This window comes from Arundinibacter roseus (genome assembly GCF_004348825.1).
Classification (GTDB): Bacteria; Bacteroidota; Bacteroidia; order Cytophagales; family Spirosomataceae; genus Arundinibacter; species Arundinibacter roseus.
In genome coordinates, this window is sequence record NZ_SMJU01000009.1 from 173,015 (window position 1) to 230,685 (window position 57,671).

Below are 57,671 nucleotides of genomic sequence, written 5' to 3' on the forward strand. Positions count from 1 at the left end.
GCCTTGCCGCTACTCCGGCGCTCTCGTTTGACACAGCCCTGCAGCAGGTTTACGCCCGCTTCGGGATTTTTGGATTTACGGAAGTCATTGAAGAAAAAGCCAAAGCAGTAAACAGAAAAAACAGGCATTTATTCTGGAAATCTGTTAAAAGCCTGTTTGTATTGCCAAAAATAATCGGCACTCTGATTTTAACCCTAATTCTGTTTATCGCTTTCGACGTGCTTGATCCCAAAACCTTTCTGCTTGCAAACGGGCTCTTTGCACTTTTGGCTGACGGAATTGCGATCTATTATTTTTTCAGAAAAAGACCCCGAAAAGATCGACAGCTACTTGCTATGCAGTACCACAATACACTGCACTTCGGCCTTACGTTCAACTTGTACCTCAATTATTACATCTGCTATATTCTTTTTCTTCCTTCTTTGAGCGGTTCGGGGCTACTCCTAATTCCTGCAATTTGTGTAGTTGGCTGGATTAGTTTTTTTGGTGGCGCTTTGGCTTTCGATGCATTGCATCAGGAGCAACAGAAACTTTACCCGATGGCTTTTGCCTGAAAAAACCATTTTCTGTTCGGACGGGTTTTGTAAAGTGAACCAGATAATTTTCATGAAAGTAAATTCACTTTATGCCCGAGCTACCCGAAGTAGAAGGTTTCCGTTTGTACCTGGAAGCCACAAGCCTGCATCAGCCGATTGTCAATTTTGATGTGGAAGATACCCGACTCCTGACGACGGACCCGGTTGTCCTGAACGAAGCACTTCATGGCGCTGCATTCACGGGCACCCGGCGGGTAGGCAAAAACCTGTTCGTTTATACCACCAAACCCGCCGTCATTTTGCGAATGCATTTTGGCATGACCGGGTCGCTGGAATACTATCATACTTCGCTGGATCGGCCTCGGCATGCGCGTATGGTGTTTTCGTTTTTGAGCGGATTCAATCTTGCGTTTGTTTGCCCACGGAAGTTTGAGCGTATCGGCTTGGTGACTGATATTGATGGGTACTTACAGGATAAAAAAATCGGGAAAGATGCCCTCGAACTCACCGAAGAAGAGTTAGCCACTGCCTTGGCTCATCGAAAAGTTCCGATCAAATCGGCCCTACTGGATCAGCGGGTAGCCGCCGGCGTGGGCAATTGGATTGCGGATGAACTTTTGTATCAGGCCAAAATTCATCCCGAAAAAATAGCCGCCACCCTTACCAAAGCGGAGGTACATGCCGTGTGGAAAGCAATCGGGGAAGTGTTGCAAAAAGCGATTGAAAAAGAAGCGCGCTACGCTGATTTCCCACTCTCCTACCTCATTCACGCCCGAGCCTGGGACACCTCGCCACACCCGAATCAAGAGCAACATCTGCGGTGTCAGCGCGATGGAACAAAGATTGAAATTAGTAAAGTTGGAGGCCGAACCACGTATTTTTGCCCGGTTTGTCAGGTATGAACAGGTTCTTTCCGGTTATTTGTGAAAATTAATGCATTTTTATACGTTACTACTGTATTGATAAGACCGTCAAAGAGTTTTACTTGTTTTCGTCGCAATAAAAATGGGAGCAATTTAACTACTTGAATAATCATTGTTCGATGTACCCAAATAAATACGAATGAGGTAAAAATTCACGTGGACTGGACAGATTCCATTGTATTAAGATTCAATAGCACGAATCAGGCTACTAACTTTCATCAATTACCTTGTAATTCAAAAAGTATAACTTATCCAAAAACCATCATGAAACACCCGCTCCCTACTTCTCTCTTGTGCACATTGCTTTTCATTTCTAGTATGTTTACCCATGCAAACGCCCAAACCCGCCCACGCGATCTTGGCCTGACAATTGGCGTGCTGCCTGCCGGAAATCTAAATGCCATCACGGACGTAGCCGGAGTAAAAGTCGGACAAGTAACCTTGCTTGAAGGGCGGAATATCCGAACGGGAGTTACGGCTATACTACCGCATGACGGAAATATTTTTCAGAATAAAGTTCCTGCCGCTGTATTTGTTGGAAATGGTTTTGGAAAACTTGCCGGATCCACGCAGGTAGAAGAATTAGGCACGCTCGAAACACCCATCATCCTGACCAACACCCTCAGCGTACCCACCGCTGCTGATGCGCTGATTGACTGGACCCTTGCGCAGGCAGGCAACGAAAACGTGCGTTCGGTAAATCCGCTCGTAGGCGAAACCAACGACGGTGGCCTGAACGACATTCGTGGGCGGCACGTCACAAAGGATCACGTCTTGACCGCCCTTCGCACGGCAGAGACGGGGGCCGTGGCCGAAGGAAACGTAGGTGCCGGAACCGGAACGGTGGCTTTTGGCTGGAAAGGTGGCATCGGCACGGCATCACGCAAGCTGCCCGCCCGGCTCGGAGGCTACACAATAGGTGTACTGGTGCAAACCAACTTTGGCGGTGTGTTGCAGGTCAACGGCGTACCCGTTGGGGAAGAGTTGGGACAATATTCTTTTAAACAATCGCTTGATAAATCGTCGGATGGCTCCTGCATGATGATCGTGGCGACCGATGCGCCGCTTGACGCCCGCAATCTGAAACGTCTGGCACAGCGGGCAATGCTCGGATTGGCCCGTACAGGCGGCATTGCATCCAATGGCAGCGGCGACTATGTCGTAGCATTTTCGACGGCCAACCGAGTGCCGCACAGTACCGACGATCGCACAACTGCCGTCGTGGTGCTGCACAATGACTTCGTGTCTCCGCTCTTTTTGGGGGCCATAGAAGCCACCGAAGAAGCAATCATCAACTCGCTGTTCATGGCCGAAACTTCCACTGGTTTTCAGGGACATAAGGTAGAGAAATTGCCAACAGAAAAGGTATTTGAATTGATGAAAAAATATGGACGCGGGAAATAAATCCAGTATTTTAGTGTTAAAATGTAGACCAGTTGTTTTTGGTAGCAGGTACTCAATTTATCTACGGTTATAAAAAGCAGAAATCATGGGACATAGCATCATTATAGAAACACCAAGCGACAAAGATTTCGCTCTGTTCAAAGAACTGGCAGAACGTTTGGGGCTACGTACACATGAGACATACGATGTGCCGACGTTGGACAAAGCAGAAGAAAAAGCCCTTTTTGAAGAAGTGGCAGGAAGTTGGCAGGGAGATGAAACCGGTGATGAGTTAGCCGAGTTTCTTAGAAAGTCCAGAAATGATAGCCCACGCAGTATACAATTATGAGCTATTATTTGCTGGATACCAATATCTGCGTTCATTTTCTGAAAGATGAATATGAAATAAAAGAACGGATTGAAAGTGTTGGTTTATCATCCTGTTTTTTATCAGAGATCACTATTGCAGAATTACTTTTTGGCGTTGAAAATAGTTTGCCTACTCGTAAACAAAGCAATCTAGCTAAGGTCAAAAAATTACAGACGCTTTACTCGGGCCGTATTTTAGGAATAGGTCCTGCTTTACATGAAGATGCACGTCAAAAAACACAAATACGAAAAATGGGCCGCACGGTCGGTGAATTTGATCTACTCATTGGGAGTACGGCAATTGTGCACGAGCTTATTCTGGTAACACGCAATACCCGTGATTTTGAAAATTTATCTGGTATTATTTTGGAAAGTTGGGTTGATAAATAACAAAAGCGAATTTTCGTACATGCTACATTTGCAAAAAATTACTATTCAAAAAATCTATTTAGCCTCCACCTACAACACCTGCCACACTCCATAGCCGCTGACAATCAGAATAGATACAATGCTTAACCAAAATAAAACATCGTAGAGGCGGGAGGGGCGCAGGGCCGTAGGCAGTGAGCGGTAGCGATACACCCACGCTACCCACACAATGAGCAAAAGCAAAACCGACGTGGCGATACCCCCCAGGATCACCATCATGACGGGCGATTGGAAAAAGAGGAAAAAGGCGCACCACAAAAACGGAAATACCCACGAAAAAATAGCAATGGAACGGCGGCGCTGCTCCACAGTATCGTAGTTGAGCCAACCCAACTGCCCAAAGGCGTCGCCGTAGACCCGTGCCCAACTTGCCGTAGCCGTAAACAACGTGGAGTATAAAGCCGTAAAAGCACCGACCAAAAACAACGTTTCGGCCCACGGGCCCAGGGTTTCGGTAAAGATGCGCGACAAAACGGCAATCATCCGGTAGCCTTCGGGAACTTCACCACTGCCATGCAGCACTGCGGCGCCCAGCAAATAAAAGGCCGCCGTGACGACGGTATACACGATCATCGACAAAATAGCGTCCAGGTACATGACCCGAATCCAGCCTTTGGCGCGGGCGGCCCAGGCTTCGGTGCCGTCGTTGGGGCCGGTGTAGGCCGCATAGCCTTTTTCGATACACCAGTAATTATAGTACATGATTTCGTCACCACCTACGCCCGTTATTCCGAAGGCACCAAAGGCTACCGCTACGGCTTCGGGAGGTAACTTAAAGCTGATTCCTTCCTGAATATCCGTCCAACGTATAGCATATACCGTTCCTTGCAAAAGAAAGAGAGAAACCAGCACGACCGACGAAAAAAGAACGATCATAATCAGTGATCCTTTTTCAATAGGCTTGTAGTAGCCCCGATAAACCAGCAAGGCCGTTACCAACGCCGCCAGAAATGCCCAAATATTGACCGAAACCACCGGAAAAGCCATGTTGAGCACAATGGCGACACCACCCACAATGCCGCCCACCTGCATCAATTTCAGCCCTTGCAGCGACAGCCACAGCCACAGGCTCCAATGCGTGCCCCGCCACCGCAGGCCGGGCAGGCGGTTGAAATTGTGCATCGTGAAGGTACCCGAATAAATGGCGTTTTTGCCAAATTCCAGTTGCAGTGCTACTTTCACCAGGCAGCTCACGAGAATTACCCAAAAGGTCACAAACCCGGCTTTGGCACCTAATGTGGTGGTGGCAATTAGCTCACCGGAGCCCACAATAGCCGCTGACATAATGAAACCCGGACCCAGGTAACGCAGCTGTCCGAGTATAGTTTTGGGAGGATCAAGTTGAGAAATCATGCGCACGTGCAAGGTTAGCTTTACTCCTCAAAAGCGGCACGACGAGTTTTATTACTCCAAAGCTCCCAGGCCAGCCAGCCCCAAACCAGCGCGTATTCCAACACAAGTACCCAGCTTTTTTCTACAAAAACCGGAGTTTGATAGGCCGTATACGTAAGCGGTAACAGCACCGACCAAACCAAAGGAAACCGGAACCGCCCCAACACGCACAGCGCCAGCAACGGCACCACGTACCAGGGATGTACGGTAGTGGCACAAAAAAGATAGACGGTCAGAATCAGCAGCAGCCGTTCGTAGCGATTGATTGGTAATATTTGCCCAAAAGAAAGGAAAAGAATGGTCGAAAAACTAAGCAGAGAAAGCAGCGGCCCCAGCGTAGCAATGGGATTGTAACCCAAAATCCACATGCCGATTTTACGAAGCAGGTAGTACAAACTTGCGTTGAACTCAAACGTCCGAAAGTACAGATCCAGGCTTGTAGAAAAACGTTCGATGATGAATTTATCAAAGAAAAACAGAAAAGGAAGTAGCACAAGAACCCCAACTAGTGAACTGTAAATCAGTGCCTTAAATTTATTTTCTTTGGGTATTAAAGTGGGTAGAAAAATGAGTGGCAAGAGCTTGACACCAACGGCTAAACTTAGAAAAAAGGCAGAACCGATTTTGTTTTTATTCGGATAAAAATACAGGCACGCCAGCACAAAACAGATCATGAGCCCCTCGTAGTGAACATTAGGTATGAGCTCCACAATGACCAACGGATTGAGCGCATAGAGCAAGGTGCCTCGTCGGACTTCTTGCTTATTTTTACCCATTTTTTGCAGGAGTTGAAAAAGCAGCCACAAAGACGCAAATTCTCCCAGCACAAGCGGTAGTCGTAGCCAAAATATAGTAGCTGACTCGCTGGAAGTCAGAAGGGTAGATACCCAAAACCACAGCTGCAAAAGCGGGGGATACACGGTGTAATAAGCCGGGGAATTGAGTCTTTGAAAAAGCTCCGGCGTAAGTCCGGCCTGTGTGGCTATATCAGTTGCTACTAGTTCGGAGGGAAGGTACATGTACGGATTATGGCCCTGCGCCAGCAGCCGTCCGTCCCAAATGAAGCGAAAAACGTCGTCTGACAGTACCGGAACTGACCACAGGCCCACGCAGCGAAAAACCAGCGCTGCAACCAGAAAAAGGCTAAAATGCTGTTCTGCTTTGTAATAAAAAGCCAATGCATACAGCAAAAACAAGGCTCCCCAGAGACTCAGTAAAAGAGATGTATCGGTGCGTTGCAGGCCATAAAGTAGCCAACCGTAACCCGCTGCTGAAAGCAAAATCCAGAGGATTGCAAGATATTTTTTCATGACTTAACCCGCGAATGCCGTACCGAATAGTACGCAACAAAGCCGTAACCCACCACTAAAAGCGCATGAAAAGCCAGTGCGCTATATTGCTCTGTATACAGTCCGAGCGCTATTCCGGCTACAAAATACAGCACAAGACCCAATTCGAGCCAGGTCATCGGCGGAATCTGCCGGGCCAGGTAGGTGTTGGCCTGCCAACGGTCGCCACGCTGCGTGACGTTGAACTTGGGCGTGCGAATAAAGGGCGTTTTTTTGCCTGCATAGCCTTCCAGCACCGCCACGGCATTGTGCAGCGACAGCCCGAGCATAATGACCAGAAAGGCCGGAAAACGCAGCAAAAATTGCCCCAAATTTCCTCCGTTTCGTCGGAAAGCAGCCCAGTAGAACACGCCCATACTCACCAGGCTTAGCTGAAAAAACGCCAGCCACTGCCACCCCAAACCCAGCAAAAGCACCGGGACGCTCAGCAGCGCCGTAAGAAGCGTAGCCACAAAAATGGAGCTGTTGAGCAAGTGGAACGTTGCGTAGAGTTTTGTAGCCCACGACAGCTGCCCGTTGCGCCAGACGGCAGGCAGATTTTTACGCGCGCACTCGGCCGCTCCTTTGGTCCAGCGGTATTGCTGCGACTTCACGGCGGGCATCGTGACGGGTAGTTCGGCGGGAGAAATCAGGCCTTCGAGGTACACAAAACGCCAGCCTTGCTGCTGTGCCCGGTAGCTCAGGTCAAGGTCTTCGGTGAGGGTGTCAGCCGACCATCCGCCCGCCGCTGCAATCGTGGCCACGCGCCACACCCCCGCCGTTCCGTTGAAGTTGATGAAGTGCCCGCCAGCGTTACGGCCGGTTTGCTCCACGGTAAAATGGGCATCAAGCCCGAACGCCTGCAAGCGGGTGATGAGCGAAAAATTTTCGTTGAGATGCCCCCACCGTGACTGCACCACCCCCACGGCCGCATCGCCAAAATAAGGAATTGATTTTTTCAGAAAATCGGGCGTTGGTACAAAATCAGCATCGAAAATGGCCACAAATTCGCCCTTTGCCAGCGTAAGACCATGTGCCAGCGCTCCGGCTTTGTAGCCCGTGCGGGTGGCCCGGCGGATGTGCGCTATGTTGTAGCCAAGTGATTGATAATGAATTATTTTTCTGGAAATAATATCGACCGTATCGTCGGTAGAGTCGTCGAGAATCTGGATTTCGAGGCGTTCTTTGGGGTAGTCAAACTGCGCCACGGCATCAATCAGGCGTTCGATGACGTAGCGTTCGTTGTAGACCGGCAGCTGCACCGTGACGAGCGGCAGCCGGGCCGGTAGCGGCAGCGCCGACTCTCGTTTTCGGGCTTGCCAATAGCTTTTCACGAGCCCCGCCTGCGACACGCTGTATGCGAAAATGAAGAGGACAGACAGCAAATAGGGAGTCAGGACAATGTATTGCAGTGCGTCAGACAAAATGGTTAACGATTCAGAATCACTTTACTGATTTTGGTAAAGGCGCCCACCCAGGGCTGCCCTTTCACCACCAAAGGTATAATACTTTCCTGACTTGATGGGGTAAATAAATGATTTGTGTAGAAGGAGGTCGGGCAGAAAAATGATTTGCCGGTTCAATTCATGACTGAGAAAATTACCGATGAAGATTCCGTCAGAAAAGTATTAAATGCAGTTGAGAAGAAAGTAAAGTAATTGAAGTCTACTTGTGTAAAAAATTAACAGATGTCACAAGAGATATAGAGAGTTCTGCGCATCTTTCGAGGACAAAGAATTCAATTGTAGTTTCTTGCCGCTCATAGCAATGTCATGTTATCGAGCCAACAGGAGTCAGGAGTTTTCCCGTACTTTGTACAAAAAAGTTATGTGCGTGTTTCTTCGGGCCTAAGTTACCCGCTGCAAGTTTGCCCCCACTGTACCGATGCAATCGTTCCTCAACTGAGATTTTCGTTACGAACCTTAAAGCGTATTAAACCAAAAACTTATGAACACAGAAAAAATTGAACTCGCCCTACAATCCGCCTTAGCTCTCCTGACTAATGAACTAGGCTGCATTGAACTGGATGAACTAAAAAGCGATTACATTCGGGTAATTGAACAGCTGGAAATCGCATTACAGGAAATCAGTCAACATGAGTAAATGGTCAAGAGAAGAATTCATGCTCGTAATGAATTTGTATACCAAGCTTCGCTACGGTCAATTTAATAACCGCAATGCAGAAGTTATTAGGCTGGCAAAGCTAATCGACAAAACTCCCGGAGCAGTTGCGTATAAACTTGTGCACCTTTCCAGTCAGGATCCAAAGCACCAAAACCGGGTAAAAGGCCTGGCCAATCCGGGAAAAAATGCAATTGCCATGTATGCGGAATTTTCTGGCAATTGGGCTGAAATGCTGTACCAAAGCGAAGTGCTTCTGGCTAGCTATCAACATAAAAAGGTTGAAGAAATAGCGTTGGATCAGATTGAAATTCAGGAAATCGAAAAGGATATTTTAAGTGGAAAGGAAGGAAAAGACATAGAAAGGATTGTCAAAACGCGAGTAAATCAATCGCTGTTTAGAAAGGTAGTGATGAATAACTATTCCAGCGCTTGTGCTATCTGCGCTCTTGACGTACCGGGACTTTTAGTTGCAAGCCACATCTTAAAATGGTCGGAGGATTTAGTAAATCGCCTAAATCCAGAAAACGGTATTTGTTTATGTTCGATTCACGATAAAGCATTTGAGCTAGGCTACATCGGCATTGATTCTACCTATAAAATTTTGATTTCCAGCGAAGTCCAACGCATAAAAGAAAAAGAGGCCTACGCTTCTCTATTTGGAAGGCACGAGAATCAATCACTCATTCTCCCGGATAAATTTTATCCTGACATTCATTTTTTGGAAAGCCACCTGCATACAACCTTCAAAGGGTAGTTCAGAGTTTACTAACGCTGAACTACCCTCTTTTGAATTGATGTTACAGATTTGGCTTGTGTGTACGAACCACTACTCCTGTATGCTTATTTTCATTTTTTTTCCAAGCCCGCCTTCTATGATCCGTACCAAAGTGGCCAATTCAATTCCCGTCCGATTATTTTCTACCCGGGAGATATAGTGCTTTGTGGTACCGCTTCGGGCGGCGAGTTCCTCCTGAGTCAGACTCAGTTCGTTTCTTACTTGCCTGATCAGAAGTCCTATTTCGATTTGCCGGGATTCGTCGAGTCGACTATTTTCATATAGAACAATAGGATCCAGATCGTATGTGTATTGTATCGGCTCGCCCGTATCGTCACTGCCTTGGAGTATGATATTCTCCCAAGCCAGGGTTCCATCACTTAGTTTTACTTTTTCAAATTCTTCTCTCGATTGCACCAAAGGGAACTCTACATCTCCCATTTTAATAGCCCACTTTTTAAAGAGCTCCTTGAAATCTATAATTCTGGATTCCCCATTGTTGAATAAACAGGCGATTTCGTATCCTTTCACACTGTGAATTTTCAGTATTCTCTTGATAGTTCTCATAATCGTACGTTTAATTTGTTCCACTCCCTGAGCAAGAAGTCAGGGTTCTTCGACGCCCACTCTATCACTTTTTTTCGGTGCCTGGTAGGAATACTCCCAGAATAGGTTGAAAGGTTAGAAATAATAATTAGTTCTTCGTGTTCAGCAACCAGCACATGAAAATGAGGCGGGCTATGATCCCGGGCATAGATGTAAATTTTTATGGAATCAATGGTCTTGATGCAGGGTATTTGAAATTTTTATTCAAATTTAGTCAAAGTTGCTTAATTCGTCAACTTTTTATTTGCCCATTAAAGACCCAAAGCCCCTTCCCCCCCTTTACCGATTCAAAACCACCTTGCTAACTTTACTAAAAGTACCAGCCCGAACTTTGACGAGATACGTGCCGGAGGTCAATCCTTTAACATCCAGTGGAATGTTGCTTTCCGGCGCAGTGGAGGCGATGTGCTGTACCCGTAGTTGTTGCCCTGACAAACTCAGAATTTCGATGGCAACGGGGCCGCTCAGGTCTTTCAGAGATACATACACCTCGGCCTGTGTAGGATTTGGAAATACGTTTACGGTCGCAAGGCCCGGAAGTTCGTCAAGCGATGTAATCGTAAACACATACGCCGCAGACATCGGGCTTTGGCAGCCATTTTCGGTAACCTGCACCGTGTAGCTGCCCGACTCCGCAGGATCATACTCATTGCCCGTAGCTCCCGAAATAGCATTCGTATTCAAAAACCACTGATTGCCCCGTTCTGCGCTTGATACCAGTGTAATGCTGTTATTACTTACGGAAATGATTGGTTGGACAGGCAGGGGGTTTACCTGCACAGTGAGCGGCTCGGAAACCGACTGACATTCACTGATCGTAAGTTGCAGCAGCGTCCCTTTATTACCCACAATCCATCCGTGGGTGGTATCCGTAAAAAACACGTCATTTAGGGTTTGAGTAGTATGCGTCAGCTGTCTTAGCCAATGCTCGCCGCCATCCATGGTTTTTAGTAAAACTCCACCTTCGCCTACCACATAGCCGTTTTCGGCGGAGTTGAAAAAGATCCCGTACAAGGCTGTGTTTACACCAGACGATTGTTCGATCCAGGTCAGTCCGCCGTTTTGCGTTTTTAGCAACAGTCCATCGCTGCTTATGACCCAGCCAATTTGCTCATTTACGAAAAAACACCTTTGCAGGCTTTTTCCGTCACGTACCGTCAGCACTTGCCAGGTAGCGCCTCCATCGGTGGTTTTGGCGAGTTTACCGATATTGGTTGTAATAAATCCGGTGGCATCATTGACAAATTGCAGGTCTAGCAAGTTGGTAGTCGCCGGATTATTGCCGCTTCCAAAGTCGAGGGGTTGTGGTGTACGGGAGGCTCCCGAAAATCGGTACAGCGTCGAAACGCCAAACGAAGGGTATCGAGCAATATGCCAGCCGGTGGTGTCGGTCTGAAAGTAAGCTTTACTAATGGTCAGATCAGGCGGCATTCTGTTTCCAAAAAGCGTTTTCCAGGTGATTCCCCCATCCTTCGTGATCTGCAAGGTTCCGTAGCCTACCTTCCAGCCCAACGTATCATTCTTGAACTTTATCTGCTCTAAGGTGTATCCGTTCAAAACTCCTGAGGAACCTGTTTCGGTTTTGGTCCAGTCCTGCCCTGATTTCCAGGCCATTGTTACCGCTTTGGAGTCAGGATGTGGTACATTCATAATATGCCTGAACCTTCCTCCAACGGCAAATATTCCGGCAGAAGTTCCGCCTACTGAATGCAGGTCAAGGAAGGTTCGTGTTGGATATACATCTTTCCACTGATCGTCCAGCGTCGTCATGAGTCCGTCGGCACCTACAACCATTCCCTGCGTAGGCGTGCGCAACGCAATTGCATTAGGGTAAGCGTCATAGGGATTATCGTACACCAACATCCATTTTTTGCCGCCGTCACTTGTTTTAAAGATGGCACCTGAACTTATTCCATAACTTCCATACGTTCGTCTATACATTCGACCTACCAAAAAGCCAGTGAGTGTATCCGTAAACATGATTTCGGAAGTACCCAAATTAGACAACGATGGATAAGTGGCTGGAAAAGGCAGATCAATATCGGTCCAGGTACTACCGCCATCGGTAGTTTTTGAAATAGCCGTAGTTTGAACAAAGAGCCTTGTGGCTAATAAAGTACTGCGATTGATTGCAACTATTTTTTGAAAATTACACGAAGTACAAATCGAAAGGGTAGACATTAACTGCCAGTTTTCTCCACCATTTGCGGTTTTATAGAGTTTATTTCCAGAGGCTATCCACGCAAAATCTGCATCCACAAAAGACACATCCTGCAACTGAAAAGAATCCGGCAGTGCTATGGGTGTCCAGGCAGCGCCACCGTTGGTAGTTTTGAAGAGCTGCTCTCCTGCTCGTAAAAAACCGGCCGTCTCGTTAAAAAAAATAATTTTCTCGATCGCTCCACTCCATGTACCTGGCTGTTGAGTCCAGCTAATACCGCCGTCGGCCGTTTTTAGCAAGAGGCCATTTTGCCCGCCAATCCAGCCTGCCTGCGAGGTCAAAAAGAAGATGTTTGTAAAATTTTCCGTGTGCGGTACAGGCAGTGTATCCCAGGTTTGGCCACCGTCAATCGTTTTCATAAACAGCCCATTGTCTCCTACTATCCAACCTTCATTCTGCAAAAAGGCAATGTCGCGAAGCGTAACCTCCGGTCTGGCCTGTGCCAACCCGCGGCCCCATAGTTCATCCTTACGAGTAGCTTCCAAAGTATAAGTACCCGACGTATACGCCACGAGTGAAGTATCGGTTTTAGGAGTCAGGACCACCCCTTCCTTTTGCCAGCGATAGGTTGTATTCGGTTGAGCAGTTGTTGAAAGAACCACGCTATCGCCCTCACAAAAAGTGGCAGAGCCGGAGGTTTGGATAGTAGGTTTGCAATCCTGAGCAAAAAGTGAAGGAAGAGTTAAAAGCGCCAAAATCAGACTCCGGAGCGTATAGTGTAGATATACTTTCATAGCGATGGTTTTAAGTAATTAACTGGATACTAAACTACGAAATGAATCAGCTATTACTTAAAAATCCGGCTTAAAATTTTGTATCCTGTAAATACACAGTTGCCCAGAACCAGAAGTGATGCTTTTGACTTTTCGCTTTGAAAAAGCCATTCACATTACTCAGGTAACTTACCTGACGTGAAGGTTTGATTTTCAATAATGATCCCTCATCCTAACTTACCGATTCAAAACCACCTTACTGACTTTACTAAATGTACCGGCCCGAACTTTGACGAGATACGTACCGGAGGCCAATCCTTTAACATCCAGTGGAATGTTACTTCTCTGGGCAGTGGAGGCGATGTACTGTACCCGTAGTTGTTGCCCTGACAAACTCAGAATTTCGATGGCAACGGGGCCGCTCAGGTCTTTCAGAGATACATACACCTCGGCCTGTGTAGGATTTGGAAATACGTTTACGGTCGCAAGGCCCGGAAGTTCGTCAAGCGATGTAATCGTAAACACATACGCCACAGACATCGGGCTTTGGCAGCCATTTTCGGTAACCTGCACCGTGTAGCTGCCCGACTCCGCAGGATCATACTCATTGCCCGTAGCTCCCGAAATAGCATTCGTATTCAAAAACCACTGATTGCCCCGTTCTGCGCTTGACACCAGCGTAATGCTGTTGCCTGCCGTAATGACCGGCTGAGCAGGACGTGAAGTAACCTCTATGGGTAGCGGCTCAGAAATAGTTTTACAGCCTTTGGAATCTACTGTTTCGAGTGAATAGTTGCCCCCTTGATTGGCCGCAAAGGTATCTGTGGTTGCGCCGGAAATAGCAGTTCCGTCCCGAAACCACTGATAGTTGGTGATGGAAGCGCTGCTTGTACTTTGAACTTTCAGGTCAACAGTCTGCCCTTCACAGATTGTCGTTGACCCTTCTGCCAACAGGTTGATTTTGTATGCCGGTAAAATGACCACAGTATCCGAAAAAGAAGTGCAGCCTGCCTGTGTTGTTGCTTTTACCTGATACGTTCCACTTTCAGCAGTTACTACATTGGCCGCATTTGCATTTCCGATGGATACACCATTTCTAAACCATTCATAGCTAACATTCGGCACATTGCTCTGAACGCTGATTTCCAAGCTCTTTCCTTCACACAACGTGTTATCCTTTGGCGGAACCAAGCTCAGAATCGGACGTGGACTAGCGGTGACGGTAATTGAATTTGACTGATTTTCGCATCCCTCTGCATTCCTGACCACTACTGAGTACGTTCCACTTTGGGTAGCTGCAAACTGAATACCGGTAGCAACCGGAGCATTGTTTCTAAACCATTGATACGTGTAGCCGTTTCCTCTCGGAGCAAATAGCATCAGTGACAATCCTTCGCAAATGATGGTGGGGCCGTCGGCTGTAATTGTTGCCTGTGGCTTTGGATTAACTTTAATCACGACCGGGTCAGAAATGGAGCGGCACTCATTCACGGTAAGTTTCAGAACCGTGCCTTTTTCCCCTACGATCCAGCCTGTATTTGCGTCTGTAAATGAAACATCATTGAGCGTATTTCGAGTATCCGTAGTTTGTCGAATCCAACTGCTGCCGCCATCATTCGTTTTCAAAATAAGGCCTTCAACGCCTACGATGTACCCAACTTGCTCAGACAGAAAGTAAATTCCATTCAGTGAAGTAGAAACCCCGGAAGTTTGTTGCGTCCAGGATTGCCCTCCATTTTGTGTTTTCAGGATCACACCATCGTTGGAAATTACCCATCCGATTCTATCATTTACAAAAAAGCAACGTTGAAGACTCTTCCCTGCCCGGACCAGCTGCACGGACCAACTGTTGCCGCCATCGATAGTTTTGATGAGTTTTCCGTTGCTCGTAGTAATAAAACCTACATTGTCGTTGATAAATTGGAGATCGAGCATGCCGGTGTTATTATCAGGAGTATCTATATAAGATATAGGTACGGGCGTACGGGATGCTCCTGAAAATCGGTAGAGGGATGCTCCTCCAAATGCAGGATCACGAGAAATATAAAATCCAGAATTGACTGTCTGAAAATAGGCTTTATCAATAACAAAAGTTGGTGGTTGTGTATTACCAAAAAGGGTCTGCCAGGTTTCTCCACCATTGGTTGTCGTGGCCAAAACCCCAAAACCTACGCGCCACCCAAATTGATTATTCTTAAACTTGATCTGACGAACCGTATACCCATTACTGATCAGAAAATTACCGCCGGGAATATTTACCTGCGTTTCGTTTTTGACCCAAGGCATTCCTGCTTCCATCGTCAAAGTTACGGCCTTGGAGTCGGGATGAACCCCGCTTTCGGTTCTCCGGGGAGTTCCTCCGGCAGCAAATACCCTTTGGGGAGTTCCTCCAACTGTATGCAGGGGCAGAAAGGTTCGCTCGGGGAAAGGAGTTGAAATACTATCTGAATCGGCTACCCGAAGCATCAATCCGCCGGAACCTACCACATACCCCTGAGAAGAAGAACTGAACGCAATGGATCTGGGGTAGCCATTCGAAACATTTTCATAAATTAAAAGCCAGGTTTGTCCTCCATCTTTGGTTTGGAAAATACCGCCGCCGCTCACCCCATATTGGGCAAATACTCGCTTATAAAGCTGCCCAACGGCATAACCTGTTTGAGAATCGGTAAAGAAAAGGTCCGATACATTAAAAGTGGAAAGTGCTGGAAAAGTAGCGGGTATGCGTATGCTATGCTTAGACCAAGTTTGCCCTCCGTCCAGAGTTCTTGCTACTTGAGTAGGAAAATTGGTAACCTGCGAGCACGTGATAAACTCAACCCAGCAAGTAGCCGTATTTAAGGCAAAGATCCTTTGAACGCCCTGAGTGCAACTACTTTCAGCTGTATAGTTTAGTTGCCAGGAGGTTCCACCGTTGTCGGTTTTGTATAGCTGATTTCCGAGCGCAATCCAGCCAACGTTGGCATTAACGAAGGTGAAATTGGTAAGATTAGGGTCAGGCAAAATAAGTTCGGACCAGGCTATTCCCCCATTTATGGTTTTGAACAGTCGCCGATCTGCCAATACAAACCCGGTATTCTCGTTCAAAAATTTGATTTCCTGAATCGTACCCGACACCGGGATATTTACTTTGGCCCAGGTAGTACCTCCATTGGTTGACTTCAACAATAAACCACTTGCCCCGCCAATCCAACCAATCTGCGTATTCACGAAGCTAAGGGCAGTAAGATGGTCCTGCCGATTGGTCCTGATAGTATCCCAGGACAAACCATCCGTTGTTTTCAGCAGCAAACCGTAGTTTCCTACAATCCAGCCTGTATTTCCAAGAAACTGAATATCGTTGAGGTCGCTGTCGGGGCCGCCAGCCATTCCCCACGTCCAGGCTTCTTCTTTGCGAACGGTTTCAAGGCGATACGTTCCTGATTTGTTTACGACAAGTGTATTGGTATTGGCACCGGCAATGAAGGATGTATCCTGAATCCAGCGGTAGGTTGTGTTGGGAGTGGGCTCGACCCGCAGTTGCGTCGTGTCGTCTTCACAAAAAGAGTTCTTGCCAACTTCTACGCTGGGCTTACAATTTGGATCTACCTGTGCAAAAGATGGAAGCGTAACCACCGCAAAAAGAGAAATGGTTAAAAGAGTGTGTAGATATACTTTCATACAATGTTTATTAATGTAATTACTGGATACTAAACTACGAAAAGAATTATCTATACTTAAAAATCCAGCTTAAAATTTTGTAGCCGGCGAGCACGGTTCCCTTCACAGTGCCGGACACCTTAGAGTGGCCAATGCGGCGGCGATAGGTAACGGGCACTTCGCCTACGGCAAATCCCATTTTAGCGGCTTTGAGTTGCATTTCGACAGTCCAGCCGTAGGTCGTGTCCTGCATGTTCATGGCCAGAAGTTTGTCAAAACGAATCGCCCGAAAGGGGCCCAAATCGGTATAGGTTACGCCATAAAACCGGCGAATCAGATTGGTAGCCAGCCAATTGCCAAACACCTGCTGAGGAGTCATGGAGCCGGGCTCCCGCTTGCCTAAGGCCCGTGAGCCAATCACCATATCGAGGTTATGATCCAGCAGATGCTGCACAAGCTGCGGGAGTTCTTCGGGATAATCGGAGTAGTCTGCATCAATAAATACCAGAATTTCTGGCGGCTGAGCCTTTTTTTTGCAATAATCAATTCCTTTGAGGCAGGCAAAACCATAGCCCTGCCGGGGCTCGTCGAGCACAGTGGCCCCGGCTTCGGTGGCCGAGCGGCGGGTTTCGTCCCGCGAGTTGTTATTGACCACAACCACCTCCCGTACCAGTGGACGGGGCAGATCGCGCACCACATTTCCTACCGAATTCTCTTCGTTAAAAGCAGGAATAACAACATCTATCAGGATATTTTGCAAGTCTGAAAAGGGTTTAAGTCGTGAAAATAATTATATTTAGTCCCCGCAAAAGTAGGGAATCAGGGGCTGAGTTTTTTCATTCATCCCTGCCAAAACCTCCAAAAACAGCTGCTTATGAAAATATCATTTATCGGCGCCGGCAACGTAGCCTGGCATTTGGCTCAGGCTTTTGAAACAGCCGGACACATTATTTGTGAAATTTACAGCCGTGATACGCAAAAGGCCCGGCAGTTGGTTTCTGAACTTTACGACGCCCGGATTCAGCCGGACCTCAATTTTGCGGAAAGCGAAGCAGATATGCTGATAGTGGCGGCCTCCGACGATGCCCTCGAAAGCATCATGCAGCGGGTGGTTCTTCCCAAAGATGCCATGCTCATCAATACCTCCGGCAGCCGGTCGTTGGCTGAGCTTCAACATTTGGTCGAAATTTATAGCGATGTTCCCGTTCGTACCGGAGTACTTTACCCGTTAATGACCTTTACGCGGGAAGTTCCGCTGGATTATTCCCAAATCCCTTTTTTTGTGGAAGCAATTGACGACGAAACGGAGGATATTCTTCTGAAACTTGCCCGCAGTGTAAGTCTGCAGGTACAGCGAGGCGACTCCGAAGAACGTCGAAATCTGCACGTAGCGGCTGTTTTTGCCTGTAATTTCACCAATCATCTTTTGTCAATTGCCCACGATTTGCTCGAACACGAAACACTTTCGTTTCAGCTACTCAAACCGCTCATTGAGCAAACGATGCAAAAAGCGCTGCTCACTGACGACCCCGCCACTGTTCAGACCGGGCCTGCCCGGCGCTTCGATTGGGACATTACGAGCCATCATCTCGATTATTTGCAGGAGTTAAAGCCCGAGTGGGCCTCCATTTATCGACTCCTGACGGAGGATATCCGGGAGCGTCATTTTGAACCTAACTGAGCGGAGAGCGTTTTTGTGATCGTTGCTTTTTGTCCGTTGCGGGTGATATTTCGGCAGCAAGTGACAGCAATTTGAGCGTATTGACCAGATTTCGCACGGTACTTTCGCAGGATTTTTCGGCAGTAATTTTGTGGCGATACACCGGACTATTCTCCCGGCTTAGTTCTCCAAACCACTCGCCGTGCACAGGGTCAGGAAAATGAGTAAGCAGATATTCGCTCGTTTTTTCAAACGTATCCAGAAACACCGGACGTGCCGAAAGCAGGTGCGCTTTCAGGAACGTTTGCAGTGCTTCCAGATGCACCCAGGCCAATTTATGGTTCCAGCGGGCGTCGAGCGGGGGAAGACTTTTTACATCCATGAGCCAATAAAAACCACCATTTGTTTCGTCCCAGGCTGCTTTTGCAGTTAATTCGGTCAGGTCAAGCATCTGATTCAGCAGGCGGCGGTTTCGGGTACGGTCGGCAAATTCGAGGGCTATTCCAGCCATTTCGAATACCCGCCCCGGTACCAGCAGGCGTCCTTGCGGACAATCACAAAAATGCCCTTCCGGGGTTACATTTTCCAGTAAGATTTCGGTACGTTTATCATAAAAATCATTAGCCAGTTCCTGCAAAAAGCTGTCGAGCGTACGTTTGTACCATTTTCGGTCGGTAAAGCTTTCGGCTTCCAGCAGAATATGCCCGATCAGCACAAATTCGTCCAGCGATTTAAAAACCCTGCCTGAGGTTTCCAACTGTCGTTTTAACTGCGCATCCCGCTTTTTCAGCGTTTGAATTAACGTCTTCTGCGCCTGAGTCACATACTCACTTTCGCCTGTCGCTTTAAAAAGTTGGGCCAAAGCCAGCACAACCCACAAAGCCGGACTGAAATCGACGGCATCACTGACGGACGTACCACGGCGGTCGAGTTCGGCGTACCAGTTTCCTTTGGCATCCCGGCCATTTTCCATCAAAAACTTCACTACATCTTTGGCCATTAATAGCCAGGTGTCGTTGGGTGTCAGAGAATTATACGCATACGCAAACGCCCGGGCAGCGAGGGCCTGCGTTACTACGGGCTTATCCGTCGAAATCACCTCACCATTTTCATCAACTGCCTCAAAAACACCACCATACAGCGAATCAAAGGCAAACTTTTGCCAAAAAGGGAGCACATTTTCCATGAGCTCCCGACGGTAGTTTTCTGTTAACCCTGGAATATCCATGCGTATACAATTCTCAACCGGAGAAAGGATTTTAAAGTAGAGGAAAAATCAAAAATAAAGCTAATTTCGTGTTGAACCGAATTCTTAAATCCATGAGCACTTCTTTACCTGAGCGTTTTCAGCGTATCACGACTTTTATATTTGACGTCGACGGCGTCATGACCGACGGCAGTGTGCTGGCGCTCGAAAGTGGCGAACAACCCCGAACCTTTCACGTTCGGGATGGCTACGGCATCAACCGGGCGCTACGGCTGGGCTATCGGGTGGCTATTATTTCTGCTCAAAATCAACTGGGAGTGCGCAAAAGGCTGGAATACCTGGGTGTAAAAGATATTTTTATTGGGGCTTCGCCTGATGGCAAGTTGCCGATTTATGAAAAATATATTCGGGAAAATAATCTGAGCGAAGACGAAATTGTTTTCATGGGCGACGACCTGCCCGACTTTGAAGTCATGATGCGGGAGGAACTGCTCGGCGCGTGCCCGGCCGATTCGGCAGAGGAAATCCTGGCAATTGCAGATTATATCTCTCCAAAAGACGGCGGACACGGTGCCGTCCGTGACCTCATTGAACAAGTCATGAAAGCACAAGGCACGTGGATGTCGTGGGTGAAGAAAGAAAGTATTGAGTGAAATGTTTCTTTGAAAAAACTGACTTCTAAAAATAATCTATTTCACTACTAAACCTGCATACCGTTCCCCATGAAAATTCTCCATACCGCCGATTGGCATATAGGAAAACAGCTACATAAATATAGCCTGGATGCCGATCATCAGCTTTTTCTGGATTGGCTGGGCGATCTTATTGAGGAGCGGAAAATTACGTTGCTACTGGTTTCGGGAGATATTTTCGATACGGCCTTTCCTTCGTCGGCTTCGCTTTCGCTGTACTACCGATTTTTGCAGCGGCTTACCGGCTGTCACTGCAAAGTAGTCATTACGGGTGGAAATCACGATTCTCCCGGTGTGCTGAACGCCCCGCGCGACTTGCTGCGCCACCTCGATATTCGGGTGGTGGGCTGCGCAACCGAGGCCTGCGAAGATTCACTTTTGCTCTTCGACGATCTCAACCTTGCCGTTGCAGCAGTGCCTTTTCTTCGTGATGCGGACTTGCGACGGTCTGTTTCGGGGCAAACCTACGACGACCGGGCCGAGAGCATCCGACAGGGAATACGCTCTCATTATGAGCAATTTACAAATCTTCATCAGCAACTTTACAGAGATCATACGCTCATTGGCATGGGCCATTTGTATGTCAATGGCGTGACGGTTTCGGACAGCGAGCGTGAAATTCATTCCATTGGCGGACTCGCCGCTTTTGGGTGTGAGCATTTTCCGGAGGGCTTCGACTACATGGCGCTGGGGCATATTCACAAACCGCAGAAATTGTCGGATACCGTTCGCTATTCCGGCTCGCCGATTGCACTCAGTTTCAGCGAGCGCAATGACCCAAAGTATGTCCTGGAACTAACGCTGGAAGACGGGAAAATCGCACAGGTTGAATCGTTGCCTGTGCCCACCTCACGCGAACTGCGAAGCTTTACGGGCACAATTGATGAGGTGTGGGCGACGTTGCAGGCTTTTGAATCAACTACTCGTCTGGAAACTCTGGTAGAACTTCACGTAGTAGAACCCACGTTTGACCCGCAAAAAAGTGTTCAGTTTGATATGCTTCTGCGTGAGTTTGAAAAAGCTTCCTTTAAAATCATTAAACCCCGGCTTACGTTTGAGAACCGCCTCAAAGATGCCGACGAGCTCTACGCCGTCGGAACCGACATTGAAGATCTGAATCCGCGCGATGTATTTATGCGCAGGCTCGAATCCGAAACTCTGGATGAAGATACCCGGCAGCTTCTGCTGGAAGCCTTTGAAGAATTAGTACAGGAAGTCCATCTCGACCACCCCAATCCCTGAGTCTGGCGCTGACTGCGCTCGCATTCGCTCCTTATTTTTTATTTATTTATGAAAATCCTCCGCATACGTTTTAAGAATATCAATTCCTTTTATGGAGAGCACGACCCCATCGACTTCATGGGAAGCCCGCTGTCGAGCAGTGGATTGTTTATAATTTCAGGACCTACGGGTGCCGGAAAATCTACCTTGCTGGACGTGATTACACTGGCTTTGTTTAACGAAGTGCCCCGTTTTGGACGCAGTATTTCCAAAAATGAAATTGATAAGCTCGGCTCGGTAGTAAACCTGAAAGCCGCCGAAGAGCCCAAAACAGAAGCCTATGCCGAAGTAGAGTACGAAGCCAAGGGGAAACAGTTTCGCTCGCGCTGGTCTATCTCCAAAAACCGCAACGGAAACTGGAACAATTACCACATGGAAATTGCCGAGCTTCCCTCTGAAAAACTGTTGGATGTAAAGAAACTTTCTGATTATCCGGACATAAACGCCCGGCTCATTGGCCTGAAATACGAACAGTTTATCAAGTCTATCCTGCTAGCGCAGGGAAGTTTTGCGGAGTTTCTTAAAGCCGACCGCAACACTCGCGGGCGCCTGCTGGAAGATATTACGGGCACGCACATTTACCGCCAATTGGGTGCGGCTGCCTTTGAAAAAGATAAAGAATGGACCGAAAAACTGCGTCTCAAAGAAGCCGAAATGCAGGGCGTGCAGCTTTTGAAACAAGAGCAAATCGACGAACTTAACCAAAAACTTACACAGGCAGAAGACAAGCGAAAGCAGGCAGAAGGACAGCTTGACCACTGGACCACCGAAAAAAATCTTCTGGACGATATACAACGACTCACCGAAAAACTGGATAAGCTGGCCGAACAGAGAATACAAAGCGAGCAGGAAATCCTGCGTTTTGCCCAATCGGCTGAGCGGCTCCGGCTGCATGAATCGATTAGTCCGTTTGCATCTGAACTGGTACTTCTTAGTGAAAAGCAACGAGGCCTGAAAACCAGTCAATCGCAGGCTGATGGGCATCGTCAGCGTCTGCTAACACTTGATCAGGAATATGCACAGCTTCTTGCTGACGGACAAAAACTGACGGGACGGGCACTTACAGCTGCCAATTTTGTAGCAGATGTTGAGGAATTTGAGAAAGAGATTTTGACGCTGGAAGCAGAAATGGAAGGACTTCGTCAGCAGGGAAAACCGCTGGCGCAGGCCATTCTGGCAGAAAAAGAACAGCGCAGGTTTGGTTTTGTGCAGGAGCTTTCGGTACAAAAACTCGACGATTCGCTGCAACTGCTACAAAATGAAGAAAATACGTTGAGTTCTGCTTTGAGCTATTTTTTAGCGGATTATGATGCAAATGCCGCTCTTGAAAACCTACGTGTGCGCGAGCTGAACCTCAATAAATTGCAAGGATATTTGGGTCAACAGCACGACCTGCGGGAGGAAGGAAAAAAGAAAAATGACAACATTGCCAAAGCCGAAGAAATCTTAAAAACGAAAACGCCCCTGCTGGAAGAACTGGCCAAAGTACTGGAAAAGCAACAGGAAAATATCACACTTCTACGGGAAAGGCGCGATCTGGAACTAACCCGGCAAAGTTTTGAAAAGCAGCGGGAACAACTCAAACCCGGAGAGGCCTGCCCGCTGTGCGGCTCTGAGCATCATCCGTTTGTGCACGAGTATATTTCAAATTTGCTCGATTTGCAGGAAAACATTCGGGCTGCTGAACGTGAGTTTAAAGAAAATCAGAAATTAGAAAAAAACCTCTCCGCTGAAATTCATTCGGCTCAGCAGCATTTGAATACACAGCAGGCTGAACTTGCCCCCCTTCGTAGCCGATACAAAGAGGTAAGCGGACTGGCGAAGGAATTAGGTGATCAATTAAACCTTGCTGGCGAGCTTTCGTCTGCTTTTTTTGAGGAAGAAAAAGAACGTATTCAAACGTCTTTGGATCAACTAAAAAAATGGCTGGCGGCGAAGGAGGCAACTCAGGTAATTAGCCGTTTGAAGGCGCATTTCACGCAGCTTTTTACTTTGCGTACGGAGGTCAATATGCGACAAACAGAGATCAAAAAACGCTATGCCGGAGCCAACATTCAGAACGACGCAAGCGGGCTGATTCGCAAATGGCAAGCCTGGGAAAACGCTTCTCAAACGACTCGGAAGGCTATTGAAGAATTAGATGAGGTGATACAAAATGCCCGGCAAGCGATAGATGTTTTACAAAAAACGCTGCTTCAAAGCTTATCAAGTGCTGGCCTGGACTCTCTCGAAACAGCTTACGAGCGACTTCTGGAAGGAAATGAGTATCAAAAACTTAAAAAAGAGTACGATCGGCTGCTTACGAAAAAAAGGGATCTTGACACACTGGAAAAATCTTTATTGGATGATTTAAAAGTAAAAACAATTGCCCGAAAAGCGCCGGATTCTACCATGGAAGACTTACTCACCCACTGTGAAAAATATAGAAAATTTCGGGATGAGTACGTGGAAGAAAAAGCCACTTTTGCCGAACAACTACGAGCCGATGCCGAAAATCAGCGGCGCTTTGCGCATTTTGAACGAGAACTGGCTGACTTGCGGAAAAACCGCAGAAAATGGGAATTACTGAAAAAATTTATCGGCGATGCTACGGGCAATGGATTCAGCAATTTTGCCCAAAGCCTCACGCTCAGCAACCTGATCGGCCTGGCAAATCTGCGCCTGCGGTTGCTGTCTGACCGCTACGTACTGGACAAGCCTCACCTGGAAACTGATAGTCTTTTTGTGCTGGATACGTATCAGGGAAACACCGCCCGTTCGGTTTCTACGCTGTCGGGTGGCGAAACTTTTACGATCAGCCTGGCACTGGCGCTCGCGCTGTCAGACCTTGCCTCACGCAACGTGCGTATTGAGTGCCTTTTTATTGATGAAGGATTTGGCACGCTCGATCCTGATAGTTTGGAAACAGCTCTGACAACGCTGGAAAAATTGCAATCGGACAGTCAGAAAATCGTGGGGGTTATTTCTCACCGCCACGAAATGAAAGACCGGATTCCGGTACAGATTCAGGTAGAAAAAGGAATGGACGGCACAAGTCGGGTCGTACTGAGGGGAGCCTACTAGCTGAGCCACTGCTTAAACCACGCAAATGCATCGGCCTGCATGACAACGTCAAACTTGTGGTCGCCTGTATAAAACCGTCCCTGATAGGCATCAGCGGCACCGGCAAGGGTGTACACCTCCCGCAAAATGGCATCCGCTTTTTGCATTTCTGTATGGGTAAAAAGCCGATCCTCGCTGTTGTTCTGAACCATTACCGGCAATGGAACCCGCAAGCCCAGAATTTCCGGAAATTCAAGGTAATTAGGTAAAAGCGAGGCGTACAGCATCCATGTATGGGTGTAGGCTTTGTATAAAAGGAAATCATTCCAGGTAGACATAAATCCGACACAAACGGCACACCGGATGCGCTCGTCGAGACCGGCCAGGTAAGCCGTACGAAGTCCACCACCCGAGAGACCCGCGCAGCCAAGTCGTGTGGGATCAACTTCCGCCCGAGTAGCCAGAATACTGAGAGCCACCTGATCTTCGGCCAATACTACACCCGGCCAGGTGGTGCCCGCACAAAACAACGACTTGGACATTACGTGCTCGTGGTCAGACGCCCAGGCATTGTAGGTATTTATTTCTTCCTGTGTCCGAATGTCCGCATCACGTTTCGTAGTGGTTTTTGTCATTCCCCAGGTAATTCCCTCTACATCTTCATAGTAGACCCTTCGGCTACCAAACAGAAAAGCATCGGGCACCAGCACGGCAAAACCTTGCTTGGCCATTTCATTGGCCCAGGCTCGCCCTTCGTATTAACCCGCCTGATGCTCCCGCATGTGCAGATCCTGTGCGTCGGTGGTGCGGGTAATTTTCTGATAGCCATAGTATTTTTCTCCACTATGATCGTGCAAAGCCAAAATTCCGGGTAATGCTTCTTGAACTCCCTGCGGTTTTAGCAAAAGTGCCTGCGTCGGGCGCCCGTAAGGAAGTTGCCAGCTTAGTTCTTCAATTTCCAGCCCATCGTAAATATATTTTTTCAGAACCGTAACCGCCGGAGTATTTCCCATTGGTGGACTTGCCACCAATTCCTTTACCTTGGCTACGGCCTGTTTTTTCCAGGAAGTTAATTTTTTGCGGGGCATCGCCCGTAGCGAAAGCATAGGCGGATCAGCTCGCAGGCCAGCTGCCCACGGGCCGTACAAACCCGCAATACTTTTGGGAGATTCAGGTAAAGTCATTGCGACAGGAGTTTGGAGAGAGAAATCAGAAGATCCCGGAAAGGAAGCCTGAGTAAGCCACGGAACCGAAGCCATGAGGCCAACGGATGTTTTCATAAACTGTCGGCGGCTTGCTTCCGCTCCATCCTGCTGCTTTTCTGTTTCCATGAGAGTTTTTTTTATTCAAAGCTTCTATTGACTGAAAGCTAATCAAACCGTTCGGTTTCCTGTTGACCGGAATTGATCAAAGTGCCAATCCACATCCCAAAAAAACTAGCCAGCAAGCCATACAGCATCGGCGGAAACTCGGTGTTTAGTTGCAGACAAATCAGCCATGCGAGTAGCCCAACGCTCATAGAAAGCAGGCAACCCAGCGTATTGGTTTTCTTCCAGTAAAGCCCGGCCGCCAACGGTACAAAAAGCGAAACGAGACTAAAAGCCGACGACTCAGCGACGAGTTCAAAAATACTTTCGCGCGTGGTAGCCATCCCGATACATACAGCGGTGATGCCCACAATGCCCAGTCGCATGATCCGCAGCAGTTGACGATCGGTGAGTTTGGGATTAAAAAACTTGATGATATTTTCTCCCAAAACGGCTGCCGGAGCCATGATAGCACTAGCGGTAGTGCTTAGAATGGCCGATACCAACGCACCAAAAAACAGGATTTGCATCGGAAGCGGTGTATGCAGAAGTACCATGTTCGGGATAATCATCTGACCGCCTTCCTTTTCCATTTCGGGATATAGCAGGTGCCCGCACAAGGCAATAAACAGGGGGATCAGCGCAACTGTCAGGTACATAAACGATGCGATATAAGTAGCGCGAACAGACGTATCGGCAGATTTGGCGGCCATCACCCGCTGAAAAACATCCTGTTGCGGAATCGACCCCAGGCCAATCGTAATCCAGGCAGCAAAATAATGGACAGAACCCTGAAAGGTAAAATCGGGATAGAATCGAAAAAAGCCGTCAGGTAATTTGGCGGTGATGCTTGATAGACCACCCGTTTTCTGATATAGGATTACAGCAACAAAGGTTAAACCTACAATAATCATGATGGTTTGCAGGAAATCGGTTATAGAAATGGACCACATCCCGCCCCAAATAGTATATAGAATAACAACAACGGCACTCAGAACAATACAACCCGTCAGCGACCAGCCCAGCACTACTTTCAGCACAATGCCCATAGCCATCAATTGCGCGGCAATCCAGCTAAAATAGGAAGGGATAATCAAAATTGCGGATAGTAACTCCGCCTTGCGGCCGTACCTGATCCTGAAAAAATCACAAAACGTAATGATATTCATTTTGTAAAATCGTCTGGCAAAAAACATACCGACCAAAAACAAACAAAGGGCCGCGCCAAAGGGGTCTTCGATAATTCCCAGAACTCCATGTTTTATAAATTCAGCAGGAGCACCCAAAATTGTTTCGGAACCAAACCAGGTGGCAAACGTGGCCGAAGCAGCCAACACCAACGGAAGGCTGCGGCCAGCTAGAATAAAATCGCGGGTGGTGGATACTCTTCGGGAAGCCCACAGGCCAATTCCGAGATTCAACAAAAGGTATCCAAGAATAGAAATAGCCAGCATGAGGCAGGAAAGAGTTGAGCAAGGTTCAAAAAAAACCGCTTTTTACCCGCTATACTTCATCAGAAAGCAAGCGAATAAAAAGCGGCTCAAAAATAAGGAAAATAAGGAAACTTAGAATTTCAATGTTCCCGGCAAATATTTGGCTACCAGCTCTTCGTAGTAAGGCCGAAGTTCTTTCCAGTTTGGCGGGGTGGGCACTTTGGAATACAGATCGTACGGATTAAATTTCTTCACCCATTCAAACATTTTGTGGTCGTGCTCGTCCATCAAATGATCGTAGGCATGCTCGCGGTGCTGTGCATAAAACGAATGATACCGCAACATATACAGGCCTTCTTCAGGCAGGCTGTCCTTCATCATCTGGTACACGTACTCATCGTGCCCCCACGACATATGTACATTGCGCAAGCCGCAATTGGGCTCGTATACACCGTATTTTGTGTTATATCGCTCATCTTTGGCGTCAGGATTTGCGTCAAAATACTCTGGATACACGATGCTGTCTGAATGCGCACAACCCACCGGAAACGTATCGCCAACAACAGCCCACTGCGGCTCACCAAACAGGCACAATACCTTGCCCATGTCGTGCATTAGCCCAACCAGTACAAACCAATCGGGATGACCGTCGGCACGAATCGCCTCGGATGTTTGCAGCAAATGCTGCCATTGATCCAGGTCAGTGTCGGGGTCAGAGTCGTCTACGAGGGTATTCAGGAAATCAAAGGCCTGCCAAACGGGCATTTCTTTTTTATCAAATTTCAGATATTCCTGCTCCTTTGCGAGCACAAAATCATACGTTTGATACGTATGGTTGAGTCGGTAAAACTCACGTACGGTATCCCGGCCGGGCTCGTCATAGTTGCGATAATCGTCTTTGGCTTTGGTAAATGGCTCGGGGTAGCGCGTCAGTACGTCTTCCTCCCATACATCAAGGCTCTGCAAGGGGTTTTGGGTATCTGGTGTCATGTTAATTGCAGGTTTTTTATTTTTTATCCCGTAAAAATACTACTTCTCAGGGAGTTAGCAAGCAATGCTATTTTAAAAAAATTTAAGCCCATTCCCGGGAAAATTGCCAAAAACGAACTGATTTTACCTGGGCCCATACGAGCGGCGACTTTTATGGCTTTGGCTACGATAATTTCGGTTGCTTCGCGGTTGGTAGCCCCGGCGCGCAGGTCTATTCTCATAGCGGGAATGACGCTGGGGCGATTGTTTATAAATTACTCGGGGAGCGGGCCGCACTACCACTACTCTGGGTGGAACACGATGGCTGTACGCGTACCCATATCCGTAGCGTGGAGATGGGTAATGAGAATGAACACAGCCCGCACTACTCAGCAGCAGGGCAATTAAAATAAATGAGATACTTCCGGTTTTGAATGTTTTCATGGCTGTTTATCGTATAAGTATGTCAGGTGATTGGGGCACGCAAAAGCGAGCTTTTACAATCCCTGAGGCGTATTTTGAATTCTCTTATCTATTACTAACGACAACATGCGGGAGGTATTCCCCTATTTGTATCTCTGATTGAAGATTTTTAGCCTATATAGCTCCTTTAAAACGTAATAGGTACGGTTTTTTTGAGTAGGTTTCAGAAGAATTCTCAATATCACCGATAGAATCCTTTTTCAACTTATTTAAAAAGCTACCCTGCTAGTATTTCATCGTTTATGAAAATGAAAGGAAAGTGCGTTTTTACGTACCAAATACCCTATCCAACTGCTGTAACCATGATGCTCCGCCCCAGGCGCGAGAGCACACAGGCCATTTTTAATGAAGGATTTATCATCGAGCCAACGGTTCATTTTACAGAGTTTACCGATAGTTACGGGAACTCCTGTCAGCGGGCTACATTGCCGCAGGGCGAGGTAAAAATCACGTCGCAGGTAGAAGCTAACGTTCTCGAAACGCCGCCTCTGCCCAATCCTCTGCCGCCTTTTGTGCCCATTGAGGAACTTCCGGACGAGGCCATGCTTTATGTATTGCCAAGTAGATATTGTCAATCTGATTTATACGAAATTCATCAGCTTGCTTCTCAGATTGTGGGTAATAGCACACCCGGCTATGAGCAGGTGGAAGCGATCCGGAAGTGGGTACACCAAAATATTTACTATCAATATGGAGTGACAAACGCCACTACTACGGCGCTAGATTTGGTGTATAACCGCACGGGCGTTTGCCGGGATTTTACTCACCTCGTCATTTCCCTGTGCCGGAGCCTGAACATTCCGGCACGTATGACCGTAGGCTACCTGGACAAACTCGAAATTATGGATTTGCACGCATGGGTGGAAGCTTTTCTGGGCGATCAGTGGTATCCGATTGATGCAGTACAGGAATTCACGCATGGATACAGGATCGAAATCGGTCACGGCCGCGACGCCGCCGACGTGGCTATGGTTACGCAGTTCGGATCTATGCAGCTCCAATCGCTCGACGTCGAAACGGAGCTTTTGGAAGAAGACCCTTCGGCGCAGCCCGCTCAGTAAAGATTGCATTTAAAGCCAAAAGAGCGGGAACCTGATGTGGTTCCCGCTCTTTTGGCTTTAAACAAAACTCTGCTTTTACTTACAGATCACTAAAATCAAATCCTTCCAGAAATTTGGTGGTAAAGTTTCCGGAGCGGAAGCCTGCGTCGTCCATCAACTTAATGTGGAAAGGAATCGTAGTTTTTATTCCTTCAATGACAAATTCCTGCAAGGCACGTTTCATCCGGGTAATCACTTCCTCTCTTGACTGACCACTCACGATCAATTTAGCGATCATGGAATCATAGTTTGGCGGAATCGTATAGCCGCTATACACGTGACTATCGATCCGGATCCCGTGTCCGCCAGGAAAATGAAGATTCGTAATTTTACCGGGGCTTGGCCTGAACCCATTGCCCGGATCTTCGGCATTGATCCGGCACTCCATGGCAAATAGTTTTGGCGTATAGTTTTTGCCCGAAACCGGCTCGCCGGCAGCCACTTTTATTTGTTCTTTTATTAAATCAAAATCTGTAACTTCCTCGGTTATAGGATGCTCTACCTGAATACGGGTATTCATTTCCATAAAGAAGAAGTTTCCGTGTTTGTCAACCAGAAACTCCACCGTACCGGCACCTTCGTAGGCAATAGCGCGCGCGCCTTTCACAGCGGCATCGCCCATTTTTTCACGCAGTTCGGGCGTAATAATCGGTGAAGGAGTTTCTTCCACCAATTTTTGGTGCCGACGCTGAATGGAACAGTCACGTTCGGACAAGTGGCTTACATTCCCAAACTGATCACCAATAATCTGAATTTCGATATGCCGGGGTTCTTCTACAAACTTTTCGAGATAGAGTCCGTCATTTCCAAAAGCCGCACCCGATTCTTGCCGGGCGTCGTTCCAGGCTTTTTCAAATTCGTCTTCCTTGGTCACGATCCGCATGCCTCGTCCTCCACCTCCGGCGGTGGCTTTCAGAATGACCGGGTAGCCCATTTCTGCGGCCAACTCTTTGCCCTGCGCCACTGAGTCAAGAAGCCCCACCGAACCCGGAATGACGGGCACGCCGGCGGTGCGCATCGTGGCTTTGGCCGTAGCCTTGTCGCCCATGCTATTGATTTGGGCGGCGGTTGCGCCAATAAACTTTATGCCGTAATCGGCACAAATCTGTGAAAACTCGGCATTTTCGGATAGAAATCCGTAGCCGGGATGAATCGCATCGGCACCGGTAACCTCGGCGGCCGAAATGATATTCTGAATATTTAGATAGGACAGTCGGCTTGCAGGCGGGCCAATACACACGGCCTCATCGGCAAAGCGAACATGCAGGCTGTCGCGGTCGGCGGTAGAATAAACAGCAACGGTTTTGACGCCCATTTCGCGGCACGTACGAATAATGCGCAAGGCAATCTCACCCCGGTTTGCAATGAGTATTTTTTTGAACATAGAATGTAGCTTGAAACCTATAACTTTCTGATCAGGAAAAGGCTATTTCCTGAGTAACTTTCAAAATATCGCTAAACGGACATTAGTTTGGTTCTACCAGAAAGAGCGGCTGATCAAACTCAACCGGCGTTGCGTTCTCAACCAAAACCTTCACAATACGTCCCGATACTTCGGATTCAATTTCGTTGAAAAGTTTCATGGCTTCAATCACACACACGACTTTGCCGGGCTTCACTTCGTCTCCGATGTTTACCAGAGCGGGAGTTTCAGGGCTTGCTGCGCGATAGAACGTACCAATCATGGGCGACTTTACCGTAATATACTGGCTCTCAGCAGATACAGCTACTGGCGCAGGGGCCGGGCTTGATGCAGGTGCTGAAACAACGGCTTGCACCGGTGCAGCAACGGGAGCCGCTGATGCAGGAGCGGGAGCTGGTGCAGGACCTGTACCGTAGCGCTTAACTTTAATTTTGAGTTCAGAGGTTTCGATATTTACCTCGTCCAGCCCAGATTGAGCAATGAAATCGATTAATTTCTGAATTTCTTTGGTTTCCATGAGTTCGAGTAATTAATTCTTAGGAGCAGGAAATTTGTGTAAAAGCATAAAAATCAATTCGTCATGAGCGCAGCACTGCCATTTCCTGCTCATGAGTCTAGCTTTATTTTTTAAACTAAGCCGTGACGCGCCTTAGGACTTTACGCGCTCGACGTAGTCGTAGGTGCGGGTATCAATGCGGAGCACATCGTCTTGCTCAATAAACAGTGGCACCATGATAGTAGCACCGGTTTCTACCTTCACTGCTTTTTTAGGTGAGTTGGCCGTATCTCCCTTAATGCCGGGTTCGGAGTAGGTAACGGTAAGCTCCACAAAAGCAGGAAGTTCACAGGTAAGCGGGGCTTCGGTTTCGGTATTGATCAATATCTCCACTTCCTGCCCTTCTTTCATCAAATCCTTACCAGTCAAAAGCTTTTCTTCAAGTAAAATTTGTTCAAAGTTTTCCACATTCATGAAGTTATAGCCAACTTCATCCTGATATAAAAATTGAAATTTCTGGCGTTCTACCCGAACAGGAGTAATCGACGCGCCCGAGTTGAAGGTATTGTCGAGTACTTTTCCGGAAGTCAGGCTTCTCATTTTGGTACGGACAAATGCATTTCCCTTTCCGGGCTTAACATGTTGAAATTCAATTATTTGAAAAAGGTCATTATTATATTCAATTACTAAACCGTTGCGAATATCTGCTGTTGATGCCATATGTAAATCAGTAATAAAATTAATATCAATAGTTACTTTTATATCCAGCACAAGACGTGCTTTCTAGGATTGCTCTGTGTCGTAAGCCCACTTTACGTAGGTTGCCGCCCAGGTAAAACCACCACCAAAAGCAGCCAAAATCAAATTATCTCCTTTATTCAATTGCGATTCGTAGTCCCACAGGCACAAGGGAATCGTGGCGGCGGTGGTATTTCCGTATTTGTGAATATTGAGCATCACCTTATTCATACCAACTCCCATGCGGTGAGCCGTTGCTTCAATGATGCGTTTGTTAGCCTGATGCGGCACAAGCCAGGCCACATCGTCGCCTTTAAGGTTGTTACGCTCCATGATTTCGGCAGAAATATCGGCCATGTTTTTTACCGCAAACTTAAATACCTGCGGGCCGTCCTGATACACATAATGCATCCGCTTCTCGATCGTTTCGTGCGAAGGTGGAAAGCGACTGCCTCCTCCTTTTTGGTTAAGAAACGGTTGACCGGCGCCATCAGAGCGGATAAGTGTATCCAAAACACCGTAACCGGTTTCATCTGCTTCCAGCAACACGGCACCTGCGCCATCTCCAAACAGGATACAGGTAGTACGATCGGTATAGTCAACAATCGCGGACATTTTATCTGCACCTACTACGATAACTTTTTTGTATTTGCCGGTCTCTATGAACTGCGAACCCATTGTTAGGGCATACAAAAAACCTGAGCAGGCAGCCTGAATATCAAAACTTCCGACGTTACGGATCCCCACCATATCACATATAAGATTGGCTGTGCAGGGGAAGACAAAATCGGGGGTTGTGGTGGCACATATCAACAAATCAATTTCCTGCGGCGAGGTATTGGTTTTTTGCAAAAGTCCTTTCACTGCCTCGGCGCCCATGTGCGAGCTTCCTTTCCCTTCTCCTTTCAGAATGTGCCGTTCCTTAATTCCCGTTCTGCTGACAATCCATTCATCGTTGGTATCAACCATTTTTTCCAATTCGGCGTTGGTCAGAATGTAGTCCGGTACATAGCCATAAACGCCTGTAATGGAAGCTTTTGAGTGGGTCATGGTTTGTGCGTTGTTTGTCGGTCAGGCCAAAGCCTGAGCAATATGTATATAAGCGTTGGCTTCCACTTGTTGGCGAGCCCAGCTGATCATGTTTTTTATAGCGAGTGGCGACGATATGCCGTGGGCAATCATCACATTTCCATTGACGCCAATGATCGGGCTTCCTCCAATAGATTCATAATTTGTGCGGGCAATAAACTCGTCCTCGATCCCCCGTTCTTTCAGGATTCCGTAGAGCGATTCTCCCAGTTTGAATAAAATATTTCCGGTAAAGCCATCTGTAACGATTACATCTGCTTTGTCGGTAAAGAGATCTTTCCCTTCAATATTGCCTACAAACTGAATCCGCTTATTTTCTTTTAGCAATTGATACGCAGCCTGTGCAATAACAGACCCTTTCTGTTCTTCTTCCCCGATATTCATCAGGGCGACCCGTGGATGGTCAATGTGGAGTGTGTGTCGGGCAAAAAGTGAGCCTATTTCACCAAATTGACTCAGGACATCGGGTTTACAATCAGCGTTAGCACCAATATCAAGCATGATGGCATGTTTTCCGTTAACCTGCGGAACAAATCCCGCAATAGCCGGGCGGATAATTCCTTCGATTGCGCGAATGCTAAAAAGCGCTCCTACGTGCATGGCTCCGGTGTTGCCTGCACTACAAAAGATGTCAACAGCTTTTTCCTTTAAAAGCTTAAACCCAACTCCAATACTGGAATTGGGTTTTTGCGAGAGCGCCTTTGTGGGGTGCTCGCTCATTTCTATTACGTCATCAGCATGGACAATTTCCACGGCTGAGGATTCAAATCCATGCTTCTGAAACAATTCTTTGATTATGTCCTGCCGCCCCACTAACACAAGTTGGGTATCGGCTGGCAAGCTGGAAGCAGCCATTATAACTCCTTCCACTATGGCTTGCGGGGCAAAATCACCCCCCATAGCATCTACTGCAATTTTCATTTACACACTTTTTAGTAGCTAAAAAAAGGAAAACGTGGGTGTAAAATTAGCAGTTGCACCTTAGTAAAAAAGAATTTCGCAACAACTTTTATACGGTTGTTGCGAAATGAGCGCGCGTCATTACAGGAAATCAGATGCTTTTTGCGTAATTCTCGATCATAAGTTTGCCCTTGTAATACAAGTTTCCTTCGTATACGTGAGCGTGGTGTGACCGGTGCGTTTCTCCCGTTGTTGGATCAACGGAAAGCTGCTTGCCTGTCAGGAAATCGTGAGATCTGCGCTTGTTGCGGCGGGTCGTCGAATGTCTCCGTTTGGGATGTGCCATGATTTTATGTACTCAGTTGTTAAAATTCGTGATTTATATTTATTTACTGCTTTTAATCGTATTCGGAACTTTGAAAGCCTGCAAGTTTACTTTTTCAATTTTTTCAGGGGTTCCCAGCGAGGGTCAATTTTTTCCTCAGGTGCAGGTGCCGATTCGTCAGCATCGGCGGTTTCGCCACTCTCTGAACTATAAACCAAAGCCTCAAACTCGGTGTCATCGTCCTGGGTTCGCAAATCCGGATGGATTTTTTTCATGGGCAAAGCCAGCGCAATGAACTCAAAAATATAGCCTGCGACGTTGATTCGGGTGCGATTACGGTTGATGATTGCTATTTCTTCGGTCAGTTCTTCATCCTGATCACCAAACTTCAAAATCATCAGCCCCTGCGTCTCAACCTGCTCTTCGTATGGTTCCAGCGAACGGTCACAAATAAGTTCCACTTCCCCCACAATCGAGAACCTCAGCTGAATCATCGTACTGGATTTTTCCAATACGAGGTGCACCTTAAAATTCCCTCCTTCGATCAGATCCTGAGGCATTTCCTGAAAAAATACCGGCTCTACCTCGTAGTCATATTCGTATGATTTGTTCTCCAAACCATAAATATCTATACTATATCGATTCTGCTCTTTCACGTCGTTCTGCAAAAAGGACTGCAAAGTTAAAATCTTTTTGGGATAATTAAAAAGACTGACTATGAATTTATTGACATTCATGAACTACCATTGGCGCTCCTGTTCTGAGTTGTGCCTTCTGATGCGCTGATGAACCTTATTTAATGGCCTGCGCCGGATTTCCAAATACGGTAGATTTGGCCGGAACGTCAGCAATCACGACCGATCCGGCACCCACGCGCGCATTTTTCCCGATTTTGACACCTGCCACTACCACAGCACCTGTCCCGATATAAGCCCCGGATTCTACCTCTACGTTGTCGTTCAGGATGACACCGGTCCCTATATTCACAAAATCGCCGATAATTACACGGCTTTCGATCAACGCACCGGCTTGTATCTGTACATGCTGCCCAACAGCGGCCTGTGGGCCAATCACCACTCGGGCACCAATAAAGTTACCATGCCCAATAGTGGCCATTTCGGACACAACAGCCGTATCGTGAATAGCATTTACGGGCATAGTTTTGCGTCGTTCGTTCAGCATTTCGACGAGTTGCTCCCGAACCGGCCGCTCACCGATCGCTACAAAGGCTTCGCATTTTGCGCCGATTATTTTCAAAAAACCGCCGTCATCTGTATCGCCCAGCACGCTGACCGTGCCAATTTCGGTTCCGTGAAGGTCTTTTTTGTCATCAAGAAAGCCGTACACCACCACTCCATTTCGTTGAAAAATATCAAGCGCCTGACGGCCAAGTACGCCCGCACCAAAAATCAAAACCGGATTCTCCATAAACTTTTTTTAGCAGTCTCCGAAATGCACACTGCGCTTCGAAGAAAAACTAGTATTTGTAATGATTTAAAGAAATATAAACAGAAGATAAGGCACGTATGCCTTGTTCATCAACCAAGCCTGGCGCTTTTTCATTCCCTGTCTCAGCCGGAGGTTTTATAGAAAAGTGACCCGAAACACAAACGGACCCGAATAAGGTGAAATATTCTGACCTGTAAACGGATTGAGCTGATTGCTGTAATTCAGGTTATACAGGAGCGTCATGTGAACGCCCCGCGTAAACCGGGCCCCCAACGGCTGTGTATAGGCCGCACCTACCATCGGAGAGCCGATCCAGGTTCGGGTGTATTTTTGTTCGAGGCTATTAAAATACTCTACATTCAACCCCTCATACTCTGCCTGCAGGGTAATCATCGGAAAAAGCGAATACATCAGAAACGACCTGCCCCCATAGTAGCTGCTATTAACGTTAAATCTCCGGGAGGTAAACCACATGTAAGTAACGCCCACTCCACCCACGAGTTTTTCGGTCAGGTTGAACCCAGCCATGGGTGAAAGGTTAATGTTGGTAACAGTGCCAAACCCCAAACCAAAACTACCGCCCAGTCGCAGGCGGTCAATCAGGGGCAGCGGTACGTCAGAGCGAGCCGGTGGAGTAGCTGCTTTGGGTTTGTCAGCGTCCGGAATTATGATGGTTGTTTGCCGGGGTTTGCCCCGAAGGCTGTCGGGCTTGTAATACTCCTCATTTTGAGCTACTGCTTGCTGGCAAAATCCGTGAAAAGCGAGTAGCACGGCGGTGAACAGAATAACTTTTTTCATAAAAAACGATTGCTAATTTTAACTTCTTACTGGTAACGAAGGTAAATTATCCTTTGGTTTGTGGGGAGAACATTCCTTTTAAATCCTTTTTACCTGATTCTTATTTTTAACGCTCACCCTCAACCGATATGATGTACCACATTGCTGTACCCGACCCCAATTCAAGATTTGTAGAAATTTCCTGCACAGCGCCTGTAAATGGCCAACAAACGCTTGAATTTCAACTACCTGCGTGGCGGCCGGGACGTTACGAAATTCAGAATTTTGCTAAAAATATTCAAAAATTTTCGGCACGTAGCAGTTCCGGTGCTGACCTTAGGGTACGCAAACTTACGAAAGATCGGTGGCAGGTTGACACCAACCCCGCCGATGAGCAGGTCATTGTTTCATATAATTTTTATGCAGCTATTCAGAACGCCGGTAGCAGCTATGTGGATGAAGACCTGTGGTATCTCAATTTTATCAATTTTGCACTCTACGCCGAAGGTCAACTGGAAGAGTATTGTCAGGTTACGCTCGATCTGCCTGAGGGTTTTCGCATAGCCTGTGGCCTGACGCCCACGGAGCAACCCAACGTCCTGCATGCAGGCAGCTACTATCAGCTCGTAGACTGCCCGCTATTGGCCTCGGCTACTTTGCAACATGAAACGTATGAAGAAAAGGGCGTCAATTTCCACGTGTGGATGCACGGAAATCTGCATCCGAACTGGCGCCGCATCCGTAATGATTTTGCGCGGTTTTCCTTCGAGCAAATTGCCATGATGGGCGATTTTCCCGAAAAAGAATATCATTTTATTAACCTCATTTTGCCTACTGCTTTTTATCACGGTGTGGAGCATTTTAACTCTACTATGATTGTGCTCGGGCCGGATGATGAAGGGGAAGGGCTGTATACCGACTTGTTGGGTGTGAGTTCGCATGAGCTTTTTCATGCCTGGAATATTATCAGAATTCGTCCAATAGAACTTTTGCCCTACGATTTTACCAAAGAAAACTATTTCACAACCTGTTTCGTAGCCGAAGGTTGCACGACTTATTATGGCGACTTATTTTTGAGAAGAGCCCACGTTTTCGACGATCAGGCTTACATCAAAGAATTGCAGGTGTACATGAAGCGGCATTTTGAAAATAGTGGAAAGGCAGCACAATCGCTCATCGAATCTTCCTGGGATTTGTGGCTGGACGGATACGAAAAAGGCATTCCGCAGCGCAAGGTATCGGTGTATCACAAAGGAGCGCTCGTGGCGTTAATTCTGGATTTATTTCTTCGTAAAAAATTTGATCATGCCCGCTCGCTCGACGACGTCATGCGGCAGCTTTGGCAGCGGTTCGGCAAGCCATTTATCGGGTACACATATGCTGATTATCAAAGCATTGTAAGAGAAATAGCCGACGATCCTCTCGACTGGTACTGGAACGACTGCATTGAAGGAAATCTTCCATTGGAAGAATATCTGAACGAAGCATTGGGTTTTGTAGGATTGCAAATGACTACTTTTACCAATGGAAATATTCAACTTCATGTACGGGAAGATGCCCGGGCCAATCGCCAATGGGAGCGATGGCTGGCGCCGGTTGAAGCATACGAAACTTCCGAAAAAATGTAGACTTATCAACCTCTTTTAACTACCATAACTTGTGAAAAAACTTTACTCTCAACGTCGAAACGCTCTTCCGGCAATGCCCTGCTTTTCTTCGAGCTGGATCAGTCAGGTTAGTCTGGTACTCTTCTTGTTGCTCTTCTCGGCCTGTCACTCCGGCCGTACCATTACTTTTTTACAAATCAATGATGTGTACGAAATTTCGCCGCTCAACAACGGTCAATCCGGTGGCATGGCCCGCGTAGCACATATTAATAAAGAGTTGAAAAAAAAGTCGCCCGAAAGTACATTTTTTGTACTCGCCGGAGACTTTATAAGTCCTTCGGTTATTGGTACGCTGCGCTACCAAAGTGAGCGCATTCAGGGCAAACAAATGGTGGAGGTTCTCAACGAGGCCGGGCTTGATGTGGCTACCTTTGGAAACCACGAGTTTGATTACGACGATCAGGCGCCAACTGTTCTGCAAAAACGCATCAATGAATCCGACTTTGAGTGGGTTATTGCCAATATGCAGCAGCAAAACGGACTGAATACAGCACCTTTTACAAAAAACGCAACCCCTCTACCGCCTTCACTTGTACTGACCAACGGCCAAATCCGCATTGGCTTATTTGGTGTTTGTATTCCGGTCAATAAGGATTTTGTGCAGGTCACCGATCCTTTTGACGCCGCAGGTCGGGCCTATGAAGATTTAAGAAACCGTTCAGATGCCGTAGTGGCACTCACGCACCTTGCCGCTGCCGACGATCAGCGGCTTGCGGAGCAGCTACCCGGCCTTGCCCTCATCATGGGCGGGCACGATCACGAAAACATGCGCGTAATGGTCGGGAAAGTACCCGTGGTAAAAGCGGACGCAAACGCCAAAACGGTGTATATTCACAACCTGCGCTTTGATCGTAAAAATCAGTTGATTAAAGTTGATTCTGAATTGAAAGTGATTGATAGCAGCATTCCGGAAGATCCTGAAACGGCCGCTGTTGTTACCAAATGGCAGCAGATTGCATCCAAAAGTTTTAAAGAATTAGGTTTTGAACCCAACGAAATTGTTTTTACTACGACTGAGCCCTGGGATGGTCACGAAGCCACCGTGCGCCGCGAACATGGCGCACTTACTTCCACAATTGCCAAAAGTATGCTGAGAGCTTTTCCGGAAAGCGATTTGGCGCTGTTTAACGGCGGTTCGGTACGTATTGACGATGTGCTGACGGGAGCGATTACGCAGTACGACATTGTCAGAATTTTGCCCTTTGGCGGCGGCATTTCACAGGCAACTTTTACGGGCGACTTCCTGCATAAAGTACTGGAAACCGGGCGATTGAGCCGTGGAAGAGGTGCTTTTTTACACCATGCCAATGCGCGCTACGACGATGCCCAAAAGCAATGGTTTGTAGGGGAGCAACCGCTGGACAAGCAGAAAACGTATCGTGTCGTACTGCCGGATTTTCTGTTGACAGGCAAAGAATTTGGCATGAGTTTTCTGGTGCCGGAAAATGACGGAATCATTAAACCCATCCTGACTCCCGCCAAAGGAGACGCCCGGTCAGATGTTCGTAAGGTCTTTATTGAGTACCTCCGCACGCTCTGAATCGGCAAACTTGTATTGCTACCAAAATTCCGCCTACCTTCATGCGGCACAACTTTACCCGGACTAATTTTATGATAAAAAAACTTTTCTTACTCGCAGCTCTTACGTTTACCGCTTTGTGCGGTCAGGCGCAGTCGTGGCTCATTGGCCCATTCAGCAAGCACAATGCAGCCAATCCCGTCCTTTCGCCACTTGGCACGACTACCTTCGACTGCCCGGTTCGGGGAGAAAATGTTCATTGGGAAGCCAAGGATGTTTTTAACCCGGCGGCAGTGGTTAGAAATGGGAAAATACATCTGTTGTATCGGGCAGAAGACACCGTCGGTAAGCATAACGGGACTTCCCGCATTGGCCTGGCAATCAGTAGCGACGGCCTGAATTTCAAGCGCATGCCGACACCGATTTTTTATCCGGACAACGATGCCATGAAAAAGTACGAGTGGGAAGGCGGCGTGGAAGATCCACGGGTGGTCGAGACCGCCGACGGACAGTACGTCATGACCTACACCTCGTATGACGGAGAAAAAGCCCGCTTGTGCGTAGCTACTTCTCCCGATTTGTTGTCCTGGAAGAAGCACGGGCGGGTATTTTCCAATTTTATCAAAGGCGGAGGCACCGACTTTTGGTCAAAATCCGGCTCCATTGTGTGCCGTCGGGTGGGGAGTAAACTTATTGCGACGCAAATCAATGGAAAATATTGGATGTATTGGGGCGATCAGCAGCAATTGTTTATTGCGGTTTCCGACGACCTGATTCATTGGTACCCTTTTACAAAACCAGATAAATCATTGAAAGCCGTTGCCGAATTTCGTCCCGGTCATTTTGATTACCGCGTCCTCGAACCCGGCCCGCCGGCTTTGATTACACCCAAGGGCATTGTCCTGATTTACAACGGTATGAATGACGCCAAACGTGGCGACACCACGCTTCCCGAAGGCACCTACGCTGCCGGGCAATTTTTATTTAGTGACCGTGAGCCGGATCGCCTGCTTGATCGCTCCAAGAGCTATTTTATGAAACCCGACCAACCGTATGAGATTAACGGGCAGGTCAATCAGGTAACATTTGTGGAGTCGCTCGTACCTTTCAAAGGTCGGTGGTGGCTGTACTACGGCACCGCTGATTCAAAAATTGCGGTTGCCTCGGCCCCGTTGCGCTAATTAAAACAAAAAAAGTCGCACAGAAAGAGTATTCTTCCTGTGCGACCAAGACCTTCTGTTGTGGGCAAGTACAACGGAGGTTTATTTTTTAATCATTCAAATTATTCGGCAGCTTTGGCTGTTACGACACGAGTGGTTTCGGTCGTGATGCTGAAAGGCTTTTCAACATATCCTTTTCCGGTTTCTACTACGAATACATACTCACCATCAAGCAGATTAGACAAGTCGAAAATTTTGGTATAGTTTTCAGCTTTGCCTGTATACTCGCTGTAAAGAACTTCGCCAGTTGATTTTTTGATGGCAATGTATGTGCGGTTCGATAGGTTTTTTACAGAAAGTTTGAATTTCAAATCCTGAAACGCTTCTACATTCAGGTCCACTGCATTGTCTTCCCGTACTTCAATTGCGCTTCCGTTTGTATTGGTGTTAATTCCTGCGAAAGAGGCAGCGGATACTCCCATCCATACTGCGGCTACTAAGATAGTTTTTTTCATTTTGTGTTAGTGTTTTTAATGATACGATTACTAATTGATTGTATTTTTTTAATAATTACGCTTTCTTGCCCTACAAGGTTTGTTTCGTACTTCTGAAACTCCCTTTCCGTTACTCATTTGACTCTACAAACGTACACAAAGCCGCAACACGTGTCAATAGAGGAAGATAGCTAATCAAAAGTTCATACCACAGTCCTATGATTATATTAAAATAATACAATGATTATGTAAATAGTACAACAAGTAGTTCGTTATTTGCTACGGCTATTTTGTTGAAAATCCTTTTTCAGTGTTGTACTTTTTCTATATTAATGTATACACATCTATTTTTAAGTTTTTTTCTACAGGATTCTTTTTTTCTTACCTGCCCCATAAAGCACAAAATCGGCTGCGAAGAGCCGATTTTGTGCCAATTTTATTCTTAAAAATTATAGGATTCGTTCAATCATCATCCTCCTCGTCTTCGGGTTGGGCACGCACAGAGGCGCTTCGACGGGGCGCGGGCATAGGACTGTCGATGCCTTTGACACCTTTCCAGACAATTTCGCTAAACTCAATATCATCAATTGCGTCCGGAACCGTCAGGTTCAATTCGCCTGAGCGTTTGGAATGTTTATTAACGGCCACATTTCGTTGATTCAGGTCAATATTCGACTGACGTACTACATAAGGTGACAGATCGGGTGTATTGTTAAAACACCGCCACATAGGAGTGGAAGCCGCATCGTATTGGCTCATCGGTGGCAATCCCAGAATCAATTCCATCGTTCGCAGCATCGACGTAGTGCTGTACATCGTATGATCTACAAAATTGCGCTTCACATAAGGCCCGATAACCAATGCCACCGAACGGTGCGCGTCAACGTGATCGGGGCCATTTTGGGCGTCATCTTCTACTACAAATACTACGGATTCTTTCCAAATCGGACTTTTGGACAAATACGCCACAAACTCACCAAGCGCCAGGTCGTTGTCGGCTACGGCAGCCTGCGGGGTAGCCGCACCAATTCGCAGCCCGGACGTGTGGTCGTTGGCAAGCCGCAACGTATTGAAACGAGGCACAGCATTGGCAGCCAGCAGGGAGTCAAAGTCTACTTTCCAGCGTTCCACCCGATCCACATCCTTGTAGCTTAGATCATAGGCCCGGTAATTGGGATCGTAATGATTTTCCAGTGCTTTGATCGTTGGCTTTCCCTGATGCACAAATTCACCATACGAACGGTAGCTAACGCCGGCACGCTGACAATAATCCCAGATAAATCCATCTTTGGGGTACGCAATCGTACGCGGGCCGCCTTCATAGTCGTAGGTACCTCCGCGTCCGCCGTAGTTGGTGGGCCAGGTTTTTTCCACATAATCCGTAGCGTAGCCCGCCATTGACCAATTGTGCCCGTCTGCGCTTACCTCTGCATTGACATAAAAATTATCGAGCAGTACATATTCCCGTGCGAGGGCGTGGTGATTAGGCGTGTTTTTTTCAGGAAAAAGACACAGGCTCGCATCGCCGTTGCCTTCGGGCATATCGCCAAAAATCTGATCGTACGTACGATTTTCCTTTACCACATAAAATACATACTTAATAGGCGACGGCTCCCCCACTGCCCGTGGAATCGGATTGCCCGCCTTGCCTTCGGCACGCGCTTCACGCTCCTTGGTATAGGGCGTGTTTTCGTAAACCAATTGGGTAAATCCTTTAAGTAATTCCTCATTAGGTACTGGCAATATTGAGAGATTTCCCTGAAACAAACTCCCAATATATTGCGCTTTAGCGCGCTCGGCGGGCGTCATGTTGGGCTGAGGACCTTCCGGATTTGCCAGAGAGCTTAGTCCTTTGCCATTGGCGATGTAGATTTTTCCACCTACTTCCCGAACAAGGGTAGGATACCAACCCGTGGGGATAAATCCCAGCGAACGGCTTTCGCCCCGCTCCGTTACATCAAAAACGGCCAGGCAATTGTTGTCGGCATTGGCAATGTATACTATTTTTTCATCTTCCGAAAGCGCCAATCCATTAGGTGTACTTCCGGCGGGAGCATCCGGAAAAAGTGAGGTAGTGAGCGTTTCAACTACCTTTTTTGCGCCCAAATCAATAACAGAGACGGTATTCTCATTCCCATTGGCTACAAATAGAAATTTACCGTCTTTGGTAACAACCATGTCGTTCGGATGACTGCCAACGGTGATTTGAGCGGAGATGGTTCTTTTGGAAATATCATAAACCAGTACTTTTTCGCCCCCCCATAAAGAAATATAAAGAGACGACTTATCGGGTGAAAGCAGACAGGTATAAGCCTCGGCAGGCAGCGGCTCCCGGCGAAGTACCTGACGGGTAAGCGGATCGCAGGTATAGAGCGCACTGTCTTCTTTGGTTACTACATAGAGCCGCTGAGCAGCATCGTCGAGGCATAGGCCTGCGGGCGAAATCTTCTGTTTGGGCCACGGCTCACCCAGCACAATCTGCCCATTCTCGGTTAGTTTGCCATTTGCATGGGAATACACCCGAATCAAATTGTCATTTCCGCCGGAGGCATACAGGTTTTTTTCATCACCCGAAAACGCCAACCCTACCCAGGACTTGGGAATCGTCACCTGATCAGTGATCGTTTCTGTCTCACGGGAAAGTACCGAGATACTTTGAGTTCCCTGTCCATTATTGGTAAAAGCCATCCAACGACCGGATGCAGAAACCGCTACGTTGAGGGGCAGGTCGCCTAGTGGCAGAGAAACTCCGGGCGGGGTCAACGACCAGCCATTGGGGAGCAGCACCCGCTTATTTCGTAAAATACTGACAGCATCCTGTTTGGACGATTGCCGGTTGGAGGTACATTCCATTAAACAACAGGCTACGGCAAGCACCAGAAGCGTCGGGAAAAAGTAATATTTTCTCATAGGAGCCAAAAGTTTAGAATTATCTTGACCAAATGTACTTAAAAGTCACAGCCATATGCCTTTGGATCATGTTAACAATTTGAGAATTGAACCCCATTGACTAATTTTACAGCGCTTGCAAAGCACCGAATGAGTGATAGATTGGTAGAATCAGATTCTATTCGCTTATTCCATTCTATCATTCCTTCATTCTATCATTCAAAATTTTAAAGCATACATGAGAGAAATAGCGTTCAGAGATGCCATAAAAGAGGCTATGTCAGAAGAAATGCGCCGCGATGAGCGCGTATTCCTGATGGGTGAAGAAGTAGCTGAGTACAACGGTGCCTACAAGGCAAGTCAGGGCATGCTTGACGAATTTGGCCCCAAGCGAGTAATCGATACACCTATTGCCGAGCTTGGCTTTGCCGGAATAGGCGTGGGCGCTGCCGCCAATGGGCTACGGCCAATCATTGAGTTCATGACGTTCAACTTTTCGCTGGTCGCTATTGATCAGGTGATCAACAGCGCGGCCAAGATGCTATCTATGTCGGGCGGCCAATATAATGTACCCATTGTGTTTCGGGGGCCAACCGGCAATGCCGGACAGCTTGGTGCGCAACATTCTCAGAATTTTGAAAACTGGTTTGCCAACACACCCGGTCTGAAAGTTGTCGTACCTGCGAACCCATACGATGCCAAAGGTTTGCTCAAATCTTCTATTCGCGACAACGATCCGGTCATTTTTATGGAATCGGAAGTAATGTATGGTGATAAAATGGAAGTGCCTGAGGAAGAGTACCTGATTCCGATTGGCAAAGCAGAAATAAAAAGAAAAGGAACAGACGTAACCATCGTTTCTTTTGGCAAGATGATTCCACGGGTGGTTATTCCCGCAATTGACGAGCTCGCCAAGCAGGGTATCAGTGCTGAGTTGATTGACTTGCGCACCGTACGGCCCATTGATTACGCCACTGTAATCGAGTCAGTTAAGAAAACCAACCGGTGTGTGGTGGTGGAAGAAGCCTGGCCATTGGCTGCTATTTCGTCTGAAATCACCTATCATGTACAGCGGTTTGCCTTTGACTACCTCGACGCACCCGTCATGCGGGTCAACAGCCGTGACGTGCCTCTGCCCTACGCACCCACGCTGATTGAAGAGATTCTGCCAAACGTGAAACGTACGATTGAAGCTGTAAAGGCAGTAATGTACAAAAAGAAATAATCAGAAAAAGTCAATGTATTTTTAGTAATACGCAAAGGCCGCAATCTAATCGTTGCGGCTTTTGTATTTCAGCCCCTTAGCCTACGCATGATGCCCGTACTTTCACTCCAACATATTTCTGTCCGAAAATTTGACTCGCCAGTTCTTTTTGACTTGACATGGGAAGTAAAACCTGGCGAGCAGTGGGTCATTTGCGGAGGGAATGGCTCCGGCAAAACTACCTTACTGGAAACGCTCGCCAGCCGCTGGGCTACTACTCAGGGTCAGCTCCATAAACAGGGAGTCGTTGAATTTGTGGCCAATGACTATTCCTTTAACCGCATTGCCCGTGCTGCTGCGCAGTACTATCAGCAGCGGTTTCAGGCCTATGAAGCGGCGGTTGCACCTTCGGTGCGTGAAGTACTTACTGAACAAATGAAACCCGTTGGGACAGTAGATGACAAGTCGGTACAATTGGCAGAGAACACTGTATCCGAGGAAAAATTAGAGGAAGTTTGCTCTTTGCTGCAACTTACCCACCTGCTGGATCAGCCTTTTATTACGCTCTCAAATGGCGAAACCCGCCGCATGCTGCTGGCACGTTCGCTGGTAAAAAAGCCTGACATTTTGCTGCTCGACCATCCTTTTGTGGGCCTTGATGTGCATTCACGGGAAGTACTGCGTACGGCATTAGCTACGCTTGCCTCACGGGGCAGTACGATCATTCTGGCCACAAGCCCTTCCGAAATCCCTGCTTTTTTTACGCATATTTTGGAGCTTAATCAAGGAAGAATTATCAACCAATCTACACTCGAAAACTGGTCGCCGAAGAGTTTGATGATGAGTTCTGAATCTCCGCACCCTCACTTTGAAAACTTCACCACGTTTGATGCTCCTTCCGGGCCGGACTTTGCTCACGCTTTTGACCTAAGAAATATTCGGGTTGTGTATGACGGAAAGGCCGTTCTGGATCAGGTAAACTGGAAAGTACAAAAAGGGGAGAAATGGGCGCTTACGGGTGCCAATGGTTCTGGAAAATCTACCTTGCTGAGTATTCTGACAGCTGATCACCCCCAGCGGTTTGCCAACGACTATGATTTATTTGATCAAAAAAGAGGAGGAAAAGGGGCTTCAATCTGGGACATCAAACAAAAAATTGGGCATGTCTCGCCAGAGTTGCACCTTTATTTTCCTACCGAAACTACCGTATTCAAGGCAATCGCCTCCGGCTTTTTTGATGCCACAGGAGTTTATTTTAAGAAATTAAATCCTCACCAAACCGAACAGGTACATCAAATGGTAGCCTTGTTACAACTGACTCCCGAAATGGATCGGCCGTTGCAAAAACTTTCCAAAGGTGAGCAGCGGCTGGTTTTGCTGGCGCGCGCGCTTGTCAAAAACCCACCATTGTTGATTATGGATGAACCCTGTCAGGGATTGGATGTTGGTTCGATTGAGTATTTCAAAGCGGTGGTAGACGCCCTCTGCGGCAGCGATCAGCGCACACTGATTTATGTTTCGCACTATCCACATGAAATTCCATCCTGCGTAAACAACTTTTTGAAACTGGAACGTGGAAGAGTGGCGGAGATTCGCAGGGTATAAATAAAAAAGCAGGCTCCTGGAAAGAGCCTGCTTTTGATTGTTCTGAAACAACACATACAAAACGCCTCAAAGTAAGAAATAGTTTAGGCTTTGAAAAATAGTTCTATTATTTTTCGGTTTATTCATCAAAAAAGTGTTTTTCGTAAAAAAAGGGGGGATTTATCCACATTCTGAGAAAAATGGGTGCACGGCAGCAATTGATCTATGAAGTTCGAATTCGTCCGTTGGTGCAGGCAAATCCTTTTGAAATGCCAGAGGAAACGATTACCTATTTCTCCAATTTGAAGAAAGCCATCGAAACTATTCATACCGCATTGGGCGCGCAGCGGTGGCCCAGTACGATTAATTATTCGGGTGTATACCGGAATCTGAAAAGCAGGGGAAAATTTCGGCACGTATTCGTAGTAGAGGGCGTCCGTTATTTTGAACTGAACATCTGTACGCGCCTGCTCAATCCGCATTTAACAACCCTTGGAATAGACGAAATGCCCGCCCCCCGAAGAAAATAGGAAGCGGGCAAATGTGTATTAAAAATAATAATCTTATATAACTATTTCTTGCTAACTGACTGATACTGTTTCCAGTCTCCACTTTTAATATATGCCATGTATTTGGCTGCTTCACTTTTCACTACCGGAAGCAGGAAGAATAAGCCGATCAGGTTGGGAACAGACATGGCAAAAATCATGGCATCTGAGAAATCAGTTACGGCTCCAAGGCTTGCTGCGGCGCCCACTACCACAAAAATGCAGAAAAGAACTTTGTACAACATGTCGTTAAGTTTTGTTTTACCAAACAAAAACAACCACGCCTGCAAGCCATAGTAAGACCAGGAGATCATGGTCGAGAAGGCAAACATGACAACCGTTACCGTGAGCACGTAGGGAAACCAGGGAATTACCGTCGCAAACGACTGCGAGGTGATTTCTACCCCGCCCATTGCGCCTGCGTTGTCATAATCGCCGGTGATGACCACTACCACGGCCGTCATCGTACAAATAATAACCGTATCAATAAAGGGTTCGAGCAATGCCACGATGCCTTCACTTGCCGGAAAATCAGTCTTAACTGCCGAATGCGCAATTGCTGCTGAGCCTACGCCCGCTTCGTTGGAAAACGCCGCCCGGCGAAAACCCTGCACAAGAACTCCTACAAAACCACCCGCAACGGCAATTGGCGAGAACGCTTCTCCAAAAATTTTACCCAACGTAGCGGGCAGGTTAGCGGCATTCACAATAATGACGACCAAAGAAGCCAGGATGTAAATTCCGCACATAAACGGAACAATTTTTTCGGTAACCGCGCCAATGCGTTTGATTCCGCCAATAATCACGAGGGCAACCATACCCGCCATAAATAGGCCAAAGATAGTTCCGGCGGAGGTAGACGTACTGCCGGTCATATCCAAAAACTGCTTGGCAGCCTGGTTAGACTGAAACATATTGCCGCCGCCAAATGAACCACCAACGCACATGATTGCAAAAAAGACAGCCAGTACTTTTCCCAGTTTTGCCTGCCCTTTTTCCTTTAAACCTTTGGTCAGGTAGTACATAGGACCGCCGTAAACCTTGCCATCTGCGCCAATTTCACGGTATTTTACACCTAAGGTACATTCTACAAATTTGGATGACATGCCCAAAAGTCCCGCAAGGATCATCCAAAATGTAGCACCCGGACCACCCAGTGAAATTGCGATAGCAACACCGGCAATGTTTCCAAGGCCTACTGTACCCGACACCGCAGCCGTAAGTGCCTGAAAGTGAGAAACCTCACCAGCGTCATTGGGGTCGCTGTATGTACCTTTTACCGTTTGAATGGCAGTGCCAAAACCCCGGATATTGATAAATTTAAAATAAATGGTGAAGAAGGTCGCTGAGCACAGCAGGAAAATAATCACCAAAGGCATGTTGGTAGTTGCTTCGGCGCCTAATTGAACGGAGTAAAATACAACGCCGCTGACCCAATCGGTGGCGGGCTGCACCATGTCATTGATTTTTTTGTCGAGCCCACCTTCTGCCGCCTGGGCAAATGTGGAGCTGCCTGATAAAGAGGCAAGAAATAAAGTTAAAAGAGAAGAAAGTCTTTTCATACAGCGGGCTTGTTGAATGAATGGTTAATGGTTTTAATTAGAAAATATTATTTGGCTATAAAATGCTAAACTACTATAAAATTTCCCAAATAAACAACAAAGAGCCCGAGGTGTAGAATACCTCGGGCTCTTTGTTACTATTTTGCAAACTTAGTTATCTTCCTGATTAAGTTTACTATGCTTTTTCCCATAAAGGAAATAGATGGCCAGGCCAAGTGCCAGCCAAAGGGCTAGTCGATACCAGCTTTCCAGCGGAAGAGAGCTCATCAGATACACACAAATTCCGATGCCCATGATGGGCACGAACGGCACGAGCGGTGTCTTGAACGCACGGTGTAGGTGAGGCATGCGAATTCGCATAAGCCATACACCTGCGCAAACAAGGCAGAATGCAAACAGTGTACCAATGCTTACCATATGGCCTAGGTCACTCACGGGCACAAAACCAGCAAACAAGCTTACAAAGACCAGAAAAAACAAGTTCGTTTTCCAGGGCGTATGATATTTTTTGTGAATGACACTAAAAAATGGTGGTAGCAATCCATCCTTACTCATGGTATAAAAAACCCGGCTTTGCCCCAGCAACATTACGAGCATCACGGAGGTATAGCCAGCCAGAATAGCCAGAATCAGACCGGTTTGTAAAAAATCATAGCCCGTTTTAGCAAAAGCAGTTGCAGCGGGTTTGGCGTCGTTCACAAATTCGGTGTAGTTGACAAGACCCGTCATGACGTGAGCAAAGAGTACGTATAGGATTGTGCAGATAATCAAAGAACCGAGAATACCGATGGGCATATCGCGCTGCGGATTTTTTGCTTCCTGAGCCGCCGTAGAAACCGCATCAAAACCAATGAAGGCAAAGAAAACTACCGCTGCACCACGGGCAATCCCCGACCAGCCAAAGTGCCCATAACTTCCAGTGTTTTCAGGAATGTAGGGTGTGTAGTTTACTGGATCAATGTGGCTCCATCCCAGGGCTATAAATACCAGGACGACAAGGATTTTCACTATCACAAGTACATTATTCATCAGCGCTGAGCCCTGCGTTCCGCGAATCAACAGGAGCGAAAGTAAACCTACGATCAGAATGGCGGGGAGGTTAATGAGGCCGCCTTCTACGACAGTTCCATCGCTCAGTTTGACTACCTCAAAGGGTGAGCAGACCAACTCTACGGGAAGGTGAATGCCAAAACCACTCAGGAATTCGAGCAAATAGCGCGACCAGCTCACGGCAACCGTAGCGGCACCCAATGCGTATTCAAGCACGAGATCCCAGCCAATGATCCAGGCCACAAATTCTCCCATGGTAGCATACGAATAGGTGTAGGCACTTCCGGCAATAGGGATCATGGAGGCGAATTCGGCATAGCAAAGCCCGGCAAAAGCACAACCAAAGGCGGCCAATACAAAGGAGATGGTCACCGCAGGGCCGGCATGCTCAGCAGCGGCAATACCTGTGAGGGAAAATAGTCCGGCACCAATTATTGCCCCGATTCCGAGTGCTACCAAACTTGTGGCGCTCAACGTACGTTTTAGCTGATTTCCTTCATCAGAAGATTCAGCCATTAGCTTGTCCAGCGGCTTTTTTATCCAAAGTTGATTTGCCATTGTAGAGTTTTTTGTAAAAAAATCAGATTTGGTTGAATTACTAAACTACGATAAAAATCGGGATATGGAATTTGTAAAAAAAAAGAGGGAGGAAAACATACTGTTCCCCTCCCTCCGATTCTATTGAAAATTACGCTTTGGCTGCTTTTCCTTTTTTGATCACAGGCGCAGTGGTTTCCTCTACCACAACCGGTGCCGGATTTTTGAGGTACTCACGCTGCAAAGTATCTACAACGATAGGCGCCGCAATAAACAGCGAAGAATAGGTACCTACAACCACACCAATCAGCATGGAGAACGTAAATCCACGAATGACTTCGCCACCAAAAATCAACAGAACGATCAGTACCAGAATGGTAGAAATACCCGTCACGGCAGTTCGGCTCAGCGTACTGTTCAGAGCGTTGTTGATAATGGTAGGAATGCTTTCTTTTTTCCCGCCTTTCTCGTTCAGATATTCACGAATACGGTCAAAAATAACTACGGTATCGTTCATTGAATATCCCATGATGGTTAGAACAGAACCGATAAATGCCTGATCAATATCCAATGAGAAAGGCAACCAACCATTGAAAAGGGAGAAGATGGCCAATAGCACAACCACATCGTGGAAAAGTGCAGCGACGGCACCATAACTAAATGCCACGCGCCGGAAACGAATGAAGATGTACGCAAAGTTGACCGCTACGGCGAGTAAAATAGCCCAAATAGCCGAGATCATGGTGTCATACGCAATTGTTGGTCCTACTTTGGCTGAGCTTACAATTTGAGCGCTGTTTCCAGTGATTTTTGCAGCACCCGCCATAATTTTAGCCTCCGCTGTTTTGTCGGCATCGGGAGATGTGTCGTCAATCAAATAGGCCGTAGTAACTTTCACCTGATCAAATCCACCGAAGGTTTTTACCTCAGGAGTAGAGCCAAGCGTTTCGGCCATTGCGCTACGTACATCGTCTGTATTTACACTTTTCTCAAAGCGAACCACGTACGAACGTCCGCCTTTGAAATCAATACCTAAACCAAAACCTTTGAAAATAAAGGAGCCAACTCCAATTGCCAGAATAATTCCGGAAATGATATAGAAACGCTTACGTTGGGTAACAAAGTCAAAGTTGGTATCCTTGAACCAGTTCTTGGTCAATCCTGAATAGAATTTCAAGGATTTGCCACTTTTTACCTGCGCTTCCAGCAGCAGACGTGTGATGAATATGGCTGCAAAAAGTGAGGTCAAAAGACCAATCACGAGGGTCGTTGCAAAACCAAGTACCAGTCCGGTACCGAAAATAAACAGAATAATCCCTGTCAAAAGCGTCGTAACGTTGGAGTCAATAATAGCTGAGAGAGCGCTCTTGAAACCATCAGTAACCGCCTGTCCAAAGGGTTTGCCTTTTTCCAGTTCAATTTTTATTCCTTCATAAATCAGTACGTTTGCATCCACCGACATACCGATCGTCAGTACGATACCAGCAATACCCGACAACGTCAATACAGCGCCCAAGGAAGCCATAACGCCCATTAGGAAGAACAAGTTGACGAACAGGGCGATGTCGGCAATCCAGCCGGCGCGGCTATAATAAGCGACCATAAATACCAATACCACAATCAGACCCACGAGCGAAGACAGGATACCGGCCGTTACGGCTTCTGAACCCAATGTAGAACCTACCACAGCTTCTTCCACAATATTGGTTGGTGCGGGTAGCTTACCGGCTTTCAGTACGTTCGCCATGTCTTTGGTTTCTTCTACGGTAAAACTTCCTGAAATGCTGGAATTACCGTTTGGAATTTCGCCATTTACATTTGGCGCAGTATACACCTGATTGTCCAGGATAATAGCAATCTGCCGACCAACATTATTGGCAGTGAGCGTCCGCCACTTGCGGGCGCCTTCGCCGTTCATGCGCATGCTTACTTCGGGGCGTCCGCGTTCGTCATAATCGTTGGTAGCGTCTACAATCACATCGCCTTCGAGGGGAGCTTTACCGTTGGTTTTTTTGATAAAATAAAGCGCCAGAATCTGCTGACCGTCATTCGCATCAATTCCTTTACGATCCCACATAAAAACCAGATCCGACGGAAAAAACGAACGTACTTCGGCCCGACGCAGAATTTCTCCCGCCCGGCCGGTATCTTTCAAATAAACACCCAAGCCTTGTGGAAGCGGTACAAACAGGTTCGTCAAGGCAGCGGTTTGAGCAGCTAAAGCAGACGTATCGGCCTGAGCAGAATCAGCCCGCTGTGCCAGCTGAGCTTCCAGGCTGCTGGCAGCAGCAGGTTTGGTGGTGTCGGCAGCAGCAGAAGGTGTAGCAGGTGCGGCAGCTTTGGTGGCAGCTTCTTCGCGGGTCAGGTAAAGACCAAGCTGATCCAATGCGGGCGCAATTTCATTGGTATTATACACTTCGGCAAACTCCAATTTGGCGGCTCCCGAAAGCAGGCGACGCACACGCTCAGGGTTATCAACACCGGGAAGCTCTACCAAAATCTGATTCTTGCCGGGAAGGCGTTGCAGGTTAGGGTTCGTTACACCGAACTTATCAACCCGTGCCTGAATAATCTTGAAGGCACGATCAATCGCATTTTCTACTTCTTCATTCAAAAGACCAACTACCTCTGTGTCCGAAGAATTACTGTTTATTTTACCCCGGTTTGCACTATTGGCAAATACACTCGCCAGGCTCGTATTGGGTGCTGCTTGTTTATAAGCGCTCACAAACAGGTTTACAAAACTGCTTTGGCTACTTTTTTGAGCTTCCTCGGCATCTTTAATTGCTTTCTGAAACTGCGCGCTGCGAGCATTACCACCGGCAAGCCCTTTCAGGATATCAGCAGGTGCTACTTCAAGTACCACGTGCATACCACCCTGAAGGTCAAGTCCAAGGCCTAACTCCCGCTCCATTACTTCCTGAAGCGTATGACCCAGGTATACATCTTCACGCCACAGCGAGTCGATATAGCTTTGTTTTTTGATGTAATCTACCTTTCCGTCGGCAGAGGTGGCATAGGTTTCCGCATCGGCTTTTACCTTGCGGGCAACGAATGAAAAGGACAGGTAGTAGATGCTGATAAGCGCCAAAACTACCGCCAGAGTGATTATTCCGGATTTGTTACGCATGAATGAAAAAAATGTTTAGAACTAAAAAGTGACGTTTGAATAAAGAATAACGTTTTTCTCGATGAGGTAAAAACAGAGAAATAGACAAGAATTTTTCAATTCTATATTCATAAAAAAACTGCAAAACTCATCGAAAACGTGCCTGAATCAGGCCTCAGGGGGCATTGGGCGCAATGTGATGCCCAAAAACGTACTGGAAGTAGGAGAAATAATAAAAAGGAGTTCGGCACGAGAGAGGTACCTTTATTTTTTCTTCAAAACTATACTGGAATACATGCGTAAGAACAAACAGCGACTTGGCAAAGTCAAAAGAAAGAGCCGGAATCACAACTGCATGTAACGACAATTCACTAACCGTTACGGGTGCTTCGGAAGAAGTGTTTTTGGTCGTTTGTTCCGTTTTATCTTTCTCAATTACCCGGGAAGGTACTGTCCATGACTTTCCTGCAACTGCCACAATGAGCATAAGGGCAGCCAGTAAGCTGCTCATTAGCTGAGAGATATGTTGTGGTTTTGCGTGCAAATCGGTTTTGTTTTTGGTAAACGGATCGCAAAGTTTATGCCAAAACATGAAAATTACAAGTATTCGTACTTTTTATCCATTTTATATCTGTGAATGTCAGCGGGCTAGCGGCCTGTTTAGCGCTGTAATTACACCAAAAAACGCCGTCAGTTATATATCTGACGGCGTTTTTGTTAGTATTTATTTATGACTATATCCGAATGGTCGTCCCGTCAAAGAGCGGTACGTTCATGCTGAAATTTTCGCCATATTGAAGTTTTTGTTCTTCCAGAATACCAAGTGCAATTTGCTCGCCAAGCCGCAATGACTCCAATTGATCGCTATACCAATGCACACCGGCCCAATTTCGACCAAAGGCGATATTGGCAGCTAGTTTATTTAATTCGCCTTCTACGGTATACCGACCCAAATTTGCTGCGTCCGGAATAAGATTCCGTCCCTGTGGGCTTGGAACATACGCAAAAGGCAAAATAGAACCTTCGTCAAAGAATGCTTTCAGGATCGTCACACAGGCTCCCGCTACTGTGGCATGTCCTGAACCATAGGAAGGATGCATGGGGCTTCCTTCAACAAATGGCATTGGCAGCAGCCATGAGTCAGGCGAACCTTCAGGATTTTGAGCGGCATTATGTTGCCTTACACGGTTTAGAAGATCCGCACCTAGTTTAGCGTTAATTTTTTCAAAAGGTTCAAGATCCATCCCTTGTCCACTTTTAAATCGATGAACCCAGCCTGCAATTTGTTCTGGTCGGGCTCTGCGGTGCACATTGAACTTCTGATAACGAACGGCTTTCAGCGCACGTGTGGCTACTTCTGACACAAGATTAAGAATATGCGGGCCACCAAATGTAGCAAAACCTGTTTGTGCGTCAATACTATCTACATTACGAAAGGGTACACCTGGGTCAAAAGGAATTCCGTTGTTCAGCAGGATCAGGCAGGCATTAAAATAAGCCTGATGCAAGGCATCGTAGTGCACATAGGTGGCCAAATCACGAGGTGTTATAATGAAACGATACCCAACTTCACGATCAATGTTATTATCATTTTCGACGGGCACATACTTTTCCAATCCACGCAAATCTGCTCCATTTTGCACATCTAGCCAATGCTCCCAGGTGGTCATATAATCTACACCCGGACTGGCAATTCGTACGCGCTGATCATTGATACAGCTCCCAAACCGGATAAGTCCCTGCGCTTCCGAAAACGAGTTGGGTTCGTTACCAAGTGCCTTGTTGCCTACATACAAAAACTGTGAAATATGGAAGCCTATGTCGTCTCCTTTTATATTCCCTCTAAAAATGGTATTTCCATCAAAAGCAATAGGCCCACCACCTGCAAAATACCCCCGCTTACGGTTTTGCTCATAGGCATGTAAGCCACTTTCCGCTGGATTTGCCAGCCACGGTAACTGATTGAGGTGCGCAATAGCGGCCTGTATAGTAGCATTACCGCTAAACTGATCGAAGCGGATATCCCGACACAAGGCCATCCAGTATATTTCGGCCAATTCAGACACAAGTTCATCACTTTCAAGTGCTGGCGCCGGCGGAATACACACAGCTTGAGCATCAGGGCCTTGCAAATCATGAGTAAGGCCAGAAGCCATGCTCTCCCATGCTCGGATAGTAGCGGGACGTCCTTCCCCATTTGCATTCTGTGCTACCGGAGAAAGCCACGCAACGTTTTCATTAAGCGGTAAATTCCGAATCAATTCCAGATCGCCCGAATCAGCTGCACGGATGAAGGCAGCAAAGTCTTCGGCATTTTTTACAATCCCATTTTCTCCATGTTCCAGCCCTTTTGTAAAACTATTAATCAGGCTTGGGCCTAAATCTTTGACAAATGTACCATCGGCCATGCGCTCAGTCACGCGGTATTTGTTTTCGTCGCCGTTGTTTACGTGGCGTTGGTGCGGGCGGTTATATGCCATGTCTGCGGCAGCATACCGAACTTTTTTTGCTTGTTCTCTGCGGTAATTCATGAAATGAAAGGGTCTTTTAAGGTTTAAAAAAAAGTAAAGACCCGGCGGAGGAGAATTACAAGAGGTCTATCCTCCGGTCAGGTACAGGTTAGTCGAAAAGAAGTCATAAGCAGAAACAACAAAAGTTAATTGATCAGACACTATTTGATCGAGTGGTCATATTCAAATAGGAAATCCTGTTTTCAACCTGATGTAGAAATGTGTATAAAAAGCTTTGGCTACTTTTGCAGATTCAAACGTTGATATACCATCAGCATTTATTAGTAGAATTTCGGACTTTCATGGCACGTAAAAAGAGTTTTGGACAAACCTGGTGGGGAAAACAATGGATTGAGGTACTTGAAAAAATGGATCAAAGCGGGCGCCTGGCCCGGGGCCGTACCTATGCCAACGGCGGCGCGGTGCTGGCTATTAACTTTTCCAATAATACCATCAAGGCCAAAGTAAAAGGTACTCGGGCTATTCCTTACAAAGTTTCGTTTACGCTGACTCCTTTCACGGCTAACGAAAAGGTGAGGCTCATGGATTTAATTACAGATAATCCGCTTTTTTTGACCCAACTACTCAACCGTCAACTTCCCGCCGAGCTGTTTAACGAAAGCAAAGAACGGGGGATCAATCTCTTTCCGGGCAGTTGGAAGGATTTTCAGGCTACGTGCAGCTGCCCTGACTGGGGCGACCCGTGCAAGCATGGCGCGGCTGTGTTATACCTGATTGCCAACGAAATCGACAAGAATCCTTTCTTAATTTTTGAACTGCGCAACTTTGATCTGTTTCAGGGCCTGGAAGCACTTGGAGTGGCATCGGCAGAGCAGAAAGACGTGGAGATTCTGGACATAGCCGATTTGCGAAAGCCTTGCGAACTTGGCGAGGAAATCGTGTTTCGGCCTGAGGAGCATTTGTATGAATCGCTTGATTTTTCAGTAGTGCCTGAGTCCCGCGAGCACCTGCTTTCGCTGCTGTCGGACCAGCCACTTTTTTATAAAACAGGGAATTTCAAGCAAGTTT

49 protein-coding genes (2 of these 49 running past the window's edge) are annotated in these 57,671 nt (G+C 47.2%); 19 read left to right on the plus strand and 30 right to left on the minus strand.

Features of this window, described 5'->3' with window-relative positions:
- The 5 genes from EZE20_RS15710 to EZE20_RS15730 form a co-directional block, all read left to right on the plus strand.
- Positions 1 to 554 carry the 3' portion of a hypothetical protein gene (locus tag EZE20_RS15710; protein ID WP_132119346.1) on the plus strand. Its footprint begins 133 nt before the window's first position, so only the last 554 of its 687 coding nucleotides appear in the window; its start codon lies beyond the left edge, outside the window; the stop codon is at positions 552 to 554.
- 71 nt (positions 555 to 625) lie between these two features.
- Entirely contained in the window at positions 626 to 1,438 is an 813-nt protein-coding gene (locus tag EZE20_RS15715) for an Fpg/Nei family DNA glycosylase (protein WP_132119348.1), read from the plus strand.
- A gap of 339 nt (positions 1,439 to 1,777) precedes the next feature.
- Positions 1,778 to 2,863 (plus strand): DmpA family aminopeptidase, encoded by a 1,086-nt coding sequence (locus EZE20_RS15720; protein WP_228713788.1) that lies wholly within the window; start codon positions 1,778 to 1,780, stop codon positions 2,861 to 2,863.
- 85 nt (positions 2,864 to 2,948) lie between these two features.
- The gene (locus EZE20_RS15725) at positions 2,949 to 3,191 is read left to right on the plus strand and encodes a nitroreductase family protein (RefSeq protein ID WP_132119352.1); all 243 of its coding nucleotides are present in this window, start codon (positions 2,949 to 2,951) and stop codon (positions 3,189 to 3,191) included.
- The gene (locus EZE20_RS15730) at positions 3,188 to 3,601 is read left to right on the plus strand and encodes a PIN domain-containing protein (RefSeq protein WP_132119354.1); all 414 of its coding nucleotides are present in this window, start codon (positions 3,188 to 3,190) and stop codon (positions 3,599 to 3,601) included. Before EZE20_RS15725 ends, EZE20_RS15730 begins: the two co-directional genes overlap by 4 nt.
- Before the next feature lie 69 nt (positions 3,602 to 3,670).
- Here the strand turns inward: EZE20_RS15730 and EZE20_RS15735 are convergent, their stop codons facing one another.
- The 3 genes from EZE20_RS15735 to EZE20_RS15745 are packed head-to-tail and all read right to left on the minus strand — an operon-like array spanning position 3,671 to position 7,784.
- A complete protein-coding gene (locus tag EZE20_RS15735) occupies positions 3,671 to 4,993 on the minus strand; it encodes an Nramp family divalent metal transporter (protein WP_132119356.1) in 1,323 nt (440 codons plus the stop codon).
- Between the two features lie 20 nt (positions 4,994 to 5,013).
- Entirely contained in the window at positions 5,014 to 6,342 is a 1,329-nt protein-coding gene (locus EZE20_RS15740; protein ID WP_132119358.1) for a hypothetical protein, read from the minus strand.
- Positions 6,339 to 7,784 carry a cellulose synthase family protein gene (locus EZE20_RS15745; protein ID WP_228713790.1) on the minus strand — a complete coding sequence of 482 codons (1,446 nt, stop codon included), beginning with the start codon at positions 7,782 to 7,784 and terminating at the stop codon, positions 6,339 to 6,341. Before EZE20_RS15745 ends, EZE20_RS15740 begins: the two co-directional genes overlap by 4 nt.
- Positions 7,785 to 8,307: 523 nt before the next feature.
- Between EZE20_RS15745 and EZE20_RS24060 the strand changes: the two genes are divergently transcribed.
- Positions 8,308 to 8,463, plus strand: coding sequence for a hypothetical protein (locus EZE20_RS24060; RefSeq protein ID WP_165933489.1), 156 nt, complete (start codon positions 8,308 to 8,310; stop codon positions 8,461 to 8,463).
- Positions 8,456 to 9,238, plus strand: a complete 783-nt coding sequence (locus tag EZE20_RS15750) for an HNH endonuclease (protein ID WP_132119360.1) — start codon at positions 8,456 to 8,458, stop codon at positions 9,236 to 9,238. The genes EZE20_RS24060 and EZE20_RS15750 overlap by 8 nt, the downstream gene beginning before the upstream one ends.
- Positions 9,239 to 9,310: 72 nt before the next feature.
- Here EZE20_RS15750 and EZE20_RS15755 read toward each other — a convergent pair whose 3' ends face one another.
- From EZE20_RS15755 to EZE20_RS15775, 5 genes are all read right to left on the minus strand, one after another.
- Entirely contained in the window at positions 9,311 to 9,826 is a 516-nt protein-coding gene (locus tag EZE20_RS15755; RefSeq protein WP_132119362.1) for a helix-turn-helix domain-containing protein, read from the minus strand.
- A complete protein-coding gene (locus EZE20_RS24645) occupies positions 9,823 to 10,056 on the minus strand; it encodes a DUF4160 domain-containing protein (RefSeq protein WP_132119521.1) in 234 nt (77 codons plus the stop codon). The genes EZE20_RS15755 and EZE20_RS24645 overlap by 4 nt, the downstream gene beginning before the upstream one ends.
- Positions 10,057 to 10,144: 88 nt before the next feature.
- Complete coding sequence (locus tag EZE20_RS15765) at positions 10,145 to 12,820, minus strand: YCF48-related protein (protein WP_132119364.1); 2,676 nt, start codon at positions 12,818 to 12,820, stop codon at positions 10,145 to 10,147.
- Positions 12,821 to 13,036: 216 nt separating this feature from the next.
- A complete protein-coding gene (locus tag EZE20_RS15770) occupies positions 13,037 to 16,459 on the minus strand; it encodes a YCF48-related protein (RefSeq protein ID WP_132119366.1) in 3,423 nt (1,140 codons plus the stop codon).
- A 46-nt stretch (positions 16,460 to 16,505) separates the two neighbouring features.
- Positions 16,506 to 17,189, minus strand: a complete 684-nt coding sequence (locus tag EZE20_RS15775) for a glycosyltransferase family 2 protein (protein WP_394345652.1) — start codon at positions 17,187 to 17,189, stop codon at positions 16,506 to 16,508.
- Between the two features lie 123 nt (positions 17,190 to 17,312).
- On the opposite strand from EZE20_RS15775, the gene EZE20_RS15780 reads away from it, so the two are divergent.
- Positions 17,313 to 18,119, plus strand: coding sequence for a Rossmann-like and DUF2520 domain-containing protein (locus EZE20_RS15780; protein WP_132119370.1), 807 nt, complete (start codon positions 17,313 to 17,315; stop codon positions 18,117 to 18,119).
- Here the strand turns inward: EZE20_RS15780 and EZE20_RS15785 are convergent.
- Complete coding sequence (locus tag EZE20_RS15785; RefSeq protein WP_132119372.1) at positions 18,112 to 19,326, minus strand: AGE family epimerase/isomerase; 1,215 nt, start codon at positions 19,324 to 19,326, stop codon at positions 18,112 to 18,114. The two genes, EZE20_RS15780 and EZE20_RS15785, sit on opposite strands and share 8 nt — an antisense overlap.
- A gap of 92 nt (positions 19,327 to 19,418) precedes the next feature.
- Between EZE20_RS15785 and EZE20_RS15790 the strand changes: the two genes are divergently transcribed.
- The 3 genes from EZE20_RS15790 (at position 19,419) to EZE20_RS15800 (ending at position 24,341) form a co-directional block, all read left to right on the plus strand.
- Positions 19,419 to 19,958 (plus strand): KdsC family phosphatase, encoded by a 540-nt coding sequence (locus tag EZE20_RS15790; RefSeq protein ID WP_132119374.1) that lies wholly within the window; start codon positions 19,419 to 19,421, stop codon positions 19,956 to 19,958.
- Between the two features lie 69 nt (positions 19,959 to 20,027).
- On the plus strand, positions 20,028 to 21,239 hold the full coding sequence (gene sbcD, locus EZE20_RS15795) for an exonuclease subunit SbcD (protein WP_132119376.1): 1,212 nt from the start codon (positions 20,028 to 20,030) through the stop codon (positions 21,237 to 21,239).
- A gap of 48 nt (positions 21,240 to 21,287) precedes the next feature.
- The gene (locus tag EZE20_RS15800) at positions 21,288 to 24,341 is read left to right on the plus strand and encodes an SbcC/MukB-like Walker B domain-containing protein (RefSeq protein WP_132119378.1); all 3,054 of its coding nucleotides are present in this window, start codon (positions 21,288 to 21,290) and stop codon (positions 24,339 to 24,341) included.
- Here EZE20_RS15800 and EZE20_RS24410 read toward each other — a convergent pair.
- The 5 genes from EZE20_RS24410 to EZE20_RS15820 all read right to left on the minus strand — a co-directional run bounded on the left by EZE20_RS24410 (position 24,338) and on the right by EZE20_RS15820 (position 28,271).
- The gene (locus tag EZE20_RS24410) at positions 24,338 to 25,051 is read right to left on the minus strand and encodes an alpha/beta hydrolase family protein (protein WP_228713792.1); all 714 of its coding nucleotides are present in this window, start codon (positions 25,049 to 25,051) and stop codon (positions 24,338 to 24,340) included. The two genes, EZE20_RS15800 and EZE20_RS24410, sit on opposite strands and share 4 nt — an antisense overlap.
- Positions 25,052 to 25,078: 27 nt before the next feature.
- A complete protein-coding gene (locus tag EZE20_RS24415) occupies positions 25,079 to 25,651 on the minus strand; it encodes a hypothetical protein (protein WP_228713794.1) in 573 nt (190 codons plus the stop codon).
- A gap of 38 nt (positions 25,652 to 25,689) precedes the next feature.
- On the minus strand, positions 25,690 to 27,081 hold the full coding sequence (locus EZE20_RS15810) for a sodium:solute symporter family protein (RefSeq protein ID WP_132119380.1): 1,392 nt from the start codon (positions 27,079 to 27,081) through the stop codon (positions 25,690 to 25,692).
- 111 nt (positions 27,082 to 27,192) lie between these two features.
- Entirely contained in the window at positions 27,193 to 28,050 is an 858-nt protein-coding gene (locus EZE20_RS15815) for an inositol oxygenase family protein (protein ID WP_132119382.1), read from the minus strand.
- A gap of 23 nt (positions 28,051 to 28,073) precedes the next feature.
- Entirely contained in the window at positions 28,074 to 28,271 is a 198-nt protein-coding gene (locus EZE20_RS15820) for a hypothetical protein (RefSeq protein WP_132119384.1), read from the minus strand.
- Between the two features lie 489 nt (positions 28,272 to 28,760).
- Between EZE20_RS15820 and EZE20_RS15825 the strand changes: the two genes are divergently transcribed.
- Entirely contained in the window at positions 28,761 to 29,573 is an 813-nt protein-coding gene (locus tag EZE20_RS15825; protein ID WP_228713797.1) for a transglutaminase-like domain-containing protein, read from the plus strand.
- 79 nt (positions 29,574 to 29,652) lie between these two features.
- On the opposite strand, the gene accC is transcribed toward EZE20_RS15825, so the two are convergent.
- From accC to EZE20_RS15870, 9 genes are all read right to left on the minus strand, one after another.
- The gene (accC, locus tag EZE20_RS15830; protein ID WP_132119388.1) at positions 29,653 to 30,996 is read right to left on the minus strand and encodes an acetyl-CoA carboxylase biotin carboxylase subunit; all 1,344 of its coding nucleotides are present in this window, start codon (positions 30,994 to 30,996) and stop codon (positions 29,653 to 29,655) included.
- 82 nt (positions 30,997 to 31,078) lie between these two features.
- Complete coding sequence (gene accB / locus EZE20_RS15835) at positions 31,079 to 31,552, minus strand: acetyl-CoA carboxylase biotin carboxyl carrier protein (RefSeq protein ID WP_132119390.1); 474 nt, start codon at positions 31,550 to 31,552, stop codon at positions 31,079 to 31,081.
- 132 nt (positions 31,553 to 31,684) lie between these two features.
- Positions 31,685 to 32,251 carry an elongation factor P gene (gene efp, locus EZE20_RS15840; RefSeq protein ID WP_132119392.1) on the minus strand — a complete coding sequence of 189 codons (567 nt, stop codon included), beginning with the start codon at positions 32,249 to 32,251 and terminating at the stop codon, positions 31,685 to 31,687.
- A 63-nt stretch (positions 32,252 to 32,314) separates the two neighbouring features.
- Positions 32,315 to 33,319, minus strand: a complete 1,005-nt coding sequence (locus EZE20_RS15845) for a beta-ketoacyl-ACP synthase III (RefSeq protein WP_132119394.1) — start codon at positions 33,317 to 33,319, stop codon at positions 32,315 to 32,317.
- 21 nt (positions 33,320 to 33,340) lie between these two features.
- Positions 33,341 to 34,279, minus strand: coding sequence for a phosphate acyltransferase PlsX (gene plsX / locus EZE20_RS15850; protein WP_132119396.1), 939 nt, complete (start codon positions 34,277 to 34,279; stop codon positions 33,341 to 33,343).
- Positions 34,280 to 34,409: 130 nt separating this feature from the next.
- Positions 34,410 to 34,604 carry a 50S ribosomal protein L32 gene (gene rpmF / locus EZE20_RS15855; protein ID WP_132119398.1) on the minus strand — a complete coding sequence of 65 codons (195 nt, stop codon included), beginning with the start codon at positions 34,602 to 34,604 and terminating at the stop codon, positions 34,410 to 34,412.
- 86 nt (positions 34,605 to 34,690) lie between these two features.
- Positions 34,691 to 35,263: a YceD family protein gene (locus EZE20_RS15860; protein ID WP_228713799.1), complete on the minus strand. Its 573-nt coding sequence runs from the start codon at positions 35,261 to 35,263 to the stop codon at positions 34,691 to 34,693.
- A gap of 112 nt (positions 35,264 to 35,375) precedes the next feature.
- Complete coding sequence (locus tag EZE20_RS15865) at positions 35,376 to 36,011, minus strand: acetyltransferase (protein WP_132119402.1); 636 nt, start codon at positions 36,009 to 36,011, stop codon at positions 35,376 to 35,378.
- A gap of 156 nt (positions 36,012 to 36,167) precedes the next feature.
- On the minus strand, positions 36,168 to 36,830 hold the full coding sequence (locus tag EZE20_RS15870) for a hypothetical protein (RefSeq protein ID WP_132119404.1): 663 nt from the start codon (positions 36,828 to 36,830) through the stop codon (positions 36,168 to 36,170).
- A gap of 128 nt (positions 36,831 to 36,958) precedes the next feature.
- Between EZE20_RS15870 and EZE20_RS15875 the strand changes: the two genes are divergently transcribed.
- The 3 genes from EZE20_RS15875 to EZE20_RS15885 all read left to right on the plus strand — a co-directional run bounded on the left by EZE20_RS15875 (position 36,959) and on the right by EZE20_RS15885 (position 41,176).
- Positions 36,959 to 38,437: a M61 family metallopeptidase gene (locus EZE20_RS15875; RefSeq protein WP_132119406.1), complete on the plus strand. Its 1,479-nt coding sequence runs from the start codon at positions 36,959 to 36,961 to the stop codon at positions 38,435 to 38,437.
- A 31-nt stretch (positions 38,438 to 38,468) separates the two neighbouring features.
- On the plus strand, positions 38,469 to 40,016 hold the full coding sequence (locus EZE20_RS15880; protein ID WP_132119408.1) for a bifunctional metallophosphatase/5'-nucleotidase: 1,548 nt from the start codon (positions 38,469 to 38,471) through the stop codon (positions 40,014 to 40,016).
- Between the two features lie 71 nt (positions 40,017 to 40,087).
- The gene (locus EZE20_RS15885) at positions 40,088 to 41,176 is read left to right on the plus strand and encodes a glycoside hydrolase family 130 protein (protein ID WP_132119410.1); all 1,089 of its coding nucleotides are present in this window, start codon (positions 40,088 to 40,090) and stop codon (positions 41,174 to 41,176) included.
- A gap of 101 nt (positions 41,177 to 41,277) precedes the next feature.
- On the opposite strand, the gene EZE20_RS15890 is transcribed toward EZE20_RS15885, so the two are convergent.
- Both EZE20_RS15890 and EZE20_RS15895 read right to left on the minus strand, forming a co-directional pair.
- Positions 41,278 to 41,670, minus strand: coding sequence for a hypothetical protein (locus EZE20_RS15890; protein ID WP_132119412.1), 393 nt, complete (start codon positions 41,668 to 41,670; stop codon positions 41,278 to 41,280).
- 441 nt (positions 41,671 to 42,111) lie between these two features.
- On the minus strand, positions 42,112 to 44,559 hold the full coding sequence (locus tag EZE20_RS15895) for a bifunctional YncE family protein/alkaline phosphatase family protein (RefSeq protein WP_132119414.1): 2,448 nt from the start codon (positions 44,557 to 44,559) through the stop codon (positions 42,112 to 42,114).
- A 217-nt stretch (positions 44,560 to 44,776) separates the two neighbouring features.
- Between EZE20_RS15895 and EZE20_RS15900 the strand changes: the two genes are divergently transcribed.
- The 3 genes from EZE20_RS15900 (at position 44,777) to EZE20_RS15910 (ending at position 47,856) form a co-directional block, all read left to right on the plus strand.
- The gene (locus EZE20_RS15900) at positions 44,777 to 45,763 is read left to right on the plus strand and encodes a pyruvate dehydrogenase complex E1 component subunit beta (protein WP_132119416.1); all 987 of its coding nucleotides are present in this window, start codon (positions 44,777 to 44,779) and stop codon (positions 45,761 to 45,763) included.
- Positions 45,764 to 45,850: 87 nt separating this feature from the next.
- A complete protein-coding gene (locus EZE20_RS15905; protein ID WP_228713801.1) occupies positions 45,851 to 47,347 on the plus strand; it encodes an ATP-binding cassette domain-containing protein in 1,497 nt (498 codons plus the stop codon).
- A 179-nt stretch (positions 47,348 to 47,526) separates the two neighbouring features.
- Positions 47,527 to 47,856, plus strand: coding sequence for a hypothetical protein (locus EZE20_RS15910; protein ID WP_132119418.1), 330 nt, complete (start codon positions 47,527 to 47,529; stop codon positions 47,854 to 47,856).
- A gap of 41 nt (positions 47,857 to 47,897) precedes the next feature.
- On the opposite strand, the gene EZE20_RS15915 is transcribed toward EZE20_RS15910, so the two are convergent.
- From EZE20_RS15915 to EZE20_RS15935, 5 genes are all read right to left on the minus strand, one after another.
- The gene (locus EZE20_RS15915) at positions 47,898 to 49,436 is read right to left on the minus strand and encodes an alanine/glycine:cation symporter family protein (RefSeq protein WP_132119420.1); all 1,539 of its coding nucleotides are present in this window, start codon (positions 49,434 to 49,436) and stop codon (positions 47,898 to 47,900) included.
- A 150-nt stretch (positions 49,437 to 49,586) separates the two neighbouring features.
- Entirely contained in the window at positions 49,587 to 51,044 is a 1,458-nt protein-coding gene (locus tag EZE20_RS15920; protein WP_132119422.1) for an amino acid permease, read from the minus strand.
- Between the two features lie 130 nt (positions 51,045 to 51,174).
- Positions 51,175 to 54,153, minus strand: coding sequence for a protein translocase subunit SecDF (secDF, locus tag EZE20_RS15925; protein WP_132119424.1), 2,979 nt, complete (start codon positions 54,151 to 54,153; stop codon positions 51,175 to 51,177).
- Positions 54,154 to 54,307: 154 nt separating this feature from the next.
- Entirely contained in the window at positions 54,308 to 54,724 is a 417-nt protein-coding gene (locus EZE20_RS15930; RefSeq protein ID WP_132119425.1) for a hypothetical protein, read from the minus strand.
- Between the two features lie 142 nt (positions 54,725 to 54,866).
- The gene (locus EZE20_RS15935) at positions 54,867 to 56,663 is read right to left on the minus strand and encodes a vanadium-dependent haloperoxidase (protein WP_132119427.1); all 1,797 of its coding nucleotides are present in this window, start codon (positions 56,661 to 56,663) and stop codon (positions 54,867 to 54,869) included.
- A gap of 281 nt (positions 56,664 to 56,944) precedes the next feature.
- Between EZE20_RS15935 and EZE20_RS15940 the strand changes: the two genes are divergently transcribed.
- Positions 56,945 to 57,671, plus strand: partial view of a DEAD/DEAH box helicase gene (locus EZE20_RS15940; RefSeq protein WP_132119429.1) — the beginning only. The gene runs 2,819 nt beyond the window's last position; 727 of the gene's 3,546 nt are visible here — the first part of the coding sequence; it begins with the start codon at positions 56,945 to 56,947; its stop codon lies beyond the right edge, outside the window.

Coding starts and splice junctions, on each gene's coding strand:
- EZE20_RS15715 (WP_132119348.1), top strand. CDS start 626: ATGCCCGAGCTACCCGAAGTAGAAGGTTTCCGTTTGTACCTGGAAGCC.
- EZE20_RS15720 (WP_228713788.1), top strand. CDS start 1,778: ATGTTTACCCATGCAAACGCCCAAACCCGCCCACGCGATCTTGGCCTG.
- EZE20_RS15725 (WP_132119352.1), top strand. CDS start 2,949: ATGGGACATAGCATCATTATAGAAACACCAAGCGACAAAGATTTCGCT.
- EZE20_RS15730 (WP_132119354.1), top strand. CDS start 3,188: ATGAGCTATTATTTGCTGGATACCAATATCTGCGTTCATTTTCTGAAA.
- EZE20_RS15735 (WP_132119356.1), bottom strand. CDS start 4,993: ATGATTTCTCAACTTGATCCTCCCAAAACTATACTCGGACAGCTGCGT.
- EZE20_RS15740 (WP_132119358.1), bottom strand. CDS start 6,342: ATGAAAAAATATCTTGCAATCCTCTGGATTTTGCTTTCAGCAGCGGGT.
- EZE20_RS24060 (WP_165933489.1), top strand. CDS start 8,308: ATGAACACAGAAAAAATTGAACTCGCCCTACAATCCGCCTTAGCTCTC.
- EZE20_RS15750 (WP_132119360.1), top strand. CDS start 8,456: ATGAGTAAATGGTCAAGAGAAGAATTCATGCTCGTAATGAATTTGTAT.
- EZE20_RS15755 (WP_132119362.1), bottom strand. CDS start 9,826: ATGAGAACTATCAAGAGAATACTGAAAATTCACAGTGTGAAAGGATAC.
- EZE20_RS15765 (WP_132119364.1), bottom strand. CDS start 12,820: ATGAAAGTATATCTACACTATACGCTCCGGAGTCTGATTTTGGCGCTT.
- EZE20_RS15770 (WP_132119366.1), bottom strand. CDS start 16,459: ATGAAAGTATATCTACACACTCTTTTAACCATTTCTCTTTTTGCGGTG.
- EZE20_RS15780 (WP_132119370.1), top strand. CDS start 17,313: ATGAAAATATCATTTATCGGCGCCGGCAACGTAGCCTGGCATTTGGCT.
- EZE20_RS15785 (WP_132119372.1), bottom strand. CDS start 19,326: ATGGATATTCCAGGGTTAACAGAAAACTACCGTCGGGAGCTCATGGAA.
- EZE20_RS15790 (WP_132119374.1), top strand. CDS start 19,419: ATGAGCACTTCTTTACCTGAGCGTTTTCAGCGTATCACGACTTTTATA.
- sbcD (WP_132119376.1), top strand. CDS start 20,028: ATGAAAATTCTCCATACCGCCGATTGGCATATAGGAAAACAGCTACAT.
- EZE20_RS15800 (WP_132119378.1), top strand. CDS start 21,288: ATGAAAATCCTCCGCATACGTTTTAAGAATATCAATTCCTTTTATGGA.
- EZE20_RS24410 (WP_228713792.1), bottom strand. CDS start 25,051: ATGGCCAAGCAAGGTTTTGCCGTGCTGGTGCCCGATGCTTTTCTGTTT.
- EZE20_RS24415 (WP_228713794.1), bottom strand. CDS start 25,651: ATGGAAACAGAAAAGCAGCAGGATGGAGCGGAAGCAAGCCGCCGACAG.
- EZE20_RS15810 (WP_132119380.1), bottom strand. CDS start 27,081: ATGCTGGCTATTTCTATTCTTGGATACCTTTTGTTGAATCTCGGAATT.
- EZE20_RS15815 (WP_132119382.1), bottom strand. CDS start 28,050: ATGACACCAGATACCCAAAACCCCTTGCAGAGCCTTGATGTATGGGAG.
- EZE20_RS15820 (WP_132119384.1), bottom strand. CDS start 28,271: ATGAGAATAGACCTGCGCGCCGGGGCTACCAACCGCGAAGCAACCGAA.
- EZE20_RS15825 (WP_228713797.1), top strand. CDS start 28,761: ATGAAAGGAAAGTGCGTTTTTACGTACCAAATACCCTATCCAACTGCT.
- accC (WP_132119388.1), bottom strand. CDS start 30,996: ATGTTCAAAAAAATACTCATTGCAAACCGGGGTGAGATTGCCTTGCGC.
- accB (WP_132119390.1), bottom strand. CDS start 31,552: ATGGAAACCAAAGAAATTCAGAAATTAATCGATTTCATTGCTCAATCT.
- efp (WP_132119392.1), bottom strand. CDS start 32,251: ATGGCATCAACAGCAGATATTCGCAACGGTTTAGTAATTGAATATAAT.
- EZE20_RS15845 (WP_132119394.1), bottom strand. CDS start 33,319: ATGACCCACTCAAAAGCTTCCATTACAGGCGTTTATGGCTATGTACCG.
- plsX (WP_132119396.1), bottom strand. CDS start 34,279: ATGAAAATTGCAGTAGATGCTATGGGGGGTGATTTTGCCCCGCAAGCC.
- rpmF (WP_132119398.1), bottom strand. CDS start 34,604: ATGGCACATCCCAAACGGAGACATTCGACGACCCGCCGCAACAAGCGC.
- EZE20_RS15865 (WP_132119402.1), bottom strand. CDS start 36,011: ATGGAGAATCCGGTTTTGATTTTTGGTGCGGGCGTACTTGGCCGTCAG.
- EZE20_RS15870 (WP_132119404.1), bottom strand. CDS start 36,830: ATGAAAAAAGTTATTCTGTTCACCGCCGTGCTACTCGCTTTTCACGGA.
- EZE20_RS15875 (WP_132119406.1), top strand. CDS start 36,959: ATGATGTACCACATTGCTGTACCCGACCCCAATTCAAGATTTGTAGAA.
- EZE20_RS15885 (WP_132119410.1), top strand. CDS start 40,088: ATGATAAAAAAACTTTTCTTACTCGCAGCTCTTACGTTTACCGCTTTG.
- EZE20_RS15890 (WP_132119412.1), bottom strand. CDS start 41,670: ATGAAAAAAACTATCTTAGTAGCCGCAGTATGGATGGGAGTATCCGCT.
- EZE20_RS15895 (WP_132119414.1), bottom strand. CDS start 44,559: ATGAGAAAATATTACTTTTTCCCGACGCTTCTGGTGCTTGCCGTAGCC.
- EZE20_RS15900 (WP_132119416.1), top strand. CDS start 44,777: ATGAGAGAAATAGCGTTCAGAGATGCCATAAAAGAGGCTATGTCAGAA.
- EZE20_RS15905 (WP_228713801.1), top strand. CDS start 45,851: ATGATGCCCGTACTTTCACTCCAACATATTTCTGTCCGAAAATTTGAC.
- EZE20_RS15910 (WP_132119418.1), top strand. CDS start 47,527: ATGGGTGCACGGCAGCAATTGATCTATGAAGTTCGAATTCGTCCGTTG.
- EZE20_RS15915 (WP_132119420.1), bottom strand. CDS start 49,436: ATGAAAAGACTTTCTTCTCTTTTAACTTTATTTCTTGCCTCTTTATCA.
- EZE20_RS15920 (WP_132119422.1), bottom strand. CDS start 51,044: ATGGCAAATCAACTTTGGATAAAAAAGCCGCTGGACAAGCTAATGGCT.
- secDF (WP_132119424.1), bottom strand. CDS start 54,153: ATGCGTAACAAATCCGGAATAATCACTCTGGCGGTAGTTTTGGCGCTT.
- EZE20_RS15930 (WP_132119425.1), bottom strand. CDS start 54,724: ATGTTTTGGCATAAACTTTGCGATCCGTTTACCAAAAACAAAACCGAT.
- EZE20_RS15935 (WP_132119427.1), bottom strand. CDS start 56,663: ATGAATTACCGCAGAGAACAAGCAAAAAAAGTTCGGTATGCTGCCGCA.